Origin of the sequence: Bacillus sp. PK3_68 (assembly GCF_003600835.1) — a bacterium.
GTDB lineage: Bacteria > Bacillota > Bacilli > Bacillales > Domibacillaceae > Pseudobacillus.
This window is the reverse complement of sequence record NZ_NQYC01000001.1, coordinates 4,330,001-4,387,671: the sequence shown is the minus strand read 5'-3', so window position 1 is coordinate 4,387,671 and position 57,671 is coordinate 4,330,001. Positions and strand designations below refer to the sequence as shown.

Below are 57,671 nucleotides of genomic sequence, written 5' to 3'. Positions count from 1 at the left end.
CCTTCCCCCGATAAAGCAGAAACTCCTCGCTCTGAAGCATATATCACAATAGCTGAAGCGATAGGATGCTGAGAGTGTTCTTCAATCGTTCGGGCGATGGCAAGCAGTTCCTCTTCTGTTCCATTTACTACGTGTAGACTGGAGACCTGCGGTTTCCCTTCCGTCAGGGTTCCTGTCTTATCAAACGCAATAGCATTTAAAGCTCCTGCCGTTTCCAAAAACGTGCCGCCTTTAATTAGAATGCCATTCTTTGCTGCATTGCCTATGGCTGACACAATCGCCACTGGTGTTGAGATAACAAGTGCACAAGGACAGGCAACCACTAAAAGTTCAAGTCCCTTATAGAACCACTCTCCCCATGAGCCCCAGCCAAGCAAAGGAGGAATAGCCATGAGAATGATCGCCAGCATAAAAACAACCGGTGTATAGATTTTCGCAAAACGATCAATAAATGCCTCAGTCGGCGCTTTTTGTTCCTGGGCCTCTTCTACAAGATGGATAATTCGTGCGATGGCTGTATCTTTGACAAGCTTCGTAACTTTGACTTCTAACGATCCACTTTCATTGACAGTCCCAGCATAGACAACATCCTGTATGTTTTTGTCCACGGGAAGGGACTCTCCCGTTATCGGTGCCTGATTGACAGTAGAAGCCCCTGCAATGACCTCTCCATCCAAAGGAATTTTCTCGCCGGGCTTAATGACAACGATGTCACCGATTCGAATGGTTTCTACCGGTTTGCGAGACAGACTTTGGCCTACTTTAATCCAGGCTTCTTGCGGAGCTAAATTCATTAGTCCACGAATAGACTCTCTTGTTCGTTCAATTGATTTATTTTGCAGAGCGGCACCTACAGCAAATAACCAGACAACGGTTGCCCCTTCAAACCATTCGCCAATCAATGCAGCTCCAATGGCTGCCGATATCATTAAAACATTCATGTCTAATGATCTGCTTTTGATTGCATAGTAAGCGCTTCTTGCAGGCTTGTATCCACCAATAAGAATCGATAGCCCATACAATACCGTAATAAGCGATGGAGTCACTCCGTTAAATGACCCCAAAAATCCGAGGGCTAACAGAATACCAGAAATGGTTGTGGTAGATGCCCCTTTTTTATGGATAGGAACTTCATTCTTTCTGCCTGCAGATAATACCGCTTCAAATCCAGCATTTGCTACTTCTTTTGCAATAGCTTCCACACTTAAGTCATGTGTGATCTGCATTTTCCCTGTAGAAAAATTGATTCTGACTTCTTCAACGGTTGGAACATTTCTCATATGCTTTTCAAGGGTAACAGCGCATGCTCCGCAGTCCATTCCCTCAATCGTAAATGTTTCGCTCTTCCCGTTTCGGGCCAGTGATTCAGCATTAAATCCTAGTTTTTCAATAAGAGAGGGTGAAATAACTTCATCTGCCGTCACTTGCATTTTGGCTGTACTGTAATTCACTTGAATCGCTTTTATACCAGGCATCTTAACCAGACTTTTTTCAATAGTGGCTGCGCATGCCGGACAATCCATGCCTTGTATACGATATTCAAGCAAGTTGACAGGTTCATCCACTCTTCTTTGTGGCTGTGATTCTGTTTTAGTCACTGCACATGACGTATCACCTGCACAACAAGAACTCGTCTCTTCGCTGCCAGTTGCTGAAGGAACTGGCGTCTCAGAACACGAGCTGCTTGCACAGCAAGAGTCTTCTGCCTGTTTTTTCGAAGATTCAATCGGAATTAGTGGAATTTGTATACTTTTTGTTGAAGGAGCTTCATCTATATTTGACTGGGCCTTAGTGTTGCAACAAGAGCTTTTCAGTTCACTCTCTGTTTTATGGTTTTTATCCCCTGAATAAGCTTGCTCTTTCGAACAAGAATCACTAGCACAACAAGAATCTCTCTTGGGAGTATCAGACATTTTCCTCCACCTTCTCTTCTGGTAAAAGCTGCTTGTTTATTTCACAGCAGGCTACGTCTTGTTCTACTTGATTCAACACAATGTCAAACATAGAAAGCAGCTGCCTTGTTTCTTCGTTTCGAATGCTATAATAAACACTTCTTCCATCCTGTCGGCTAGTGATAATTCCGCATCCCTTTAAGCATGATAAATGCTGAGAAATATTGGACTGGTTTCCATTGATCTCTCGCACAATTTGTGAAACGTTTTTTTCCTTCTCCATAATACAATCCAATATTTGCAGCCGCGTTTTATCAGCAAATCCTCGAAGGAATTTGGTCTTCACATCATAATTACAACTCATATCGAAGCCTCCTAAAGTATTAGTCCATACTAATATATTCAATATTATCACATTAGTATGGACTAATATATAAGTCAATATAAGTTCTGTTTCGAAAAATTTTCATAGAAGATGTAACTTACTCAGCCTTTTTGTATACATTCCTCCTATTGTTAGAAGACCTCTGCTTCATCATCTTCAGTGTCAAATTCAATCAACCTGCACATTCTTTACCTTTCTTTCATTTATTCTTGATTCTATATTCACCCAAGATTAAGACAAGCTGTATTTAATAAAAATGCACATAACAACTCGCTGATGGAGCTGATTATGTGCATTAGATTATTTATGTACACGATTAAAATATTAAACGAAAGCCCTCATCAGCTGAAGAAGGACTTTTTATCTTTTATGTTACTCTTTTTTGAGGTTTATTAGTTGCAGGAATTGTATTCTTTCAACCAAAAACTAATTGCTGGGCAGTTGGATGGCGCGCCAACCGCTTATGTCGCATTGGCCATACTCATTATCACCGACAGCCACCACCGTACCGTCCGATTGAAGACCAACGGTATGACGGCGACCCGCCGCTATGGTATCTTTAGGCCACCGTTTCACCTTTAACACCGCTTCTTTCGGTGCAATATAATCCATGTTTTACCTCCTTGAAAGCAAGTCCTATTTTATTATTGTATCACTTCTGCTTGGCATACTAACCTGCGTCATCGGCTTAAGTATATTTCTTGACAAGCTTTATTTAATAAATTTCATTAAACGCTGCATTCCTCGCAAAATTTAGCGTGTACGCATACTTGAGCAGCTAAACGATACGGGAGTAAAGAGAAAATAAAGTTATTTAATTCTAATTGCACTAACGCATCCGTTCGTTCTAGGAGGCTCAGCCATCGCGCTCAATTATGGAAGATCAATTACATCTGCCACATGGAGGATAAGCCTCTATTGGCTGAATAAGCAGCTTCCCAGTTAATAAAGCTTCTTCCGAAATTTTTTCACATCAACCTATATAAAGATACGAGCAATATAGAGAAAAACTTAGAAATCATGAGATTAACCCCTTTGATGCTCGCTTACATTCGCTTAAATCACCAATAATTGTAGTTTTTCCAAGGTATATTGACTTTGTAAAAAGATAACAAATAAGAGATAATAAAGATGCAATAATGAATGACAGTCATTCACATATTGAGGAGGTAATTTTATATGTTGAAATTATGGAAATCTGTTATCGAGTCGTTAGAAATGTTGGATAAGGCTTATCAAGCAGGTGAAAGGAATCGCGAACTTACTTTTGTAGAAATGTTCAAAACAATAGCATCCAAATAAATAGAGAGGTGATTTGATGTATGTAGATTGCCAAGTATGAACCCCTGTTCGTTTTCCAGACGGAATGATCAGGGGATCTTTTTATTTGATAATGTCTACTAGGCCATCATTGTTTTAGCCGTTTTATACACGAGAGATCATCGACTCATTAAGGGATAGTGTCAGAAAAATGCGCGGTTACAACGGTAAGAAAATTCGAATAGTAAAAAACCTAATTTTTTGCGTTCAATTGGAGAATACGACTTTTGGGTTGCCCCATAAAAACACCCTACAACTGAATAAAGCTGGATGTACAATTTAGAGAAACTGTACATCCAGCTTTATCTCGAAAAATATTGTTCACTCAGCGGCTTAGTAAACTTTCTTTTTTCAAAGATCTTTAAAATTTAATTTCAATCTCTGTTCCATGATCAATCTCACTGCTAGCCACAAGCTCTCCATTATGCTCTTCAATAATATCTTTTGAAATGGCCATTCCCAGTCCGGAACCTTTATGCGCTTCCCCCGTATTTGTTCCTCGATAATAACGGTCAAAGATTCTATCGAGTTCTTCTTTCTTTATGCCTTTTCCATTATCCATTATTTTTATATATATTTGTTCATCTTTTTCAACACACACATCTATTTTCACATTTTCGTCATTATGAACAATCGCATTATAAATTAAATTATTAATAGCTCTTCGAAACAATATTTCATCAACTTCCATTGGAATATTCTCTTGATTTACATGAAAGGTAATCTGGCGATTAGAATATTTAGGATCATTTAATATATCAATCACAATATGTCTTAATAAAGCGACAATGTTAACTGTTTTTTTATTTAAAGTCAGTGCTTTATTTTTCAATCTTGTCGATATATTAAGATCATCTATTACCTCTTTTATATACAACGACTTTTGTTCAATAATTTCGGCGTATTCTCTTATTTCCGGTAAAGTAGGGGTATAGTCTTGGTCTTTTATTAATTCTGCATATCCTTGTATGGAGGCTAGTGGTGTTTTTATATCATGTGAAATGTTTCCTATCCACTCTTCCTTCATAACTTCCAATTTCTTCCTTTCTTTTTCATTGGCTGTTAGTTGATTTGATAAAAAATTGACATTATGAAAGACATCTTTATAAACCCCTTTAGGTTCATAATTGACATTATAATCTTTATTAGCCAATTTTTTGATTCCGTTGATGAGTGCTTGTAAAGGCTTCGTTAGACGTTTACTAAAAAGGTATCCAATCAATAAGGCGATTAAAATATCTATTATAAAAACGATACCGCCAATTTTAACTACTTGAAATATGTCACGATTGTCATATGAAATAAAATAGCGATTAAAGCTGGGATTCTCTATTCCAATAAAATAACTATAACGATTGGTTCCTTTCTTTTTCTCACTAACAAATACTGTAGTGTTTGCATCAATCTCTTTGTACTTATATGTTTGAATGATTTCTGCCGGCGTATATTTCTCCTTTATCCCTGTTGGCGTTCTATAGCTATGAATCACTTTACCATTCTCGTCTAAGATCTGGATCCATGCGTTTTTTTCAACCAGCTCCTTTTTTCCTGATTCAGTAATAGATAGATGATGATTTTCTATATTTATTTTATCTTGAAATTGTCTTGCAAATTGCTCGGGTGTTGTTTCTTCTCCTTGAAATATTGGTAAATTAAAAACAGACTGTGCCATTATTAAAGAAAGCATAATAAAAGTGTTTATGAAAACAACTAGAATAACGACTAAAACGATGGAAAGTATATACCTGCCAGTCAGCTTCCATTTCATGACCTATTCATCCTCAACAGTGAATTTATAGCCCAGGCCTTTTACAGTAATTAAAAATTTAGGGTCAGAGGGATCTATTTCTATTTTTTCTCTTAATCGCCGGATATGTACCATTACCGTATTATCAGAGCCAAAATAGTTCTCACCCCAGACGGTGTCGTAAAGCCTTTCTTTGCTAATCACCTTATTCGTATTTTGGAGGAAATACTTCATTAAACCGAGTTCTTTCGGCTTTAATTCAATCATTTTCCCATTTTTTAACACCTCTGCTTTTTGTTCGTTTAATTTAAATGGACCAGCTATTATAACAGGCGCTATCTGGTTATCCGTTTGCGTATAGTCCGCTCTTCGCAACTGCGCTTTTACTCGATACGCAACTTCTTTAGGACTAAATGGCTTCGTTATATAATCATCGCCACCTATAGCAAAGCCCACGATCTTATCAAGCTCCTCCGTTTTTGCTGATATAAATAAAATCGGCACATTCGAGATAGTTCTCATTTGTTTACATACATCATACCCTTCGCCATCCGGCAACATAATATCTAATAAAACAAGATCTGGTTGTGTTTGTTGGAATTGAGCGAAGCCTTCTTTAGCAGTGGTAGATGTTACAACTTTTTCAATTCCTTCTTTTATTAGAACCGTTTTAATAATTCTTAAAATGTCTTCCTCATCATCAATGATTAATACTGTTTTGTTTAGTGTCATTCATTACTACCTCCATACCTTCAGTACTTTCATTATAAAGCAAATAAATCTAATGCCATAATAGGCTTATCATTCCATGTACACCAAAAAGAATCCTTATGATTAAGGATTCTTCTGAACTTGATTTCGGTAAAATATTACTTTAACATTTTGGCAGCTTTTTTAGGTAATTCTTTAGCAGGTATTTCCTGATAAGATGTAACTCCTTTTCCACTTTTCGTATACAGAAGTAAGTAGGCTTTTTCCCGTAGTTGCTTTTCGGAAGTAAATGTTAATGTTTTTTTGTCACCATCTTGATCATAAGCAGGTAATTCATATTCATATCTTACATAAACCACTCCATTGCTTCCTTTATCCTCCATTTTACTTCCTTCTCCATTTATTTGTGTGTAATATTTATCTGTTCCTATTCGATTAAAATTTACATTTTGCATAAAAATCAAAGCACCAACGATAATCACTATCCCTATTCCAACAGCTAAGATTAATTTTTTCATGGTTCTACTCCTCGTTTATTTTATTTAGTCACAATTTTGTAGTAGGTTCGTACTGTTAATAAGTAATAAATTAGGTAAATGAAAATATATACACCGATACAGATTAATACAGGAATAACCAAGTTTGTTTGCATTAACCTTGATAAAGCAGTTAATGCTATAGCACTGTGTGCTATTCCTGCTAATAATGGCAGAGCAAAAATATAGAATACCTGTTTAGCAATTGAATTTCTGATCTCTTCTTTGTTTACGCCGATTTTGTGGAGAACCATATAACGCTCTTTATCAGAATTTGCCTCTGTTAACTGTTTAAAGTAAATGATGCTCCCTGTTGCAGCAAGAAAGACTAAACCTAAGAAAGCACCGATAAAGATCATTAACCCTGTTGTCTCCATCCCAACAGCATAATCATTGTAAAAACTTGAGAAACCTGCACCTTCAGGAAGAATAGATTGAATCTCTTCATTTAATACTTTTGAACTCTCTTCATTGGAAAATTTATAGGCTTCCATGTTTACAGGGTCTGTTTTTTTCTCTAATTGGGAGAATAATTGATTGCTTGTCACCACAGTAACATTTGCAGTTTGAAGATTAAGGACATTATATTTCATCAGCTTTTTAAACGTAAGATCTTCTGCAAGGTCTCCTACATGTAAAGGAATGCTTGAACCTATATATTCTGGTGATAACCCTTCATAGTATCCTGCATCTAGTACAGCTGCCTCGTTTCCTTTCAGTGAAAGATGGACTTTTCTTCCCTGAAGGTTTGCCATGTCATTAAAAGTATTATTTGAGATAATGGTATAAATCGTTTTAACTTCACCCATTTTGCTATTTAAACTAGAAGTATCTACCTCAATTTGTAAGGTGGGAATAATTTTATGATAGATGACACTATGGTCCTTTTCTTGCAATATTCTATCGTTCACCTTATTTGTTATATGCTCATCATTGTTTATGAACATCATGCTATTTGGATTTGCTAACTTAGCATTCCCTTTATTGTTATAATACAAGCTATAGGAAGCCCCAACAGCAGTTAATGTGGTAGCACTGAGAATGGCAATGATCGTTAATATGCGTGCATTCCCTTTCATGCGATACAGAAGTTGGGATGTACTTATTAAATTAATCCCTCTCCAAAATTTCCTCTTGTTCTTTTTGAAAGTCCCAATAGATAGACAGTTAATGTGCTAAACAATAAATAAGTACCTAAAATAACGGAGATGATTATAGTAAGTGGTGTTACCATGAGACCGATTTTTCTCCAAACTTCTGATTCTATTATGTTTTGAAGAGCGAGCCAGTAACCAATCCCAATAAAAATAATGGATAATACAGCAATAGACAAAGATGCTCTTGGCTCTTTTTCTCTCTCTTTGTCCGCTTGAAATAACTCAATCAACTTAAATCGATAAATTAATCTATAACCGTAAAATGAGGTAACAGCAGTAATGAGAGTAAACACGATAATAGTGTTTATAATCGCAGCAGGCGAAACAGCAAAATTTACGATCACATCATAGCCCATCACCTTCATTAAAATTAGAACAAAAAACTTGGATAAAATGGAACCGAGCAAAATCCCAATAAAAAGCGCTATAATTCCCATTAAAAAGTTTTCATAAAATAGCATTCGACCTATTTGTTTCTTGCGTACGCCTAACAATGAATACAGTCCGATCTCTTTTTTTCGTTTCCTTGTAAAGAAAGAGTTCGAATACCAGATAAAAATTGCAACAAAGATGATCAATACAACCGATGCAGCATTAAAAACGGAGCTAATTTTAGTTGAAGATTCCGACGTGGCAGCGATTGTTTTATCATATTTCAATGAAACAAATGTAAAGTAAATCACAATACTAAAAGTTATCGAAGCAAAATATAAAAAGTAATTTTTAAAATTTTTTCTTATATTTTTCCCTGCAATGCTAAATAGCGACATTTAACGGCCACCCCAAGTGAAGCGAGAACATCTAATATTTTTTGAAAGAATTCTTCACGGGATTGCCGCACTTTATGAATCTCAACATCGATCTTGCCATCTTTAATAAACAAAATTCGCTTGCAGAAGCTGGCGGCAAAAGCATCATGCGTAACCATCATAATCGTCGAGTTATTCTGTTCGTTTAACATAGACAAACTTTCTAGCAAGCTGGTTGCTGATTTTGAGTCCAATGCACCTGTTGGTTCGTCCGCCAATATTAGGCTTGGGCTAGTAATAATGGCCCTTGATGCCGCTGTTCGCTGTTTTTGGCCGCCTGATATGTGATAGGGGTATTTATCGAGTATGTCACGTATTCCAAACGTCTCTGCAATTTGTTCAACACGTTTTTCAATTTCACTAGTTGAAACTTTTGATAATGCAAGTGGAAGTAGAATATTTTCCTTAACCGTTAACGTATCCAGAAGGTTATAATCTTGAAAAATGAAGCCAAGCTGATTTCGGCGGAACTCCGCTAATTGTTTTTCTTTCATGCCCACAATATGTTGATCATTGATGATAATATCCCCTGATGTTGGTGTATCTATAGTGGACAAAACATTTAATAATGTCGATTTCCCAGCACCAGAAGATCCCATAATGCCGATAAATTCTCCCTCTTTAATTTTCAAATCAATATCTTCTAATGCTTTATAAACATTTCCTTTTGTATCAAATATTTTTTGAACGTTTTTTGCTTGTAAAATGGTTTTCATTGATATGCCCTCCTTGTAACTAATGATGATTATAATTCCTAGACCTTACACCACCTTAATCCAAACCTTAAATAAACCTTAAAAATAAAAGCAAATCCTCATCTGGATTTGCTTTTATGGTTTCTATTAATTTTTCATCGGCATTTAATCTGCTATATAGTCAAATTAGAAGGTCCGTTTCCCTCTTTTATTATAAGGATGATCGTAACAAGGATAAATTATATAGGCCACATCCATTCCTTCACGCTGCTGCCTTCGAATCCGCTCCCGCTCTTCTTGTATGATCCATGCTAGCAAAAATGTTCGAAAATAATTTTTAGACTTAGACAAAGTGAAAAACAGCCTTTTTTGGATAAAAAAATAACCGTTCGTAAAAGTTTGACTTTTACAAACGGCATTTAAAGCGAAAGAGTAACATCAATAAATATGATTCCAGTTAAAATTCTAACTAAGTAAGCTATCGAAAGGACGCAGTCAAATGTTCCAAACTTCAATGAATTCGAGAGCAATCACCGATATATTAAATATTTACCGCTTTAAACAAACGGAATAGGCTCCCCATTTGTTTAAAGTGGTGAAATTCAGACTTGCTTTTTTTTCGGGTATCCGATGAGGATAGCGATGATTCCGCAGATTCCTATAAGGATTGGATAGAAAGAGTATTGTACGATGCTCACTGGTGATATTCCGGCTACGCTTGCGGCTGCCAGGAATTGGGCTCCATACGGCAAAAGACCTTGAACCACACAGGAGAAGATATCTAATATGCTTGCAGACTTTCGCGGCTCAATTTCATACTGATCAGCCATATTTTTTGCAAGCGGACCAGCAATTAAAATAGCAATCGTATTATTAGCCGTCGATAAATTCGTTAGGCCGACAAGACCGGCAATCCCAAATTCAGCACCCTTTTTCGATTTAATTCTTCTTGTTGCCAGGTGAAGCAGAAAGTCAATCCCGCCGTTAAACTTAATAACCTCCACCATTCCAGCTATTAATATCGCAAGAAAGGCCATTTCATACATGCTAGCCATTCCTTCGCCCATCTTTTGCAAAAGGCTCATTAAATGATAGCTGCCATCCACTAAGCCAACAGCTCCAGCGAGAACAATTCCAAGTGCTAGCACAAGAAAAACATTCATTCCAGTTAACGCTAGAATAATGACTAAAACATAGGGAACAATTTTTACCCAATTATAGCTTAAATGTTCCACTTGCGCCGTTTCCCCCATTGTGATAGCCCCTAAAATAATGCCCGTTACAATAGCTGCCGGCAGCACAATCCAAAAATTCACCTTAAATTTGTCCTTCATTTGTGCGCCCTGTGAACGAACGGCAGTAATGGTTGTGTCGGAAATAAAGGATAAATTATCGCCAAACATTGAACCGCCAATAATCGCCGCCATGACTAAAGCCATGGGAAGGTCAATATGCTCGCTTATCCCCACTCCAATTGGCGCCAATGCAACAATCGTTCCCATTGATGTACCCATGGATAGGGAGATAAAGCAGGCAATGACGAACAAGCCTACGACAAGCAAGTTTTGCGGAACAACCGCTAAAGCAAAGTTAACAGTAGAGTCCACTGCCCCCATGCCTTTTGCTACTTCTGAAAAGGCTCCCGCCAATAGAAAAATAACAACCATCAGCATCACATTTACGTTTCCTGCGCCCTTGCAAAAAATATCCACCTTTCGCCCAAAGGGTTCTTTTCGATTCATCGCCAAAGCCACAGCGCCCGAAATAGCAATGGCTACAATGACAGGGAAGGCGTAAAAATCACCTGTAATAACCCCTGAACCAATAAATAAAATTAAAAAAACAACAAATGGGATCAACGCCCATGGATTCCCTCTCTTCATTGTTCCACCTCCAAAAAATAAAATGGGACACGTCTTTTGCCCATTCTTTGCCTCGAAAAAAGGCCTCATCTTGAACGACAAGAAGAGGCCTTATATCTATAAAACACTCCTCTTATCTATCAAGCCTTTGCTTGCTGGATTTGGCACAGCAACTTAATCACTAAGTTCCGTTGCCGAGATCTCATCGGGCCAGTCCCTCCATCTCTCTTGATAAGAAGAAAAAATCTTATTTTTTTGTCACAGCAACTAAAAGACTACATGATTTTTATTCCTTTATCAACAAAAAAATTATGGATATTTTTAAATGACGGATAGAAGATTATATGAGGACTTAAAAAGTATAGCTAATACTAGAAAATACAGGCCAGTGACAGTTATATCATCATTTCCGCATAATTTTTTACAAAGGGTGCCGTCAAAGGAACACGGCTTTACAACGATAAATAAATCCTCCTGCTAAAAAGTTTAACATCTCCGTTTAATGATGTAGCCACCATAATGACTCCGGCTATTTCTTCCTCTGTGGCTTCTGCTCTTTTTGCTCCTTGGGAAGGCTATATTTGGAATGTTAATCTGATTTTGCATTAGAAAAAACCCACGCATTAAAAAAGAGGATTCAACATGCGCGGGTTTGCCTTAGAATAGACCTGCCTTTTATAGAAAAGAGGGATTAAAATATCATTGTTTACACTCAAAGATTTTATTCATACACGTAAAACGTTTTAAAGCTACTGTATTTGAAGCCTACGATTTAACATGATAGCTGCCTTTTGGCACAACTAACGGGGAGCTAAAATAAATAATATTGTATCTCGAATTTTTTTTGCCAATTTCAGCTGCCTCTACTCGGGTTGTCTCGTTTAGCCTACTGGTACGCAGCCCATTTCAATCTTCTTCATATTCCTACTGGCGCACTCAGCTGGTCAACAGCTAGAATGCCATTTGCCACATCTTCAGCAGTAATGTCAGAGGATAAGTTCTTCATTGTTTCTCCTTCTTGAGTGGCGGCTTGGCCGACCTTCAGCAGATCTTCATAGGATACGTCCTCTAAGTGTAATTCTTTCAGTGTAGTAGGCAATCCCAGCTTGCGATAAAATGTGATATACCTGTGCAATTCCTCTTCCGGGTGAAACTCTAGCATTAATTGCACAAGCGTGCCATAAGCGACTTTTTCACCATGTGTTAAATGGTGAATGTCGCCGTCTAGCTCTGTGAATCCGTTATGAATGGCATGAGCGGCTGCGAGCCCCCCGCTTTCAAAACCTAATCCAGACAGTAACGTATTCGCTTCTACAACGGCTTCTACATGCTTTGTGACAACACCTTTTTGAACCGCCTTGTATGCTGGTATCGCATGATTGAACAGCGTATTTTCACACATTTCGGCAATCGCTCTCGCTGCAATGCTTGTCCTCCCGCCAGCCATAGCAGTGCCATTACTGTTCAATGTCGCTCTGGCTTCTACCCATGTAGCCATTGCATCAGCAATTCCTGAAGCGAATAATCTTGCAGGTGCTTTAGCAATAATGGCCGTGTCCACAAGAACGAGGTCAGGGTTTTTACTATAAAATTTGTAAGCTTCAAAGACACCTTGATCCGTGTAAATGACGGACAATGCGCTTGTCGGGGCATCTGTCGAGGCAATGCTAGGCACGATAACTACCTTTGCCTTCAGCTCGTCAGCTACCGCTTTTGCCGTATCGAGCGCCTTTCCTCCACCTACTCCGATGACCATATCGACTGAGTGTGCCTCTCCTTCTTTCTTGATCCGGTTCACTTCATTAATAGACGATTCACCCCTAAATTGAAGAGAGTGAAAATCCATGCCTTCTGCCTGCAAGCTGCTTTTAATCCCTTCACCTGTCACTTCCCACGCCGTCTTTCCAGCTAAAATCAACGGCTTTTGGCCAAGCTGTTTTACATATTTTCCAATACTGTTTAAAACTCCTTTGCCCTGTACATATTTACCCGGCGATACAAAGATAATATTGGTCATAGGAACCTCCCATTGAATAATTATTTTTACGGCGAGATTGCTGCTTTTCAGCTACTACATGGCATGTTATTTCACAATGAACTTTTCACATCACAAAATGTGAACGGGTCAGCCTGTGTATGCCCACTTTAACAGGTAGACGAGATCCATCTCTTTCACCTGCTTCGGGTTTCCAGCTGTACAAACATCCTGGAGTGCTTTCTTGGCGATGAGCGGAATGCTCTTCTCAAAAGTATTTTTTTCAATCAAGCTATCCTGAAAAGTTAACGGAATATTAAATTTTTTATTTAGGAGTTTAACCGCTGTGGACAGGCTTCTTATCCCCTCTTCTACCGTTGAACAGGGAAGTCCCAGCATGTTTGCGATATTCATGTATTTTTTTGCTGCTTCCGAGGAATGGAGAGTGCCGTCACATAGCCCTCCATTGTACTCTATGATGTAAGGAAGTAGCATCGCATTAATTCGGCCATGAGATAGCGGAAACTCCGCTTCCATGGCGTGAGCTATACTATGATTCACCCCTAAAGAAGAATTGACGAAAGCAAATCCTGCCATACAAGAAGCAAGCTGCAAACTCTCCCTCGCTGTCAAATCTTCTCCAAACCGATAAGCTCTGAGCAGGTGTGTAAACACTAGTTTTATCGCTTTCTCAGAAAAAAGAGTGGTGAATTCTGTCGCTTCTAATGAAACATATGACTCTATCGCATGAGTAAGCAAGTCCATCCCCGTATCAGCTGTCACAGAAGGAGAAGTGACCACGGTTAGTTGTGCATTCAAAATCACGGCATCGGGCAGCATTCTTTCATCATGTAAAGGCATTCGCTCGTTATCTTCTCCCCCCGTTATGACAGAATAAGGAGTGACCTCTGATCCTGTGCCGCTCGTTGTCGGTATAACGACAAACGGCAGTTTTTTTCTGCTGCCATGAACGGCTGGTTGGTGACAGAAAAAACGGATAGCTTTAGCCGCATCAATGGCTGCTGTGCCCCCAAGCGCAACCATTAAGTCCAGATCTTCTTGTAAAAAGCAGGCCAGCCCCTTCTTTACAACCGCTAATGAGGAAGCATCCTCGATCTCAGAAAATACTTTAATTGATGCTGATTTTAAACGGTTGATCACTTCTTCTTCCGCATTTAAATGAATGGTATATTTATCTGTTATAAGGAGCACTTTTTTTGCGTCTAATTCATTTAAATAGTCTAACGAATTGCTTCCATAATAAACTTTTGGCTGTATCCAAAACGTTTTCATTGGCTGCTTTCCTCCGAGGAATTTTGCTCCACCCCTCCGCTCGTTTTTAACATAGAAACTTTAAGCGACGACCTTTCTATTTTTATCTTATAAACAGACTATCTACGAGAACACATCTTCTTTTTCTCGCAAAATCTTTCGCCGAAGTCAGTCCTTCTCCAGTAGGTCCTGCAATGGTGAAGCTTGTATAGCCTTCACCGCCCACACCCAGCCCTGCGTAAGATGGACCATTCTTAACAAAAATCGTTGTTTGAATAGCTGCAGCAAATTTCGTTAAGTTATCTATATTTTTAGAATGCATAATAGATGTATGGCGAAATCCGTGTTCTGCTTTTACTGCCAATTCAATCGCTTGATCTACATTTTCTACACGAACAATTGGGAGGATAGGCATCATTAACTCTGCTGAAACTAACGGATGACTTGCCTCTACATGCACAATGGCAATACGTGTTCCTTGAGGAACCTGAATGCCTATTTGCTGTAAGATATAACTAATATCTTTCCCGACAAATTTTTTATTTGCATGTCCTTTATCTACTACTAACTCTGTAAGCTTTTCAATTTGCTCTTTTTTATGAAGATGAAAGGCGCCATTCTTTTTCAGATGAAAAACCAAATAATCAGCGACAGCTTCAACAACAAATGCCTCTTTCTCTGCCACGCACGGTAAATTATTATCAAAACTGCAGCCGTCAACGATATCTTTCGCAGCTTTTTCAAGATCAGCTGTTTCGTCTACAACAACTGGTGGATTTCCCGCTCCTGCACCAATTGCTTTTTTCCCTGAGTTTAATACTGCCTTCACCACTCCAGGGCCGCCAGTGGCGACAAGCATCTTAATCTTTTTATGATTTATCATGATATTTGCTTGGTCAATGGAAGGCTCTGTAATAGAGGCGATTAAATTGTTCGGTCCTCCTGCTTCTACAATGGCTTGGTTAATCACCTCTATCGCTTTTAGCGAAGTATTTTTGGCACCCGGATGAGGGCTGAATACGACTGCATTGCCAGCTGCAATCATTCCGATCGAATTGCAAATAATTGTTTCCGTCGGATTTGTTGTAGGCGTAATGGAACCAATGATGCCATATGGAGAGAGTTCCACGACAGTCAGTCCATTGTCACCGGAAATTGCCTCTGTCTTTAAGTCTTCAATACCGGGCGTTTTTTCAATGGCGAGTAAATTTTTGCGGACTTTATCTTCGTAATTCCCCATGCCTGTTTCTTCTACTGCCAGGCGGGCGAAAGTCTCTGTATGTTTCTTAGCTGTTTCCCGAATCGCCCTAATAATGGCCGCTCGTTTTTCAAGAGATAGCTCTATGAGCTCTTTTTGAGCCTTACCTGCCGCTTCAATGGCATCGTTCATGTCCTCAAATAGCCCTTGCCGTGCTTCTGGCACGGCCTCTTTCCTGCTCAGTTCCTCCAACACCTTCTTTACGATGCTTTCTAATTCTTTTTCTTGAACGGCCACTGTGTTCACTCTCCTTGGTTAAATACCTTTAAAGCTTCAACGGCTATCGTCATGTCTTCTTCTACACTGCCGCCACTCACACCGATGCCGCCAACAACTTGTTGACCTATTTTAAGCGGATATCCCCCGCCAAAAGTGACAATTTTATTTTGATTCGAGAGCTGCACACCATATAGTTCTCCTCCAGGCTGTATAAGAGGAACGAGTTCATGCGTGGCCATCTTTAACGCAACAGCCGTATAAGCTTTATTTGGTGATATATCCAAGCTCGCTAGTAAAGCCTCTTCCATTCTGTGGATTAATATCGTATTCCCTCCCGAATCAGCAACCGAAAACACAATAGGTATCCCGATAGCAGCCGCCTTTTCCTCCGCGGCTTTTGCCATTTGACAAGCCAGTTCAAGTGTTAAAACGGCAGGAGTGCTTTTCGTTTCTTTTATCTTTTCTGCCACTTTGCTTTTTACCTCCTCTAAAAGATGGAAATAAACTTCTGCTCTAGCCAGCATAAATAAAACGTCTGATAATCGGTTGACATATTGAATCAACTCACTTCGTACGCTCGAATGCCCATTCAATTTAACAATTAACCGCTCTGCCCGCCGGATCATCGACCGGGACAAATGAAGACATGCGGAAGCAGTCGTTTCGCCAGGAATGATGAATTCATGAATAGGACCGAGCTTTTGCTCGTATTGATCAATAATTTGCTCGAACCAAGCTACATTTTCTTTATTCACTTTCTCTTCCAGCAGGTTTTTTCCTTGATCATCACTAGCCAGCTCTGCTCCTACAATAAATAGCTGCTGCTGAATGGTCCTGATGATATGCTTTAATTCCTCACTTTTCACTAATGAATAGGCAATACCTAAAGAAGCATTTGCTTCATCAAGCGTCCCGTAACAGTTAACTTTTAAACTATTCTTGGCAATGCGGCTGCCTCCAAAAAGGCCTGTCTCTCCTTTGTCACCCTTCTTTGTATAAATTGCCATAAAGCTTCACTTCCCTATTCGTATACTTCTATTGAATCGACAATAGCTATGATGGCCGCATCAATAACAGAGGTGGAAGCACCAAATACATTTCTCGCCGCTTCTCCCTTCGTCACAAGAACGTATTCACCTGTTCCTGCTCCAACAGCATCCACGGCTATTTCTATGCTATTCTTCATACTTGTTCTCTCGGGGATGGCTACTTTTTGTACGATCAAGAGCTTTTTGCCTATAAGATCCTCTTCCTTTGCAGTAGCAACAATACTACCAGAGACCACTCCTACATACATATCTATCACCTTCACTTATTCATTTCGAATCACTTTTATCCCCAGCTCCTGGGCTGTCTCAAGAGCAAGCGGGCTTATGATCGTTGCAGAAGAAACATTGAGAATAAGAGACTTCTGTTTTGCTTCAATAATATCTGATCTTGTGAGAACCTTTTTCTTAAAATCTCTGGCTTCCTTGAATCTGTCCGTCACTTTTTCTTTTCGAAAAATGGTTAGAGTATGGTCTCGAACCGCCTGAGACAAATTCTTTGCTTCTATAAGCTTAAAACCATAATCTTCAAGCGCATGAAGATGACCTTCTATCTGGTCTACGTAAGCTGGCGGAGCTTTGTGCAACCCTAATTCTTCTCTTATTGGGTTTCTCAAGTCGCAGCCATCTCTTGCTGCAATGATTGGCAGCCCTTTCATAATGGCATGAGAGGCTAAATTGGTTGCCAGGTTATCCGCTACACCCAATGATATCTTCACGGCTGTATTCAAAGTTAAGGTAGGAAAAATCAACGTGCTAACTCCCTCATAATAGGGCTTTAAACTTTTGACCTCATGCTCCACATGCACATTTGAAAGACCTAACTCTTCCTTGATCAATCGAGGAGTTAGTACGTACTCAGCACTATTGGAGAGCAGAATGTTTAACTCCCATTCTTCTTTTAAGAGATTCTTCATTTGCTCTATAGCTTCTTGAAAACCGTAAGCACCTCCAGTAAAGAAGGCCGTTGCCTTTTTCACCCTCTTCTGCAATCTTCTCCATACTTCTGCTACAATCGCCTGTATCACTTCTTCAGAATCCATTCTCAGTCCCTCATTTCATACCATTTAACGCAATGCCTAATGGAGTGATGAAAAGAGGATGAGCTGGCTTAATGCTTCTCATGCCAATCTCCTCATGGAACACTTCCTCAAACTCATCAAAACAGCTAGCTCCACCCACTATATAAATATCAGTTGATTCCATACCACTGATATGCCTTTTTACGATGGACGCCATTTTTTCGATCACAGGCCGAACAATTGGGAAAATCTCTCTTTGTCTGGCAGGATCTTTTTTTAGCTCGTCAGCTTCTTTGAAAGAAATATGATAGTTTCCAGCAATAACAAGGCTCATATGGGTTCCACCGGTTGGTTCATCTGCTGTATAGGTGACTGTTCCATTTTTAAGAATGCTAATCCCTGTCGTGCCGCCGCCGACATCAACAACGATTCCGTCAGAAAGACCTAATACCGTTGCCGCAGCAGTAGGTTCATCGACAATATTACTGACATCCATGCCGGCTGATTCGACAACATTTGAAAAAGCTTTCCTGTTGCCATCAATGGTACCGGGCGGCACAGCTGTCGCTGCATAGGTTAATGTTGTTCCAAGCAATCCCTCAACCTGTTCCTTGAGCGTCTTGACAATTGCCACAGCCCCCACATAATCGACGATCAGTCCGTCCCTTACGACAGAAGACGGTTGAAGAGCACCGGCAACCGCTTGACCACTCTCATCCACAACAGCCAGTACAATATTAGCTGTTCCAAGATCGACACCCACTTTTAGTTTCCCTTTATACGTATTGACTCTCTGTTCATCTATTAACCTAACAAAAGTATCTATATAGTCATTAACCTTTATCAAATCTATAGACATCAGTCTTCTTGGCCTTTCCGGATTTTCCCGAGATCCCCTGTTTTGACTCCAGCGGCATTCGCTTCATCTGTATCTACATGCATTTCTAGTTCATACTGGGCTGACACACGAATAAGAACATTGCTATAGACCGTCTTTCGTTCCCTTCCAACCTCTACTTCCACTCTATCTTGATCGTTTAATTTAAACTTTTCTGCAAACCCTGGAGGTACGTGGATATGCCGGTGGGCTACGATAACGCCCTCTTTTAATTCAACCGTGCCTCTTGGCCCTTTTAAAATAATTCCCGGCGTACCTGTTACTTTTCCGGATTCTCTTACAGGTGCTACTGTTCCTAGCTTAAAACAATCGGTCCTGGAGATTTCCACCTGAGTGTGATCCCTAAGCGGTCCCAAGATTCTTACACCCGTAATTTCTCCTTTAGTTCCAATAAGAGTCAGCGTTTCATTTGCAGCAAATTGTCCAGGCTGCCTTAGATCTTTCATTGGGGTGAGCTGAAAACCTTCTCCAAACAAGAGGGTTAAATCTTTTTGGCATAAATGGATATGTCGGTTAGAAACCCCGATAGGTACATAAGGTTCCTCCTCTAACGTTTGCAATCTCTTAACTACTTCCTTGATAATCCTTTCCTGCGTTACTTGATCGAATTCCATGTAAGCCCCTCCCTGCCGCTTGGTTAGACATTAACAGGGTTACGAGGCAGCATGACTTCTACATCCATATGCGGCCTTGGGATTACATGAACGGAAACAACCTCCCCAACCTTTTCACTTGCTGCGGCCCCAGCGTCTACTGCAGCCTTCACTGCACCAACGTCCCCTCGCACCATAACAGTAATCAAGCCTGAGCCAATCTTTTCATAGCCGATTAGTGTAACATTTGCTGCCTTTGTCATAGCATCCGCTGCCTCAATTGCCCCAACCAAGCCTTTTGTTTCAATCATTCCTAATGCATTGCTCATTAAATATTTCCTCCCTATGCTCTTATAGTAAATACAGGTTATTTCTGTTCCAGTCCATCCGTTACAGATACGGCAGATTTCTTGTTCTGCTGGCCTTCCTTGTCCATTTTCTTCTTTTTCCGTCCTTGACTACGCTGTTTTTCTTGCCCCGATTCCCCGTCGTCTGAATTCTTCTCTCCTACAGCTGACTCCATTTGATTGTTCTCATTTTCCTCTGGTTCACTGCCTGTCCCCCCACCCTCTTCCGAATTAACTGAAGGAAGAGATTCGTTCGGTGTATTTTGAGGAAAGAGGAGTTTTTCCAGCTCCTTGTACGGTCTTGGAATCAAGTGCCTGCTCACAACCGTTCCTATTCGATCCGCTTCTATGGAGGCTGCTTCAAGTGCTGCTTTGGCTGCGCCGACATCTCCCTCAAACTTAATTGTTACCATTCCTCGACCTTTTGCTAGCTCATATCCCAGCAAAGTCACGTTGGCCGATTTAACGGCTGCATCTGCAGCTGCCACGGCTGTCGTCATACCGATGACTTCAATCAATCCTAAAGCATTCATCCAATCCCCTCCTTCCCAACTCTTTCTTTTAGTTTCTTGATTACAATCTCCACAATAGCAGCTATGTCCTCTTTTGATGGCAATTCCTCAGAAGCGGTGGTATGCTCCGCCTCTTCAGCAAATATTTTGAATGGAATCCCCTTTACTAACCTTGCCGCGTTAGCCCCGAGTATCCGCTGTTTATGTGTCTCTTTTTGATGAATTTGGAATAGAGGGCGATCTTTGAGTAGCTTTGAATAATGAAGAATAATGCAATCATCTGCACCGATACCGATACCGATACCGACACCTAAGCTGGAATCCAAAGCTGCCCGGTAGCCTAATTCCAAAGCCGAGCTTTCACGGCTCTCTTTCAAAAAGATGGGCACTCCCTCCTCTTCTATTCCATGGAGCAATGAATGAAAAAGCCAACTGCCGTTCTGCAATGGACGGTAATATACATGGATGGCCGGCACCTCCTCACCCTTGTTCACATTTGCGCCCACTGAACAATTCTCCCTTCACCGAGAGCTAATACTAATCCCGTAGCTACAGCGTTTCGCGGCCCCTCTGTCCCTCTTATATTTCCTCTTCCTGCCACTACTCCATATTGTGATAAAGCATCGGTAACTAATTGAGGGACTTCAAAATCCAATGCAGATCCACCAACTAATACAACAAACTCCATGTCTCGGATACTTCCAGTGGGGGAGATCATGCTCAACGCTCTAAGAGCATTTGTAACAAACACTTTCTCTTTTGCCCCTCGTCGAACCGTTCTAATTTCTTCAATAGAATGCTGGCCTGGAAGAGGAACCATGTAGCCATCTTTTAAGATGACCACCCTGGCAAATACGTGCGGCTCTAATGGCTCTTCGAAAAACTGTACAGTTCCATCTTCATGACGTATATGGAATAGGCTCTCGACTTTCGCTAAAGGACATTTTTTGATGTCCTCTGCTAAATCCATGTCATCGAGCCCTAGCTCAGAATTAATCAGCATTGTAACCATATCACCTGCTCCGGCTAGATGGATGGATGTAACATGTCCTGTGCTCGTCATCATAGAGGCATCTGTTGAACCAGCTCCCATATCGACAATGGCCACAGGAATATTTGTACCTGGGGTGGAAAGAGCCCCGCGGATGGCCATATCTGCTTCGACACCACCAACTTCTACTTCAATATCAACCTTTGAGCGAAGTTCTTCAGCGATCATTTGCATTTGTAATTTATCGGCTTTTACCATTGCCGCTATTCCAACAGCATTCTCCATTGAAAACTCCTCCGCCAGCCCTCCCTTCACCTTTTGCGGGTTAAAAGTATTTACTGCTAACAAATCTTGAATTTTAATAGAATGAGGAGGCTGTGCCGTTAACTCTGACATGACTTGCCTTACACGCTCCAGCATTCCACCCGCATTCGTGCCCGGCTCGCCTTTAATATTTTCGATCGGTGCAGATGCCGTTAATACGGACATCATTCGTTCAGCTCCTTCATCTACATCGACTGTTGCATTCCTTTTCCCTAAAATATGAAGTTTTCCAGCGGGAATGCTTCTTGCTTGTACATCTCCTTTTGGCGTTTTTATGACTACCGCAGAGCGGTTGCCGATCAGCGCCCGGGCAATTGGCACAATCAGCTTTGTTTCTTCCCCGGTTAATTCAAATACTGTGGCTATGCCATATGGATTAGATAACATTTCAACGACACCCCCAGGCGGAGCTACTTCAATAGCCGCTTTCATGCCGAGCGGTATTTTTTCTATCAGCGTCACTTCGTCAATAATGGGAATTTTCTTTTTGATTCTGTTACTAATGAGTACACCATCATCTTTTTGCGCAATGGCTCCTGTAATACGAATTCTTTTTGCTACCGCTTCATTGATTTTGGTAGCCGCTGCTTCGAAATCGACTTCCCTTCCGATTAAAACGATCCAGTCTTCTTCTGTACTTGCATACTCTAATCGATTAATATTAATCGTTTTTCCGATACCTGTTCCTATCCCTCCAGGTGTAGAAGGATTATGGCCGATCATCGTTGACTCAGTGATGATCGTTTCCGTAATGGTTTCCATCGCCACGTCCCCGATAACAGGAGCTGCTTCATTGATACGAATAAGATTTAAATCAGCTATTGTTCGATCAATCTCAGAAAGAGTGTTTCTCATTGTATCAAGAACACCATGAATGTTCTGGCGTGTTCCCTTGATCCCAGTTGTTTTTACAAATCCGCTTGTTAGAACCGTTACTTGATGATCATCCGTTACAGCCGCAATCGCTACCTCTGTAGTGGCATTTCCAATATCCACGCCTGCAACCAGTTTCATTCCTTTACCTCCCAACACGACGAAAGAGTTAATTCTTTTTCAATCTGTCTCGCAATTCATATACTTTTGCAGACTCCCGAACTAAATGTGCATTTATTTTTGCGCTATACTGATGTTCCAGTTCATCTGCGATAGCTAAGAGCTCCTCCTTCGTTGAACGATATGGCCGTAAAGCATTATAAATCTCTAGGATTCTATCATCTGGAACAGTGATTAGCTCAGCTGCCCTGCGAAGGTTCCGCGCAAACGGCTCTCTCCCTACAGACTCTGCCACCTGGGCTTGCAATTCTAATGTTTCAGGGGAAATCCGTACATCTTCTGGTTTTACAGCTCCACCAAGAACCTCTTGCAGCGTAATATTATCTAATGTTTTTCCTGTTGGCGTTTTAATCAGCTCCGGCCGTTTCTTTGCTAATGGATAATCTTCTTTCGATACGGACTCCAAAGCTGGTTTTGGTTCAGCGACAGCTACCGCTGTTTCTTCACCCATTTCTTTTGCTTCGCTTATAGACAACATCACTTCTTTGACAATCTGCTCAATGAGTTGTTGGTTCATCCTATTTACCTCCACTTAATGAAAAGTAACTTGTAATTCCATTGGTTTTTTGTTTGGATCAACATATTGGGTTTCTTTAATATGAAGCAATGCTGCAATAGCCTGATATTTCGGCCGTGCCATTTGGTCATTTCTTGTGGGTACTGGATTTGGCGATTCTCCTTTCGCATATTTGGCAGCGTTCTTTCCGATCAAACGAAATGTCTCTAAATCCAGTAAAGGTGCCTGGGGGAACAGTTCTAAATTATTTAATGGCTGAAGATCTTTTTGATGAATGACTGTTGTTCCTTTTGATTGAATGCCGATGCCTATCCCAGATCCGCTTAGCTTAGCTCCCTCATGTGCCACAAACCCGACATCGGATGTACGATGGACTCGAACGATTCGAGCTGTTAGCCCCTCTTCTTCTATGCCGGCAATCACTTCTCTTAACAATTCATTATGTGGAATGCCTACGATGCTTTTTGTTTGATGGATGCCGAAAGCTGCCGTAAGAGCAATGACTACTTCATCTTTTCTTAGTCCTGGTACAGCTACATCTTTTTCGATCAGCTCTAATTCCTTCAAATGGGCCGCTTGGAAGTCTGACTGTTCAACAGGAAGCTCTTGCTCGCCTTCTATCTTTTGCTTTTGTTTCTCTTCCTTATTGAAGCTCTGTAATACTTCTTCAATTACTTCACGGATGATCTGTTCATTAATAGCCATCTCTCTCCACCTCTCTTCATTCTTAATTCACATCTTCCGGGCTGATGGCTCGAGGAATGTTTTTGATTTCCTCCCATCTTTCGTCACTTATTCGGTATCCTGTTCCCGGTCCCGTATAATCGTTGACGTCATTCACCGCGCTGATAACGTTAAAGTCTTCATCAATAATAGCTGATGTATGCAAATAATCTCCGGATACACGTTGCTTTAACATATTTAAAAGATTTTGAGCCACATCTTCGAAACCGTGTTTGCTTAACGCCCTTACGACATCAAGTCCATTAACGGCTTGTTTCATCATATTTTCAGCAGCTCGTAAATCTTCGATCACATTGCGCTCCGGCATGTCTTTACTTCCATGTGCATAAGTGGCTGCTTCTACTTCTTCATCAGTAATAGCAGGGAGGCCCAACTCTTCAAACACTGCCTGCAAAGCTTTCGCCGCTTTATTGCGAATAGCAACGACTTCCTCTTCGGTAACTGGGCGCAATCCGCCGTCTACTTTTAAATCGCGTTGCAATACGTTGTAATCATCAAAGTCTTCCGCATCAAAATTGGAACCCGCAAACATATTGTCGTAGTTCGGAACGGAGCTATAGCCAGAAAAAATAAAGTCCGTGCCAGGAAGCATTTGCATCAGCGTGCGAGCCGTTCTTCTAATGTCAGAGTGGGAGAATGTCTGGTCGTTTCCTGAAGCGACTTCCATATCGAGCATGGTCGTAAACAAATTTTCAGCTAATACTGCCCGTATACCTGATGGCACGCCTCCCGGAACACCAATACAGCTGATTGAACCATTTTGCAAACCTTGAGCTCCTGCTCCTTTCGTTATGAAAACACAGCGGGCTTCTAAATAAAGCATCGACTTTCCTTCCGCATATCCCATCTGTACTTCCGAGCCTGTGCCTGAAGTGAAACGCATTTTTAACCCGCGGGAAGCATAAGCAGAGGTAAGGAATGCTTTAGAAAATGGGGTATCATCTCCGTCTATGAATACTTGCTCGGTTCCATATACAGATACAGTCTCTGCATAACTAGTTAATCCTCTCATTCCGAGCTGAAGCTCTGTCGCTTCTTCTACCGAACACTGAGTTAAAATTCCGCCACGCCCCGTTTGGGAACCAACCAATAGGCTTAATGCATTAAATGGGTAGTAACGAAGGATACCAACAGTCGTCTCCATTTCATCAAATCCTCTAACTGCGGCCTCTGCCGCATCTGCCGCAATCTGGACAGGATTGTCTTTTACACTTGTCACATGGCACTGGTTTGAAGGTGTTTTTCTTGCCCTCATTTTTTGAAGAGCCATCATCATTTCAACGACATTCATTCTTCCAACGACTTCACAGATTTTTGCCGGCGTGATGGCTGTAGTCAAAGGAATGATAGCTTCTCTTGGTACATGAATGTCTACGAGCATTCTTGAAATCTCTAGAGAGTCAATCGCCATAGCTTCTTCCGCTTTTTCGATATTAATGCTGTGATTAGCGATGAAATGATCAATGAAGTCAAATTCCTCACGCTTTTTTCCGTCTAGTTCTATCACTTGGCCATTTTCAATTTTGATGCTAGGTTTGGGATCATTTGGTCCATCCATAGCGATCAATCCTACTTCCGGCCATTCGGCCACGAAGCCGTCTTGATTCACTGGTCGCGCTGCTAATACTTCAAAACGTTTTGATTTCATATTTTCCTCTCCTTTCAAAGACGGATCTTCTTTCAAATATAGGGAACTGTCGTAGAAACAGCTGTATCTCCAAGTGTTCCTAACAACTCAACCCCTGCTTCTCTTGCGGTAATTAATGCCTGACGAACGGCTCCTGAATCACCGCTAAATGTTAAAATCACTTCATTGGTAAAGCTCGTCCCTTTAGCAGGAGAGCTGTAGCTAATAACATCCACATTCGCCGCTTTCACCACTGTATCTGCCAGTACAATCCCAATAGCAGCCGGCGCACCAACAACCAATCCAAAGGACTTGCCAACTGGCGCATTAAATGCTGTTTCACACGCATAGCTTGCACGTGCCGTATATTGAAGTTCAATGTGGCCTGCTTCATTGGCATACACATCACCAAACGTCCGGTCCAGCTCTTTAAGGGCCACTTCTACCGCTCGACGTGCATCCGCTACATCCTCCGCTCCAAAAATAATCAAGCTGCCATGACCTGCCCCGCCCTTCGTATCACGTGCCAGTTCTACCGCTAAAATTTCTGTATTTGTTGCTTTCACCGCTTCATCCGCTGCCATAATTTGCGGACCTGCTCCCGTACGAGCACCTAAAATACCAATCGAACGGTATTTCTTATCAAGATTCATCGCTTCATGAATGCTGTTGTCTACATTCGCAATCACCAAACCAATAGAGTCACCGATGCCTGTACCAACGAATTCAGTTAAGCTGCTATACTTCTTTTCTTCTTTTTTTCGCGCTTCATCTGCCTTTGGCGTATCGACCTTTTTTATTACCTCTTCCATAATTTTTTCAATTAATTGCTCTCTCATCACTTAACCTTCCCCTCCACTCTTTCTTGTTCATCCTTAGGTAAAATGCCTTCTATTTCTGTATGCGGTCTTGGTATGACGTGTACAGATATGACTTCACCTACTTTTTCTGCAGCAGCAGCCCCTGCATCCGTTGCTGCCTTTATCGCTCCGACATCGCCCCTAACCATCACAGTAATAAGACCTGATCCAATTTTTTGATAGCCCATCAGCGTAACGTTTGCTGATTTAACCATTGCATCTGCCGCTTCAATTGCGCTAATCAAACCTCTTGTTTCCACCATTCCTAATGCTTCCTTAAGCATATCGAACCCTCCTTAGCCCCATTTTTTCATGCAACTATCAAGAGGTTTTATTTCTTAACTCCCTCGCCGATAACGCTTACAATTACTATATCTAAAATACTGTCCGCACTTGCTGTAGGTTCTTGCTCTCTAAGTGAAAATAGTTGCAATATTCAGATATATTTTTGCTTTTGATTTTTGAGGAACTGAACAAGTAAATATAAAAGAAATTTTTTTGCTGTAATCATGTAATTTATTGTTATATTTAATTATTTTCGTGATTCCCCAAGACAAAAAGCAATCCCTTCGTCCAATACATGCAGGCTGAAGGGATTTGCTTTTTATATATACCATTTTCCATTTTGAATATGGTGGTGCTTTCTTAATGCGTCATTTCCTCTTTTTTCCTTTGTCTTCCTAAAATCTGATGGGGTCATACCTGTTACTTTTTTAAATACCTTGCTAAAATAATTAGGCTCTTGATAGTTTAGTTCTAATGCAATATTTAAAACCGGCATATCCGTCGATTGGAGAAGTTCTTTCGCCCTCTCCATTTTCCTCTCCGTTACGTAACTCACAAAGTTCACATTTAGTTCCTTCTTAAAAAGCTTGCTGAGATAGAATGGACTTAAGTGAACATGAGAAGCCACCTCTTCTAGTGTCACTCCCTTATGAAAGTTATTTTCAATATAATGGAGGGCTGATTGAATCTCTTTCTTCTTGCGGGTAGGCTTATATTCGATCATTTCGGCAAATAGCTCTTCCAGAAGATCGAACATTGTACTTTCTAATGTATATTTATCTACGCATCTCGTTTTTTCTTTCCATTTTATTTCTTTGCCAGTGAATAACCCTTCTTTATAAGAAAGAATTTCTAATTTCTCGACTATTGTTTCTACAATCGAACCCATACTATTTACATCGTGGCTGCATGATGAAATAAGCAGTTGTTCCAGATTTTTCCACTCATTCTTTATACTTCTAACATCGTTTTGAAAAACCGCTGATACGAATTCATCGATCATCTCTTCTAAACTCTTTCTGCCGCTGCTATGTACAGGTACATGTTGACCAATACTTTTGATGATATGTTGTTTGCTGATAGGCTTTCTTATGAAGCCATCCGCTTTTATTTTTACCCGCTTATTCCGGTTACTGAAAGAATCAATACCCATTAGTAGAACTACACGATGTTTACGCGAGTCACTTTTCAAATAATTACATAAATTCTGAATATTTATTTTGGGATTATCTATACTAAGGAAAATAATATCAGGGTCCCCAACATTAATCCATGTGAGAGCTTCGTCGGTTGAAGCCGCCTCACCAATGACGGTTATCTCTTCTAACTCATCCAAAATACATCTTAAGGTTTCTCTCATCAAGTCTTCGTTATCTAAGAGAAGTACTTTATACACGATACGAACCCTCCACCCCATCATTTGGAATTCTTACCTTAACCGTTGTCCCTCCCTCCGGATTTGGATGAGCCGTCAATATATAGTTTCTTCCATAATGTGAAACGTCGTAAAGATCAGCTAATTGCTCTTTTGAGAAGCTCATCCCATGATCGGAAACTTCTATAATGAAATCATCGCCATATACATATCCCTTAATCACAATCTTTCCATGTCCCATTTTAGATTCTATTTTATGTTGAATGGCCTGATTGATAATAGAGTAGAGAATAAAGGAGGGGATAAAAATAGATTGATGCTCTTCAGGAATATCCATAAGAACATACAGCTCAGCTTTAAATCTTACATTTTGCAGCTTTACATATTGCTCAATATAATCCATTTCCTCCCCCAATGGGACAAAACGACTCTCATTTGTTGTTAGCATATAGTTCATCATAGCAGTGAGGGTTAAAATCGTATCCTGTGTTTGTGGTGCCTTTTCTATAATGGCTAAACACGACAGTGTATTCATAGCAGTAAATAAAAAGTGAGGGTCTATAAACGAATGGGACGGTTGATTGTGTTTTTCTGTTAATTCTTGTTCCAAATTTGCTTGTACTTTCAACTGATCAATCATTTGATGTTTTTTCTCATTCCATTCTTCCTTCACATAATGCCTCATATCTTTTTCGAACATGTTGTTGATAACATAAAACATCATCTCAGCTGCCGCATAGATTTTCTCATAGGATTTGGACGGAATATTTGCATACTCCCTTGCAATCTCCTCATTCTCCTCCCAGGAAGAACGATCATTCGTGATAGAAGAAAGCTTTCCATTATCAAGTTCATGCAGTGTTACCTGACCCGCAAGCATAGAACCTACCAGCTTCCCCTTTACAATAATAGGAACAGCAAAATCAACCAATCCGGCATGACAATGATATACATGAGGCTTCTCTCTTCTTGCCGCTTCTAATCCGCCATAAGCATCACATTTCAGACATGAATCCACAAACCGCGGGTCTTGACGGACAAGACTGCAAAAAGGAGAAAAATTACTATATTTTGTTATAGGATTTCCACGAAAATCGACCGTTACAGCAGCGAACCCAGTTGCTTTTGCAAATGTATCCTGCACCTTCTGCAAAAAATCAATATCAATCATTTCTTGCACATTCATCATGGAATCAGCTCACTTATAATATAGGTAATTTAATCTTTACTTCCATTATAATTTATGCTCTCCTTCTCAACAATCAATTTGAAAACATTTCTCATTAGAACTCTAAATCCTTATTAAAATTATTATTCTATTCTCGTCTGCAGGTGCACAATCCTCTCCGGGTGTATCTTTTCAAAATTGCTAACTATATTCGTAAGTTTAGCCCTCGGTCTGGATAAACCACTTATTAAGCTGGCTCTGTTATACTTGAGTGTTGATTTTCACTGCAGGCGGGAGATTTCCGTTACAATCAACGATTAAAAAACAACATTTAGCTTTAACAGAGCCATTAAGTTAAACTGCGTAGCTATACCATCGAACAATAGTTAGCTTTAAATGGCCGCCTCTACAGAAAGAGTGTACCCCGAAGCTATGCTTCGGGGTACACTCTTTCTTCCTATATTTTAATTTCTTCCTGAATGCCAATTTGTAACGATGTCATAAATCCCTCATAGGTAGCTTCTTCTAACGTTCTTGGAGCTAAGCAATCCCCTATTTGATAAACTTCCAAATTCAAATTTTTAATGCTGTTATATAGCTCTACATTCGGGACACGGCCAAGCGACAGAATAATAGAGTCCCAATTCTCCATTGTTTCTTTCTCGTATGAGAATAAGTTCCGGATGATGGCTTGATTGTTCCTTATCTCCCCCAGATCATGGTGCGTGATCATGTTAATCTTTAGTTGATACAGTTTTTTCAAGTATTCATTCCGCAAATATTGATGAACCTCTTCCCCAATGTAAAGCTTCGATGAAATCAATGTCACTTGATGACCTTTTTCTGCCAGATAAATGGCTGCTTCCATTCCAGGCCAATCTCCTCCGAAGTCAAAGACTAATACATTCTCCCCGATTTCTTTATGTTGATTATTAAAAAGCTCATCGACTGTCTTTACTCTCGGATCATGGATTCCAGGAATTTTAGGGATGAATGGCCTTGAACCACTGGCACATAAAATAGCGTCCGGTGCCGTATTTAGAACCTCTTCTGGTCCTACGTCCCATCCAAGCTTCAGCTGCACGCTGCTGTTTAGCAGCTTTCTTCTATAATTATCAAGCATCGTTTCAGCTAATTCTTTTCTCATCGGTGCACGTTTTAATGCATGCAATAGCCCACCGGCCTCCTCACACTTATCAGCCAATATGACTTCATGCCCCAGCTCGTCTAGCGTTAACGCTGCTTTCAAACCAGCCGGACCGGCCCCTATGACCATTACTTTCTTTTTCTCTCGAAGACTTTCTTCCAGGGCTTGAACCTCTGCTTCTTTTCCGGTTGACGGGTTTTGCACACAGCCGATAGGCAGTCCTTTATGATAATGTCCTATGCAAGCTTGAAGGCAACCAAGGCAGGCATCTATTAAATGGTGATTTCCTGACTTGGCTTTATTCGGCATTTCCGGGTCAACGATTAATGCTCTCGTCATTCCTACGACATCCGCTTTCCCTTTCGCCACAATTTGCTCAGCTTCAACAGGGTCAACTATACGGGATCCGACGAATACGGGAACAGCACCAGCCATCCGTATGTTGAACGCTTGCGGAGAAACGTATGCATGTTTCATAGGCGACGGAGGCACAATGTGCGTTGAGCCGGCATATGTGCTGGAATCCCCTGCCGTCACGTTCACAAAGTCTACCCTTACTTGATCGACCAGATATCCTACGATTTTCACAGCATCTTTAACGTCTGTACCATCCATCGTCATTTCATCTGCGCTCATCCGTATGCCGACAGTGAAATCATTGCCTACTTCCTCCCACACACGCTGCATTACTTCAACAATGAACCGCATCCTATTTTCAAAAGAACCTCCGTATTCATCCGTTCGATGATTTGCATGTTCTGACCAGAACTGTGCAGGAAGGTATCCATGTGAACAGCAAACTTCTACTCCATCCATTCCTCCCTCTTTTGCTAACCTCGCTGAAATAGCAAAGCCTTCAATCACTTCTTGAATCTCTTCCACGCTCATTGGTCTTGGCATTGTACCAAATCGCAAACTCGGAACAGCAGACGGTGCCCAAGCCGGGCTTCGATAATCGCTGGAGACCACCTCTCTTCCTCCATGGAACAGCTGCTGGACCACCTTCGTTCCGTATTTGTGAACTTCTTTTGTCAGTGCTAAATAAGCAGGGACCACCTTGTTGTCATATCCGGCAATGGTATGAGTGGTCAGCATTCCTGATGAGTGAACAGCGGCAGCCTCCAGAATCAGCAGTCCTGCTCCCCCTCTTGCTCTTGCCACATGATAGGCTGTCATATCAGAGGTGGGGATACCATTGACCACATGATTCGTCTGATGAGCTGTGCTTAATATTCTGTTTGGCAATTCCATACAGCCAATGGTTACTGGGCTGAATAGGTGCTTAAATTGTGTCATATTCCTCACTCCTAAACTAGGCTTTTGTCTTTTAATAAGCAAAAATCATACCAACTGTTTTTCATTGAGAGAGGGTCAAAATTCGCTTCGAGACCGACTATTGCAGACGAAATATTCTTACTATTAAACACCTTATCCCTTATAATGAAGATTATACTGAACCTTTTCTGCACCATTGTTGCAAAAAAGGTTCATATCACTTAATGCCTTGATATATATTCAGCAGAAACTTCCCTCTCGTAAAAAAACAGCAAATTCTGATGCAAAAAAGGTTCAATTTTAAGCAAAGGAGTGGCAATAGGATGGATATAAAAAATAAACAAGCAGTTTCTGTCTTCTCTCATATTCGCATAAAGGAATTGGAAAATTGGCTGCCGTTTCAGCAGGGGCCTATTCTAGTCGTGGATAAACTAAATTATTTGGTGGGTGTGCTGGATGATAACTGTGTTTGGAAAAAGAGAGCAGAAGGAAAAAATGAGCTAGTTGAGAATTGTATTAGCCTCCGTTTTTTAAGGATCTCTTCATTAACTGAGATAAGCGAAAATGATCCGTATCACTACGATTTCTTCATTATGGAGGGTGAAGGCCAATACATATGCTATACAGCCTCTGAAGTAAGAGAATGGAAATACCAACAAAAAATCAATGGCTTGCTGGGGATCAACCAATCACTTCATGAACAGCTGGAAATCGCTTTAAGAAAGAACAAGGAATTTACTCAAATATTAAATTCCACTTACGATGAAATTTTTGTAACAGATGAGAAAGGCAATGTATTATTTGTAAGCGAATCATGCAAGCATTTTACGGGCCTTCCTCCGGAAGCATTTATCAACAGAAATATTCATGAGTTGGTGGACAAAGGCATCATCACCAATTCAGTTACCTTGAAAACCATGGCTACACATACCATTCATTCTGTAGAACAAGAATATCCGAGTGGAAAAACCGTTCTTGCCACGGCGACGCCCGTTTTCGACGAGGAAGGAAAATTATACAGAATTGTGTGCAATTCACGGGATATCTCAGAGCTTGTAGAAATGAAGAGGCAGTTAATGGAAAAGCAGTCTGCCCAACAGGATCAGAGCGCGCCGATCACACAAAGAACGATTGGTTCCCAAAAATTTATCACACAATCTCAAAACATGATTTCTACCCTTCAACTAGCTGAAAGAGTTGCGCCAACAGATTCCTCTATTTTCATTCATGGTGAATCGGGTGTAGGCAAGGGCGTCCTGGCTAAAATCATTCATGAGCACAGCCCCAGAAAAGACAAACCATTTGTCCAAGTCAACTGCGGCGCCATCCCTGAAACCTTACTGGAATCGGAGTTATTCGGTTATGAAGCAGGGGCCTTTACAGGAGCAAACAAGCGTGGCAAAGCGGGTCTTGTGGAAATGGCAAACGAAGGCACTTTATTTCTAGATGAAATTGGCGAGATGCCGTTAGGACTGCAAGTGAAAATATTACAATTGGTCCAGGATAAGACGTTTAAAAAAGTAGGCGGCACGACTGAAAAGCAAGTGAACATCCGTATTATCTCTGCTACAAATAAAGATTTATTGCAAATGATTGAAGAAAAAACATTCCGCCAGGACTTGTATTATCGCTTACACGTTGTACCGCTGCGCCTTCCTCCTCTAAGAGAACGAAAGCAGGATATCGCATTATTAGCTGACTATTTTCTCGAAAAATTCAGCAACATCTATTCCCGGCCGATCGAACTCACTGAAGATGCAAAATTGCTTATTCAACTGCAAGAATGGAAAGGAAATGTCAGGGAGTTAGAGAACTTTATTGAACAAATAGTCGTAACTGCGCAGAAGCCGCTCATCCATCTTGAAGACCTCCCTTTAGCCATGAAACATATGATCCATAATGAACACCATTTGCCCTTCAATCATCTCACCTTGAAAAAAGCCGTCGAGGAAACGGAAAAACAACTTCTTTCTCACGCATTGAAACAGCATAAGACGACAAGAAAAATGGCTAAAGCTCTTGGAGTGAACCAGACTACAATCATGAGAAAGCTCCAAAAGTATGAGTTACGCAATTTACAATAGCCTGAATTAAAATTACTGAATTTTTAGAATTTGGCATGTGAATTGCATTATATTAATCGATTTCATTTAACGAAGGGAGTGGTTGAAATGGGAGAATTGATTTTTTGCTTTGGATATGGAGGGTCTCTAATCGTTCTAGGCCTTCTTACAAGAATCTTCATTCTTAAGATGGAAAAAGACATAACTCCGCTTCAGGATCAAACGGAAACGATGGATAAAAAGGTGGGGATGTAATTGATTTATACAGTCGGTATTATCTGCTCTTTTCTTATTTACGTTCTTATCGGCATTGTTCTTTCCAAAAAAGTAAAGAATTCAGAAGAGTACTATGTATCCGGGAGAAGCGGCTCAACTTTAATGATCACCGGCATGCTTGTCGCTTCCTTTTTAAGTACGGTGTCTTTCATGGGAGAAGCAGGATTTTCTTATGAAGGCTATCCGATTTTATTGTTAATACTTGTAATCTTTAATGCGACTGGTTATGTAGTCGGTGTATTCTTCTTTGGCCGTTATCTGAGAAGAAGTCAGTCATTGACCGTTCCTGAATATTTTGGCAACCGTTTTCAATCAAATAAAGTCAGAATGGCTGCGGCTATTACCACGATAATCGGAATCTCCGCTTATCTTGTGGCCGTTACCCAGGGAGCTGCTGTATTACTTGCTGAAATCTCAGGCATCTCCTACACATTTGCTCTGCTAATTATGTGGATTGTCTATACCTCCTTCACTACCCTTTCTGGTGCAAAGGGTGTCATGGTAAATGACACTATTATGTTTTTCATCTTTTCCTTGGCTACTTATTTAGCCTTGCCTTTTATCATTAAATCTGCAGGAGGGTTCCCGGAAGCCATCGTAAAAGCGGCTACCAATCCGGACCGGCCTGATTTATTAAGCTGGCATGGGATTACCGGTCCCAATGCTTATATGGGAGAGCCTTGGGAAGCGTTAACATGGGCAATTGTATTAGGCTTGGTCTGGTCTGCCGTTATCTCGATCAGCCCTTGGCAAAGCAGCCGATATTTAATGGCTAAGAATGAGCACGTAGCCATCCGTTCTGGTATCTGGGCAACCATTTCAATCATTACGATTTACCTGTTCCTCCATATTAGCATCGCCGCTGTGACCACACTCAAAAGCGACATTGTTCCTACAGAAAAAGTGTTTATCTGGGCCGCCATGAATGCTACGCCTTTATGGTTAGGGATAATTATCGTCAGCGGCATTATGGCAGCTGCTCTATCATCTTGTGCAAGCTTTCTTCAACTGATCGGCAGCAGCATTACGAGGGACATCATGGAGCAGTCGAGGAACAAGAAGTATACAGATAAACAATTGCTGCGAGCCAGCCGCTTGTCTATGATTATTGTCAGCATCATCATTTTGCTGATCGGCATTTGGCAGCCGCCTTCTGTTATGTGGATCGGCTATTTTGCGGCCACACTCTTTGCCGCTTCCTGGGGACCTGTAGCGTTCGCAAGCGTCTTCTCCAAAAAAGTAACCAAAACCGGGGCGCTCTCAAGTATCATCACAGGCTTTGCGGGAGTCATATTTGGAGAACTTTTGAATAAATTCGGCATCGCTCTTCCCGTCTACTTTAATCCTGTAATTATTGGCGTTATTTTAAGCCTGATGGCTCTGTATATAGGCTCAAAATATGGGGGGATTTCAATAGAAGAGCGAAATTTCCAAGCGAATATTTTAAAGAGACCGATCGAGCCGAACGAAAAAGAAGAGATGGCGATTACCAAAAGATATCCTATGTATTTAATGGTAAGCGGCCTTGTCATTATCATGATTACTTTTGTGTTCTACTATTGGCCGCTGACACTTGCAACATAAAATGCCGCTCACCCTTAAATCGTTCATCGACAAATGGAGGCTAAGAGGATGAACCTCTTAGCCTTTTTCATTCAGCAAGCATCACGGAGCTTATAGACACAGAAGAGAGGATAATTTTGCTCTGGGCGCAAAAAATGGATCTTTCAACCGCTGAATAACAAGGATGAAATTTACCTCATTTGGACATAAGCTTGAATTCCCTATGAAATTTCCAAAAGGTTCACTTGTGATCATCTTTACTCTATGGATTATATTTTAAATCTCCAAATTGCGACCTTCTTTTCGCACTGCAAAATAGACATCTCGATCCAACCCAATATATTCAGGCCCAAAAATGGACAACCCTTTATCACTCTCCCACACTTTGGGTGCTGGAAAAGTACCTATGGCTACCTCCATCCCTGTTATACAGTTAGGATTAAGAATGGGCATTCCTGTTTCTTTATCAAGAACAATAATTAACTCGGGAATAATGGAAAGGATCGTTTCCCCACTTTTAGCTATCATATATTCATTTCTAAACCAAATGCTTAGTGAAGGGATTTCACTATCACTAGTTATAGACTCCACGGTAATGCTCCCTTCAATAAATCCCCCTATATCTGCCCATGAGGCATTTGAAACAGTGCCTTCAATCAAGAGTTTCCCACCACCAGCTGAAATAATGGCGTCTACAGGAGAAGTTTGCTGGTCATTCGCCAACCTTCTAGCCCGTCCTACACGTTGCGCTTGTGATAATGTTCCCGGAATGACTGTCTTTTTTAAGACCTCTCCTTTAATAGGATGGTCGCACACTCCGGCAAAGTTACCCGAAATTGTCGCAAAGGAACGCGCAATTTGTTCGGCCTGATTATGGTTAGCAACGGTTTCAACGACTAGTGTGTCTCCATATTTATTGGCTAAAGAAAAAGGGGTAATGGAAACATCGAAAATATTAAAAGTTGTATGAGCCAAATCAGGGACAGCTCGCCCGGCCGGATCGGCATCTATCAGTGGAACGCCTAAGTTTACTGCCGTTTCTATGGCCCAGGCGGTGTTCCCTCCTAACTCAGTTGCAATAACGGCTTGAATCCGTTCATTCTGGTGTTTCTGCAGCATCCTTGCTGCAATGGTTGAGACATTCTCTTTGTTTGTTGCAAGGTTTTCTAAACGTTCGGAAACCTCTTTGGAGGGTGGGGCGACTGATCCTACATAATAAGGGGAAGCAACCAGCCAATGATCTTGTATTTCATCCAAGGCAGCGATTGTCACCTGTTTTCCTGCTTCATACAGCTTGCGCACCAGCTTAAGCCCCTCCTCTAGGCTTCCGCCGCCACCGGTTCCATAAATACAGGCCCCGTATAATATGTCTTCAACTTCGTGTAAATGCAACGTCTGCAACTTTAAATTTCTCCCTTCCGATACTACGAACACAATGTCCGTTAATGATTGTGCCATGGATTTAATTTGTAAATAAGCAAAAAGCTGCCATTTCTTCATTTGGAGGTGATTGATACCCCACTCGTTTGCTATGCGTCCAGTCCATATTTTGTTTAAGATCAACCAAGAATTCTGCATATTTAAATGCTGCTAAACTTACATCAATTACTGGTATACCTAGTTCATTTTGCAATTCTTTAAAAAAACCTAATTCTGCGGTACATCCTAGAACAATCACATCAGCTCCATCTTTTTCAACCGCCTCGATAGCAGCTCTGCGCATTCTTTTTAATGTCTGCTCATGGTCTTTTTGGAAATCAAGAACGCCCAGCCCAAGAGGTTTAATAGAAACTACTTTATCGAAAAATCCATATTTATGAATCGTTTCTTTTATTTCTGGCATCCATTTTTGACGACCAACAATAATAGAAATGCTCCCCAATAGTTGAGGCGATATGAAGAGATGATTCTGCAGGAGCGGAGACTACCATCTTCTCTGCCACTTCCCGGCACGCTCGCAGCACTGGATCATAAAAACATCCTATAATGGCTGCATCATATCCGCTCTCTTCTGCTTCTTTCACCATACGAACAATATCGGGCATGGCCATAATTTCATAGCAACTATATTCTAAATGTTCGGGGCCTGGTTTCTTTCCCAACGAAATGACCTCTATATCTGTATCCGACTTCTTTTCGTTATCTAAATATTCAGAAATAGCGTCACAGAAATCATCATTATAAACCGGATCAATGAAAAGTATTTTCTTCTTCATTTAATTTATCCCCCAGATTGACATCTTCAAGGTTCTCATTGAATGAATTCAAAATCAGTCTCTCATACCCTGCTACTTGAGAAAGTACGCTTTTATTCCAAAATTTCTCCTTCTGTTTCAGGGATAAATAAAATGATAATAAGCGTGATAACGACGAAAGATTGTACAAAAGAGATTGTCTGTCCAAAGGCCCAGCCCATGCCAATAACCAATCCAATAATGGATGGAGCAAAGGCATTAGCCCAGCGTTGAGCAGCGGCACCAAAGCTATAGCCTGAAGATCGGGAATTCGTTGGATAAATTTCGCCAAACCAGGCATTCCAAACTCCCCATGCACCTAGACTGAAAAACGATAGACCAAAATAAAAACTATACATTTGTATCATGCCTGCTGAAAAAGCAAAGCCAAATCCGCAAATGACGGTCAATAAGACAAATATAACCATGATCTTCTTCCGCCCGTATCTCCCTGTTAAGGAAGAGGCGACTAGATAACTCGGAATTTGAAAAAGGGTAGATAACGCAAGAAATGTTAAGCTTTCAGATAAAGCTAAGCCGCGCTGAGCAAGCAAGGTCGGAAGCCATGTGTACAAGCCCCAATATCCAAAAGCGAAAGCAAAGTTAACGAGCGTTTGGTATGTTGTTAACTTTAACAGCTTCTTCTTAAAAATAGAGGTGTAGCTCCCCTTTTCAATCGGCTGTACCCATAGTGACTGTTCCTCTTTGAGTGTAATCTGGCCATTACTTAAATAACCGATAGCTTCTTTTGCCTCTTTTTGCTTTCCTTTGCCCGCTAGCCAATAAGGAGATTCCGGGATTTTTCTTAATAGTAACGTCCACAGCCCAACGAGCGAGCTTAAAATAAGAACTGCACGCCAACCGCCAATTAAACCATCTCTCTCTAAAAAAAGTGCCGTCATGCCTAGAGCCATTAATGTTCCTAATGGCCACCCCGCTGAAAGATAGACAATACCTTTTCCGCGTTGTTTAACGGGAAGCATCTCTTCAAAATAAGGATATCCTGCTACCATCACCCCTCCTAGAGCCAGACCAGCTGTGAACCTTAGAGCATAAAGCATTTCAAAATTCACCGAAAAAGCACTGGTTATGGAAAGAACACTAAATCCAAGCAAACTATAAATTAAGGAATTTCTTCTTCCTATTTTATCAGAAATAATTCCCCACATATAGGCACCGGGAATCATCCCTAAATAAATAGAGCCGAGGAGAGAGCCAATTTGCAGGTCTGACAAATGAAAATCACTCGCAATACTAGGGCTGATAAAAATGATTAACATCATTTCCCATGCTTCAATCACAGAAATAATAAAGAGGACAAAACCGACAAAAAAGTGGCTCTTAGTAAGCGGCATGCGATTAAAAAGCTCTCCTACTCTTACAAGTTGATCCACGTCTCTTCTGACTCTTTCATTCATCTACTCTTTCACTCCTTTATCTTATTTGTTGTTATGAAAGACACTGAAACCCGTATACCTATGTCTGTTCTATCTGCCAAATAAGCAGATAGAACAGACACTAAAACAACATTTAAATTCTTTCGTTCTTTTATTCATTGTCTGTTGCCGAGTTGTCCTCCCATTCTTTACGGGTAGATGAAAGTCCAGTAAATTGATGTGTTTCTTCATCAATAATTACACCAAAAACTTCCTTCGCTTGTTGTAGAGTAATGTATTGATTCTTTACATCCTCCACCACCTTGCTGACCTCCCTGGCAAATGGATGTCCATATCCGCCACCCGTTCCGGTAATTAATTTCAGCACATCGCCTTTATTTAACGGATATCGTGCATAAACACCATACGGGCCATCCATCTCTCCATTGTTCTTAATGACATAAAATTTATTAGGAGAGCCATCTTTTCCTTCATTTAATCCCCACGGCACATATTGATGGCGGCCATAAGTGACCGTTGCAAATTGGCCATCTGTTAAAGCTTGGTAGGAGCGAATGACACCGGCTCCACCAATAAATTCACCAGCCCCTTCTCCATCAGTATTTAGCGAATACTCCTCCAACATTACACCGTAGCGGGCTTCCGCTATTTCAACCGGTACATTGTATGTTTCTCCATCTCCAATACAAAACTGTCCTCTCTGGCCATCATGGTCATTTCCTGCCCCCATCCGCCTAATGATGGTTCAACAATTAAAAATGGCTCATCGGTATCTGGGTGATTTCCAGACAGGGTTACGGCACACACAGAAAGAAAGTGACCGGCAGATAACTTAGATGGAATGACAGAAGACAGAGCTTTCCACACAAGATCTCCTCCCATCGATCCACTTTCCCAATACACAGACATTGGAGCAGGCCGTTCACAAGAAAAAATGGAACCAGGATCTGTAATAACTTTTAATGGGCGAAATACACCGTCGTTAATATGCTGGTCGTCACTTGTAATGGCTAAGAACACGGTACGCACATCTGAAACCAAAGTGGTATAGGAGCAATTGATTGGGCCAGGTACTTGTGGATGACTGCCACGGAAATCACATATGAATTCCTCATCTGTAATTGTTACCTTTACCTGAACCTTAAAAGGGCCATTGCCGAGCCCATCTGTATCAATATAATCCTCTGCATAATATTCACCATTCGGAAGAGATTGAATAACGTTTTTGGAGATAATTTCACCTTGCGTTAACAAATGCTTTGTTGTTTGCAGCACAGTTTCTTTTCCATACTTTTCGCACAACTCATGGAAGCGTTTTTCACCAATTCTCAATGAAGCAATTTGTGCCCACATGTCACCGAGAGAAAGTTCAGGCAGCCTTACGTTAGCCTGAATAACATCTACTAACGCTTGATTTACATTTCCTTTTTCAAATAGCTTTACACAAGGGAATTGCAGCCCCTCCTGATAAATTTCCGTCGCATCGTTTGTAAATGAGCCGGGATCTTTTCCGCCTACTTCGGTCCAATGTGCTTTATTTGCAGAAAACGCAACCAGCTCACCTTCATAAAAGATAGGCATCACAAGACCCACATCCGACAAATGGGAGCCGCCTCCATTATAAGAATCATTAATGATGATAATATCACCGGGATTTAAGTTATGTTGGAATTTTTTCAGTGTTTCTTTAACCATGAAACTAAGCATTCCAATAAAACCAGCCACGCCGTTTCCTTGTGTTAATAAATCTCCTTTTGCATCTGTAAGACCTGTAGCATAGTCTAATACTTCATAAATAATCGGGCTCATTGATGTCCTGCCCAATGTATAAAACATTTCCTCTCCGACAGCCGTTAACGAATCTTTTACAATTTCCAATGTGAATGGATCAACTTTTGTTTTATACATGTTCTGCTCCCCCATTGTAAATCACTAGATTTCCATAGCTATCTATCTCTAAATCCTGTGATGGATACAAAAGAATAGAAGACATAAGATCCTCAATGACCGCTGGCCCTGAAATTCTCATACCTGGGGCTAAATCGTTTCGATCATATATGTTTGTTTCCATCCAGCCCGTTTCCTCATAATAAACCTTTCGCCTCTCCTTCAATGGCGCCTGTGTATCTGCAGCTTGTTTCATTTCCTTCATTTTCGGTTTCTCTACTTGACTAAAAGCTATAAGGTGAAGGTTAACGACTTCAACCTGCGCCTCCGGAAGTTGAAATGTATAAGACTTTTCATGAAGTTCATGGAATGAAGTGATAATTTGCTGAAGGGTTTCCGGACTCCATTCTATGGCTGGCAAAGGAACTTTTACTGTATGCTCTTGACCCACGTACCTCATGTCAGCATATTTTGAAAAAACAATACTTGCTTCGTTCATTCCTTCTTGCGTATATTGTTTAATAGCCTGTTCTTCCAATAGTTCCCACTCTTTATTCATTTCATTTAAGTTGATGTGATCCAGTCGTTCAACATAGGTTTTAACGAAATCCTGCCGTAAATCTGTCATCAACATACCCCATGCGGAAAAAACAGCGGATGCCACAGGAACAACTACTTTACGGATTCCGAGCTCTTTGGCTAGAAAAGTAGCATGCAGCGGACCTCCTCCCCCAAATGCCACCATGGCAAAATCACGTGGATCATACCCTTTGCGTACTGAGATGAGTTTTAACGCGTTCAGCATATTAGAGTTGGCTAAGCGGATAATCCCCAACGCTGCCTCTTCTACTTGCAAATCAAAGTGACGCGCAACTTTTTCTTCCATTACTTCCCTTACCCTTTGCAAATCTACAGGGTAAGAAAAGTTCTTTGCGGAAAGTCGGCCTGTAATCAAATTCGCATCGGTTATGGTTGGCTCTTCTCCCCCTTGTCCGTAGGCGACTGGACCTGGGACTGATCCTGCTGAGTGCGGACCGACTCGTAACGATCCAACAGGGTCAACCCACGCAATGGAGCCCCCGCCATTGCCAATTTCTACAATATCCACAACAGGGACCTTAAGAGGGTATCCTGCCCATCTGTCTGTTTTTTCAATATGGTAATCCGTGGAGACTTTAACATTTCCATTTTCGATTAACGAACATTTCGCCGTTGTTCCTCCCACATCAAATGCAATCAAATTTTCTTCTCCAATAATCTTTCCTAAAATGGCAGAACCAAAAACGCCTGCCACAGGCCCTGATTCCACCATGTTAATGGGAGCCTCTTTAGCTAAACTAAAGGTCGTCGTTCCTCCATTTGACTGCATGATATACTTTTTGGATGTAACCTTTTTGTCCGCTAGTTTTTCCTCTAAACGATTGATATAAGAAGAAGCAATGGGCTTAACAAATGAATTCATAACTGCTGTATTTGTCCGTTCGTATTCACGCCATTCTTTCGTCAGTTCATACGAGGCAGTTATGGAAACTTCCGGCCAAATCTCTTTAATCATTTCTGCTGCTTCTTTTTCATGAACAGGATTACGATAGGAATGCAAAAACGCAATAGCAACCGCTTTCACTTCTTCCTTTTTAAATTCCATGATAATTTTCTTCAGTTGTTCTTTATTTATCGGTGTGATGACCTCCCCTTTATGATTCAAACGCTCCTCTACTTCTTTTCTCAAATAGCGAGGCACAATAGGCGCTGGTTTCTGGTAGCGTACATTAAATAAATCAGGGCGATTTCCTCGAGCAATTTCCAGCACATCACGAAAGCCTTTCGTCGTGATAAGCCCTGTCTTCACTCCTTTTCGCTCCGTTAATGCATTAATAATAACAGTCGTTCCATGAATAAATGTTTCGATCTCTTCCAAAGCAAGCCGGCTCTCATTTAAAACATTGAGCACCCCCTCTTCAAAGCGGGGTGGTGTTGTACTGCTTTTTGAAAACCCTATCTCACCATTTCCCTTCATGTACACAAGATCCGTAAATGTTCCTCCAACATCTGTTGCTACTCTCATCACTGTTTCACCTCTTACTATTTGTTTTAAGAGAAATCCAGCGGATCGCCACCGGTTCTAAAGGTGGCATACCGAAGTTTTCTTATATTTAAATGCAACATGTCATCGCCTGAATATAAAAGTGTTTCAAAAGGTTAAAAAAGAATAGGTGTGAGCACACATAATAAGATGGATTCTTCCTCTAAAGGGTTTTCATAATCATGTGGGATTTGGGAAGGAAAATGAATCGATTCTCCTTCAGCGACATCAAATTCTTCGCCATCCACATTGAATCGAACTAGACCTTTTAATACGTAGTAAAACTCTTCCCCAGCATGACTGTAATCGTAGTCTTTCTGCTGCTTAGGCTGAAGTGTCACAACAAGCGGTTCCAGTGCTCTGCTTGAAAAATTGCCACTAAGCCGGACATAGGCAGTCTCTGAGCCTTCAATACGAAACTTTTTCTGATCACTTTTCTTCACATAAAATTTTGTGTGATTGATAGGTTTATCAAAAAAATATGATATATCCACATCGAATGCATCAGCAATTTTCTTCAATGAAGTGATTGTCAACGAAGACGAACCACGTTCAATCATAGACAAAAAACCAGTTGATAAATTTGTTTTTTCGCTCAGTTCTTTTAATGTTAATTTACGATCCAAACGTAATCTTTTAATTTCTTCATGAATATGGTCCATTATCTAAGGATCATCCTCTCAAAAAATTCAATATATTGAATTATATTTAGTATTTTGAATTATACTCACTTTTTTGTCAATTAAAAATTTTTCATTAATTTTACAGAGGGGCATGCACAAGAAGATCAAAATGATAAAATCTAAGGATGGACCACTTAATTAACTTTATCTATCCAACACTCTGACATAGCCATCGCTGAGGACTTGTGTTTATCCCGTATTAATGAGATTCATTGAAAAATTTGTTACTCAAACAAAAAGTAAGTTTCAATAAAAACAGTGAAAAGAAAGTGCAAAGAAAAATTTTAAAAGTAAAGGGACAAATGTGGTTTTCGAGTGGCTTAATTAGGATACTCATACCACTGTAAATAAAAAATAGAAAAGGAGCCACACAGTGATCCATTTAAAAACGTTCACAGAAAAAGATTTTGAGGGGCTTATCCGAGAGATTGATTCCGAACGACTAATGATGCAATGGTCAGGACGAACCTATCAGTATCCATTAACAAAAGAGCAGCTTAGCGAATACGTTGAGATGGAAGGCCAAAAAGGCAGCTATATTTATAAAGCCGTAGATTCGATAAGCAATGAAGTTGTTGGTCACATTGCATTAAGAGAAATTAACCAGGTACACCAGATAGGAAGAATCAGCTACGTACTTGTTTATAAAGAACACCGGGGCAAAGGAATTGCCAATCAGCTTTTTCAAAAGATTCTTCACTTAGCCTTTAATGAATTACTATTAAACCGGGTGAGTCTCGGCGTGTTTAATTTTAATAAAGCGGCTATCGCCTGCTATGAAAATTTTGGTTTTAAAAAAGAAGGAATTCAACGTCAGGTATGTAGGTTTAAAGATGAATATTGGGATAATATTGAGATGGCGCTTCTACGTAGTGAATGGGAGGAACAGAATAAATTCCCTCAGCCAGAAGTGATGTAAATATGAAAACTATTTTACTTTCATAAGTTAAAAATAGACCTTGCCACCCCTCATTTGACTCAATTAGTGAAAAAAGCCTGCACTCTTCAAGTGCAGGCTCTTAACGTGTACACCACTCCCTTCTTCAAAAAGCCGTACTAAAATCTATCCCGATATATTATTCCACCAGGATAAATGAGAAATAGAGAGTTCGCCATCTAGAGGGATGGTTTCACCAATTTTGGGAGCAACTATACTAATTTGGGCCTTTTCAGCTGCTGTTAAGGCTCGTTCTATCGGTTCCGTCCAGCCATGATAAGCAAGGGTAAAAGCTCCCCAGTGAATTAACATCATTCGCTTGCTCTTTATGTCTATGCTAGCCTGGATAGATTCTTCTGGTGTCATATGAGCCCAAGGCCAGCGCCTATCATATTGACCGCCTTCAATTAATGCCATATCAAAAGGTCCGTATTTTTCTCCTATTTCTTTAAAATGGGCATCATATCCTCCATCTCCACTCGTAAAGAAGCGTGTCTGCTTTCCGAGAATGATCCAGCCCCCCCATAGAGTCGTATCTCGATTAGCAATTCCCCTTCCGGAAAAGTGTTTGGATGGAGTCAACACAATGGTTAAACCGCGGAATTGGATCTCATCCCACCAATTTAGCACTGTAATTTTCTCTTTTTCCACTCCCCACCGAATCAAGTGGGCATCGACGCCGAGAGGAACGAAAAAATGTTCAACCTTGCTCTTTAACTTTAAGATGGACGGATAGTCTAAGTGATCGTAATGATCGTGTGTAATAAACATCGCATCAATAGGCGGCAGCTCATCAATAATATCCAGTGTATTTTGGCTATACCGTTTGCTTCCTGCAAAAGGAACAGGTGAAGCGATGGGACCTAACATCGGATCTACGAGTACTTTCTTGTTATCGATATTCAGCAAAAAAGCAGAATGTCCAAACCATGTTAGGCTGTCTTCTTCACTATTGATTTTATTCCAATTAATCATTGAGACAGGAATTAGACCAGCAGGATGACGTTCGGCCTTACCTGACATATTCTCCCTCATCATGGATAAATAATCAGATGCACTCATACTCAGCTTTGCTGGGATTTGGTTAATAAACTTGCCATCCACGTAATTATCCAACTGACTATATGCTTCCCTTTGCACCTTGCTTGGATTTCCGCCAAATACCGGATTTAGTTTCATAAACAAAAAGATGAGAGTAAATAATACAACCGCTACTATCAATAAATAAATCATCACTCTTTATACCCCCTCACATTTCGATTGAAGTTTTACATGGGTTCCTGTTCTTTCAAAAGACATTATTTTTAGTAATCATCCCGGCAAATACCGTCTACTGCCAACTATCATAAAAAACGAAGTAAAGGGTGAATTGGACAGGTTCTTCTTCAGCCATCCTGTTTTCTTTTATTTTATTTAAATTGTCTCTCCTGCGCTAAGCTTGATGTGGGAGAATTACACAACGCTTCATTAGGATACACCTATGAATTTAAAATAAAAAAGAGGATATTCAATCACCACCTCCAAAGAAGCCTTAAAAAACTTTTATTAAGTATTGGGCAAAGAATTTTTGATAAAAGGGCTGTGGGCGACATTTTCAACTTGTCGCAGACTGTAGAAGGAAGAATACTTATTGAACCAAATCGAAGAATTTCTTAAAAAATAAAATAGAGAGTAATTTCGTCACTACACCCAAGAATCCCTTTCACTTATTTTTTAATTCTTCTAAGGATTAGACCCTCTGCACGGGCAATTTCCTTTAGCTTTTGTATACCTTTGATATGAACGTATTCAACTTTATAAATGGATTGGAATCTTAATTGATTTTACATTTAAATAAAGTCAAACCCATTACTGGCTATGATAATTTTCCCCTACCACTCTATTACATTAAAACACTTGAAGACAGCTCTCACTTATCCTTGCAATCAAATAGAAAAGCTGATATTGTATAATATAATTACATATTTACTTATTTCAATACTTTTTTGAAGTAAGGATAGAGGCGCAAAGACCATGAGTACGCAATATGAGGATAATGAGGTCCAATGACGATTGCGAAAAGGGGAATTTGCCGAAGCCGAAAGAATCTCATTTTTCTTGAAGCTGGTTCTGTTATTGAATAAATACAGAATTGTCATATAGGAAACTATATGGAGGGCTATCTTACGCACAGAAATAATTTTTCACCTAATTGTTTCTACTGCAGCAGCGAAGCCTCGTTGCTGCTTTTTTGCGTTAACTACCAACCGCCCTTCTCCCTCTATTGTATAAAAATAATAAAGGATGTGGAGAAGCAATGAATTTCGGACAAATTTTAACTGCTATGGTAACCCCATTTGAACAAAATGGTGAGATTGATTTTCATGCTACAGAAAACTTAATTAATTATTTAATTAACAATGGCACGGACGGCTTAGTGGTAGCGGGCACAACCGGAGAATCCCCTACGTTAACGACGGAAGAGAAAGTTGAGTTATTTAAGTTTGTCGTCGAAGTTGTAAATGGAAGAGTTCCTGTTATTGCTGGTACCGGCTCCAATAACACGAGAGCCTCTATTCATTTGACGAAGCTTGCAGAGGAAGCAGGAGTCGATGGCATTATGCTCGTTGTCCCTTACTACAACAAGCCGTCGCAAGAGGGTTTATATCAACACTTTAAAGCGATTGCTGAGTCCACGTCATTACCGGTCATGCTTTATAATATACCAGGGCGAAGCGTGGTCAATATGTCTGTTGAGACAGTTGTTCGCCTGGCACAGATCCCCAACATTGTCTCCATTAAAGATGCAAGCGGCAATTTAGATGCCATGACAGAAATCATAAGCCAAACACCTGACGATTTTTCATTGTACAGTGGAGACGATGGGTTAACCTTACCAGTATTATCGATTGGCGGTACAGGAGTGATCTCAGTTGCTTCTCATGTTATCGGAAATGAAATGCAAAGGATGATTGAAAACTTCAGGAATGGAAAACTTAGAGAGGCGGCTCTAGCCCATCGCCACCTTCTCCCCATCGTGAAAGCGTTATTTGCTGCACCAAGTCCATCACCTGTAAAAGCCGCATTAAATTTAAACGGGATCCCTGTAGGCGGTGTTCGCTTACCAATGGTTCCTCTAAATGAGGAAGAAAAAGCGGACTTACAACAAGCACTGCAATCACTGAGTGTAAAAGAAAAAGCGATTTCTTAATGTACATTCTATTGAAAAAGAGCTGGCCTTCGTGCATTTTTGCACCAAGGTCAGCTCTTTTCTCGTATTTCACACCGCTGCGAATAAACCCCACCACCTACTCTTCAACAGATCCCCGCTGCAGTCGCTTCTTATCTTATACTCATTGTGAAACTTTAACCATTATCCTCTTTTCTACCAAAGAATCCATTAGCTACTTTGATTTCATTCAACTGTCCTTTGTTGATTATGCAATTAATAAAGGAATAGCCATTCATTCTCCCGACAACCAAATACACGGATAAGACTGTCATCTACCGTAAAGGATTTTAGCTGTTGGAAGCTTATTTCCCTCCTGCTAAAAATAAAATCACATGAAATCATTTCCAACACGCGCCTCTCTATGTAAAAAAAATTTTACAAGCGGATGAAATTTTTTTTACTATTTATATTATTTTTATATAACTCAGGATTGAAGGAGCTTCCCCATTTTAGTCAGTTCGTTTGAACAATAAAATAATATTGAGAAAATTCCTTATTTACAACGTTTCGCAGCAACTTTTAAAAAAATAAGCGGAACAGCAAATTTTTATAAGATTGGCACACAAATTGCATATTAGAATAAAACCAAGGGAAGCGGTTACAAGCGGATGATTAAAATCATCCTCACTTGAGTCAGTAAAGAGAGGAGTATCGAAAAGTCGCTTGATTGGTTTATAACGGGGAGCACTAAGCGGTTATTACTTAGCTTCTATAATTTAGATGTGAATGTATACGGTTGTGAAAAAAGATAGAAAAGGATGGATATTTTCATATGAATAAAAAAGGCGGAATTTTTTACGGATGGTGGATTGTTGCAGCAGCCTTCTTAATTATGACATTTATTTATGCTCCAATTGCAAACTTGGTTTCTTTGTTTACCCTGCCTGTTACAAAGGAACTCGGATTTAGTTCTTCTCAATTTATGTTGTATTTCACCATTATGTCCTTGGCTGCGATGGCTACAGGACCATTTGCCGGAAAACTAATGAAAAAGATGGACGTAAAACTTTATTTAACATTATTTATTTCAATTTCAGCTCTTGCCTTTATCGGATTTTCCTTCTCAACAAAACTGATTCATTTCTATTTATTTGCTATCCTTATGGGTGCTGGCTTGTCGGGCGGTGCCATGATACCAGGATCTGTTCTGATTACAAATTGGTTTAATGAAAAACGTGGTTTATGTTTAGGGATTGCTCTTGCGGGAAGTGGTTTCGGCGGTGTTATCATGAGCCCTGTTGTCAACTGGCTTATTTCAGCTTATGACTGGAGAACAGCTTATCTTGTGATTGGAATTTTAATTGCTGTGATCTTAATTCCATTAGCAGTCTTTGTTATTAGATTGCATCCTGCTGATAAAGGCTTGGCGCCGTTAGGTGAAGCACCATCGTCAGATGTTGTGCAAAATAAAGTATTAGCAGGTGCTACTCAGGGAGAAACATTTAAATCCGTGTCATTTTGGGCTCTGTGTGCAGCAATCTTAATTGGCGGCATTGTTGTGAATGCCATGTTGATCAACCTCGCGCCATATTTGGCTAGTATCGGCACAACGGCCAAAACAGCTGCATTGCTTCTATCATTAGGTTCAGCTATGGTTATTATCGGAAAGCTATTAGTAGGGCGGCTATTTGATAAGCTTGGGCTAATTACTACAGTATTCTTGATTTCGGCATCCAGCTTGGTCAGTTTTCTATTTTTAATGAAAGCAAATGTCGTTGCTCCGGCCGTTCTTTACACAATTTTTTCTGGAATCGGTTCAACGGCTGTTACGGTTACACCGGCCTATCTTACAGGCGCTCTTTACGGAGAAAAAGAATACGGAGCCAAATACGGTGTGGTTTCCATCTTTATCTCACTCGGTGCTGCGACCACTCCAGTAATATCAGGAGCAATCTTCAATATTAGCCATTCTTATAGCTTGCTTCTAAATGTATTAATTGGACTTGCTATTGTTCAGTTTGTTTTATTCTTTATTGCAAGTAAAACAAAGCCGGAGTTTGGTCCTGTAGAGGAAATTCAACCGCAAGAAGCCATGTAATGCGTTCAATAGATCCTGTCCTTCCTAAAATTCATAAGGAGGATGTCAAATGGGTCATGCTACAGCAATGAAAGATGTAAGAAAAAAGTGGAAACAGCTCTGAATCATAAAAACCATTGAACCATTCAACCTACCGTCAATTCATGCTCTGTAAATGGGCATTTAATAGAAAATGCGCCCAAAATAGAAACAGGCATTTAAACACGGGGCTTCCTCTTTTACGAGCATCATTGCTAAACAGAAAAGACATTACATTAACCTAAAAAATAGAGCCTGCTCTCATGAATATGCAGAGAGCAAGCTCTATTTCTTTGATTCTAATCTTTTTTATTTAGTTGATTTTTTTCAGATATTGCCTGCAAGGCTCTTCGGTATTCATCGTCTTTTATCTTTTTCTCCGGTTGGTGGTCTATATTATCACCTTTAGTTGTCTCTTTAAATGATTGAAGGGCCTTTCGATAAGCTTGATCATTCATGGTAGAGGAGGTTTGACGATCGACAACTTCTAATGTTATATTATTGGCACTTTCCACTTTTTTCTCTTCAGGCTTAATGGGCTCAGCCATTTCCAAAGCCTTCACTTCATTATTACTCTGCCCTTCCATTTCAGTGCCTTGCTGAATTTCTTCTTCAGTTTTTTCCGATGATACAGCCTTTGTGTTAATGATGGTTAAGGCCACTACTCCAATAATAGCGAGGACAATAAAAAAGATGATGACTGCCATTATTGATCATCTCTTTCTTTCGTAAACGTTTTTGTTACCATGGCAACCCGCTCCCCTAAGGCTTTTCCGAGCGCTAACCCTTCTTGAGGAATAAGCTGTGTTTCATCAACAGAACATGTGATTCCAACCCATAATAAGATCCGTAAAGGGAATTCTCAGGGATGTTTCCTGGTAACCCTACAATGATCATTCCCTGGTGAAGCATTGGTGTGATCAAATTAAGCATGGTAGCTTCTAATCCGCCGTGAGTTGTTGCAGTCGTGCAGAAAACAGCCCCCACCTTATTAATAAGCTTTCCTTCAGCCCACAAATAACCAAGTCGATCAATCCAATTCTTCAACCCGGAACTAATTGTTCCAAAATGCCCTGGACAGCCCCATATAATTGCATCCATGTCAGCAAGTTTGTATATATCCGCCTGCTCTACATGGTCAAGGTATACTTCTGCGCCCCCAACCTTTTTTGCCCCTTCTGCGATGGACTCCGCAAGGACTTTTGTATGTTCTCCTTCGCTATCATAAACTACATAGATTTTCATCGTATATTTTCACCTCATATTGTATTTATCCTTATTGCAGAAAAGGTCGTTTCATCAAACTTAACTAAAAAGTGAACCTCATAATTAGAAAGCAAATAGAAAAGAGTATTTATAAATAGAACATATCCATGATTAAATGGAAATTTTAATTTCTGCGTTCATGCCAGGCAATACCTTAGAAGAAGGACTTTGAATAGAGATTTTTACCGGGACTTTTTGAGTTACTTTTGTGTAATTGCCACTCGAGTTTTCAGAAGGAAGTGCTGAGAACACAGAATTTGTAGCATAACCAATCTCTTGAATGGTGCCATTAAAAGTAGTGTCTGCATCCCCATCAACAGTAATATCTACGCTGTTTCCAACTTCGATATTTTTTATATCTGTTTCTTTAATGTTCGCAGTAATATACAGATTATTCATGTCTGCCGTCTCTGCTAAAACCTGACCCGCCTGAACCATTTCATTTGCTTTAGCTTCATTTTTAATCACTGTTCCTGAATCCATTGCGTGAACAGGAAGAGTTTCTTTCCCATCTGATACCTTGCCTATAGCTTCTGTTTTGGCAACATGTTTACCCGCTTTCATATTCCAATCCTTCAATACACCTGAAGCTGGTGCAACCACTTGCATAATATCAGCCGATACGACAGCATCATCTGTTCGCACAAAATTATTGTTTTCATAGTAGAAAAATGCTCCACCAGCAATTAACCCGACAACGATTACGATCCCTATAATGTTGATTAAGATTAGACGTCTTTTATACACGTTTCTCTCTCCTGTTCAATTTCGTTATGTTTCTTTCATCATGTCAAACAGCCTTCTACTTTTTCTCTTGAGGGGCAGGCAAAGGCATCCTTTTCGGCTTTTGAACAAGTGATCTACCTTTCCCTGTAGCAATTTTCCCAATAGAAGCGAGCATCATGACTACAGCTAAAATGAGCAATAAAGTAAACAAATTATGATAAGCTCCCAAGACGGCTGCTTTTTTTGCGTTGGCTACAATTTCATATGAAGCCAAATCCTTAGCCTTTGATAAAGAGAGACCGTCCTCAACAAAATGTTTTATTAACTTCGTCATTTCCCATTTAAACTCTGGATTGTTTGCGTCTAAATGCTCCCTTATTCTTTCATAATGATTGGCATTTTGCGTCGTTAAAAACCAGCCGATCACCGGTGAAATAACTGCGCCTAAAAAGTTTCGAATGGAATGTAACGTAACAGACCGCATGGATGCCTGATGAAGATCACCAGCAAGCGCGGTTCCTAGAGCTCCCGACACAAGCGTCATACTTATCCCACTGCTTAAACAAGCTGCCTGGAAATAAAGCGAGAACAAAGAAGCATCCGCTCCAGCCATTCTCCACTGAATGCTGACATATATGACGGCTAAAGAGCCAATGAACCCCAGAACTCCAGCACCTAATTTGTCATAAAGAAACGTTTTTAGAATGGCTGTCACCACGATTCCGACAAAGAACCAAAAATAAAAATGAGACAAATATAGAAATGGTAGATTCATATTATTTCTTAAAAATCCGTTTATACCGGCAAGTGCAACGATTAAGGAAATATGAGCAGTGACTGCCATAATGGTTCCCGAAATGGGTTTGGGTGCTCTTAATGTAGCAAAAGGGATCAACGGCACCTCTGCTTTAAGATCAACATAAACAAACAGAACGAGTAGGATAAAGGCAATCACAAAAAATGGCCATACATACTGGGAAGAGAACCCCTTTTGATATAAATTACACAACGGAACGGCAAGGACAATCATCATAAGAGTTAATAAAAATATCCCCGTTTTGTCGACTGGTTTGTGTTCGTGTTTTTCCTTTTCATCTTTTGGTAATCCAAAGAAACCAATGATTAAGCATAATAAAGACGAAATCACATTTAATACAAACAACCAGCGCCAGGTATCCGTTTGTAAAGAAATAGAACCGAACAAAGCGCCAATAGCACTCGCGCCAAACAGACCAGTAATAACCATAAACAAAAAAGTGTTCCTAATCTTGTTCGGAAATGACTTTAGACTGGCCGGCAGAATAGTGAGAAAGATCATCCCGGCACTCAACCCCTGTATGACTCTTCCAATAATCAAAATAATTAATCCCGACGAAATGACACTGACGATAGAACCACATAGAAAGATAAAAACAAAGGCCAAGTAATTTCTTTTCAGACCGATGCGCCTCGTCAATACCGGTCCAAACGGTACCGTCAATGCGAATGCCAAATTGGACAAAGTCGATGGGAAAAGGAGACTATTAGAATCCAGATGAAGCCCATTTTGGATAATATTTTGATTCAAAATATAAGACAGATTTGAAAAATATTGAGATCCTATTCCAAATATAGTTAGGATCGAGATAATTAAATATTGAGGAATAGGGACCTTCTCCGTCTCTGATGAAGATGTATTTATCTGTTGACTCATCTTCTTCCTCCTTTCATCAAGCGTTTAGCTTATTTATCGAATAACAACATACCCAAATAAGACAGTTCATTTAAAAGAAGCAAATTTTCAAGGCTTCACCTTTATGTTGTATAAGACAAGTTGTATCATACAACATAAGAGCAAAAAAAACAATAAAAAAGACAGCCGACAATTTGTCCGCTATCTTTTTTTAGCCATTTGTTCATTTTTCTTCAATTATTTTCTCCACTTTTTGAAATCGCGATTCAAACGCGTAAGATTTGCATCTAACTCTTCTAATTCTTCCTTTGTCCAGTCATGAAGCACTTCTGCATATGCGGCAAACCGAGCTTTTTGAACTTTATGTAGTATCTTTTGTCCTTCTTGAGTAATCTCTAGCAGGCTAATTCGTCCATTCTGCGGATCAGGATAACGAACGATGTAATTCTTCGCTTCCAAAGTGCTTACCTGCCTACTGGCCGTAGAAATATTTAGCAACAATTTTTCAGCAAGTACGTTAATACCTAAAGGTCCATTTTCATCTAATTCACTTAACAAAAGATATTCGGATCGATCCAAGCTCCCCAACTTCGGACTCTGAGCGGTTGTAAGCCGAACCAGCAGGGCGATTTCATATTCAATCGATTGGAGTGAATCCTGATTCAAATCTATTCCTCCTCTTACACTACACAGCATTTAAATTTTAAGTAAAGATTTATTGTGTAAGTATATCATAATCGTTCGTTTCAAAATTCAAAAAGTGTTTCTCAATGGGAAAAAATTGATAAAATGCATGTTTTTTAGATAATATATACCGCTTCTTGTCAATAGGAATACATCCATTGTTCAGCTGTTAAGATTTTTGAATTTTACACATTGAGTTTTATGAATATCTTATACAATCTACTTTCTCTTTCCCTATAGCTTTCCTGCTTATTCAACCAATTCAACTATTCTTCATACACCATTTTCTTCGTCATGCCGCCATCGATCACTAAATTATGCCCATTGATAAAATCATTCTGCTCATCAGCTAAAAACAAGCAGGCATTAACAATATCTCTCGGAATGCCAACACGGCCAGATGGGTGCTGAGCATGATCTGTGTATGTTAATTTTTCATACCCTTCTGTTTGTATCCAGCCGGGGCTTATAGCATTCACAGTGATTGGTCTGTTGCTAAGAGATACCGCCAATGTATTTGTTAAGGAAACGAGTCCTCCTTTTGATGAGCCATACGCTTCCCAATTGGCTTCATTTTGATTCCATCTTGTGGAGGCAATATTAATGATTCGTCCATAATCTTGGCCGCTGTTCGCATGAATAAATTCCTTTGCACAAATAAAGCTGCCTCGTAAATTAACATTGAGCACTGCATCAAATTCCTCAATAGAAATATCAGAGATAGGTTTAGAGAATACGGAGATAGCTGCATTATTAATCAGCACGTGTACCGTGCCATATTGGACAGTAATTTGTTTAAATGCATGCTGAACCTCTTCTGCTATACTGACATCTGTTTTAATAAAAGCTATACCTCCAGCCAAAGGATTACGCTGTTCCCTGTCTAACGCAATCACTTGATATCCTGCTTCATGAAATCCTAACGAAAGATGATATCCAATTCCGCCTGTTCCGCCCGTGATGACGCATACTTTTTTGTTTATTAATTTTCCCATCCTATTCGAGTCTCCTTCTTATCCACTTTTTAGAAAACGCTCAGTTCTCTTCGTTTTTCGTGCCATCGCTTTGAAAAGGCCATTTTCGTCTGTAGTTAGCCTCCTATCTCACTCCTCATTTATAATTTCCCCTCTTATAAAACGGTATCAACGAGAGCTTAACTATCGGATTCTTTGACCCACTCCAGTCATGGCAGCAGAACCAGAGAAAAACTTCCAGTTCATGTTCATAAGTTCTACCTGAAAGGGATTATACTTTATTATTGAAATAATTAAAACGCCATATGTACAATAAAATATCCTAAAGGACCAGAGAAACAATCACACATGAGACGGTGTAAATAAACGTTTTATATCCGCTTTTTAATATAGGATAGATAATTAAAGTTGGAAGGTTCGAAGATTTCATTTTCTTATAATAAATTTGCTTATACTCAATAGATCGGGAGAAGGAAGCTATTAATAAGAAGAGGACGACTGAAATGATAAAAGCTATAAACTAAAAAAGAACAGCGTCTGCTGTTCTTTTGGATTGCCTGGCAGCGTCCTACTCTCACAGGGGGAATCCCCCGACTACCATCGGCGCTGAAGAGCTTAACTTCCGTGTTCGGGATGGGAACGGGTGTGACCTCTTCGCTATCGCCACCAGACTGTATAAAATTGAAAGAGTTTGTTCTTTCAAAACTGGATAATATGTTCAAGTAACCGGCAACTCCGTGCCATTTCATGTGTGACGCCGTTAGGCGTATCATTTAGGATAAGTCCTCGATCGATTAGTATTCGTCAGCTCCACGTGTCGCCACGCTTCCACCTCGAACCTATCTACCTGATCATCTTTCAGGGATCTTACTAGCTTGCGCTATGGGAAATCTCATCTTGAGGGGGGCTTCATGCTTAGATGCTTTCAGCACTTATCCCGTCCGCACATAGCTACCCAGCGATGCCTTTGGCAAGACAACTGGTACACCAGCGGTGCGTCCATCCCGGTCCTCTCGTACTAAGGACAGCTCCTCTCAAATTTCCTGCGCCCGCGACGGATAGGGACCGAACTGTCTCACGACGTTCTGAACCCAGCTCGCGTACCGCTTTAATGGGCGAACAGCCCAACCCTTGGGACCGACTACAGCCCCAGGATGCGATGAGCCGACATCGAGGTGCCAAACCTCCCCGTCGATGTGGACTCTTGGGGGAGATAAGCCTGTTATCCCCGGGGTAGCTTTTATCCGTTGAGCGATGGCCCTTCCATGCGGAACCACCGGATCACTAAGCCCGACTTTCGTCCCTGCTCGACTTGTAGGTCTCGCAGTCAAGCTCCCTTGTGCCTTTACACTCTGCGAATGATTTCCAACCATTCTGAGGGAACCTTTGGGCGCCTCCGTTACTCTTTAGGAGGCGACCGCCCCAGTCAAACTGCCCGCCTGACACTGTCTCCCACCCGGATCACGGGTGCGGGTTAGAAGTTCAACACAGCCAGGGTAGTATCCCACCGACGCCTCCACCGAAGCTGGCGCTCCGGTTTCAAAGGCTCCTACCTATCCTGTACAAGCTGTGCCGAAATTCAATATCAGGCTACAGTAAAGCTCCACGGGGTCTTTCCGTCCTGTCGCGGGTAACCTGCATCTTCACAGGTACTATAATTTCACCGAGTCTCTCGTTGAGACAGTGCCCAGATCGTTACGCCTTTCGTGCGGGTCGGAACTTACCCGACAAGGAATTTCGCTACCTTAGGACCGTTATAGTTACGGCCGCCGTTTACTGGGGCTTCAATTCAGAGCTTCGCGTGAGCTAACCCCTCCTCTTAACCTTCCAGCACCGGGCAGGCGTCAGCCCCTATACTTCGCCTTACGGCTTCGCAGAGACCTGTGTTTTTGCTAAACAGTCGCCTGGGCCTATTCACTGCGGCTCCTCAGGGCTATGCACCCCAAAGAGCACCCCTTCTCCCGAAGTTACGGGGTCATTTTGCCGAGTTCCTTAACGAGAGTTCACTCGCTCACCTTAGGATTCTCTCCTCGCCTACCTGTGTCGGTTTGCGGTACGGGCACCTTTCACCTCGCTAGAGGCTTTTCTTGGCAGTGTGGAATCAGGAACTTCGGTACTAAACTTCCCTCGCCGTCACAGCTCCGCCTTCGTGGTGATGGGATTTGCCTCATCACCGGCCTAACTGCTTGGACGCACAACCAACTGTGCGCTTGCCCTATCCTCCTGCGTCCCCCCATTGCTCAAATGGTGAAGAGGTGGTACAGGAATATCAACCTGTTGTCCATCGCCTACGCCTATCGGCCTCGGCTTAGGTCCCGACTAACCCTGAGAGGACGA

Annotated in this window: 46 protein-coding genes, 2 rRNA genes, 4 pseudogenes and 2 riboswitches (2 of these 54 running past the window's edge); of the genes and pseudogenes, 7 read left to right on the top strand and 45 right to left on the bottom strand. The window is 40.7% G+C overall.

All coding sequences use genetic code 11. From position 1 onward, the window contains the following. The 3 genes and pseudogenes from CJ483_RS21890 to CJ483_RS21880 all read right to left on the bottom strand — a co-directional run. On the bottom strand, window positions 1–1,913 hold the 5' portion of the coding sequence (locus CJ483_RS21890; protein ID WP_120037590.1) for a heavy metal translocating P-type ATPase. It extends 739 nt beyond the left edge of the window; only the first 1,913 of its 2,652 coding nucleotides appear in the window; it begins with the start codon at window positions 1,911–1,913; its stop codon lies beyond the left edge, outside the window. After that, on the bottom strand, window positions 1,906–2,256 hold the full coding sequence (locus CJ483_RS21885; protein ID WP_120037588.1) for an ArsR/SmtB family transcription factor: 351 nt from the start codon (window positions 2,254–2,256) through the stop codon (window positions 1,906–1,908). Before CJ483_RS21885 ends, CJ483_RS21890 begins: the two co-directional genes overlap by 8 nt. A gap of 465 nt (window positions 2,257–2,721) precedes the next feature. Then, window positions 2,722–2,889, bottom strand: a pseudogene (locus CJ483_RS21880) (RCC1-like domain-containing protein); the annotation flags it as partial. A 567-nt stretch (window positions 2,890–3,456) separates the two neighbouring features. On the opposite strand from CJ483_RS21880, the gene CJ483_RS25225 reads away from it, so the two are divergent. After that, entirely contained in the window at window positions 3,457–3,579 is a 123-nt protein-coding gene (locus CJ483_RS25225; RefSeq protein ID WP_259455748.1) for a hypothetical protein, read from the top strand. 379 nt (window positions 3,580–3,958) lie between these two features. On the opposite strand, the gene CJ483_RS21875 is transcribed toward CJ483_RS25225, so the two are convergent. The 27 genes from CJ483_RS21875 to CJ483_RS21750 all read right to left on the bottom strand — a co-directional run bounded on the left by CJ483_RS21875 (window position 3,959) and on the right by CJ483_RS21750 (window position 31,643). Then, window positions 3,959–5,365: a sensor histidine kinase gene (locus tag CJ483_RS21875; protein ID WP_120037586.1), complete on the bottom strand. Its 1,407-nt coding sequence runs from the start codon at window positions 5,363–5,365 to the stop codon at window positions 3,959–3,961. 3 nt (window positions 5,366–5,368) lie between these two features. Next, window positions 5,369–6,076, bottom strand: coding sequence for a response regulator transcription factor (locus tag CJ483_RS21870; RefSeq protein ID WP_120037584.1), 708 nt, complete (start codon window positions 6,074–6,076; stop codon window positions 5,369–5,371). A 137-nt stretch (window positions 6,077–6,213) separates the two neighbouring features. Next, the gene (locus CJ483_RS21865; protein ID WP_120037582.1) at window positions 6,214–6,573 is read right to left on the bottom strand and encodes a YxeA family protein; all 360 of its coding nucleotides are present in this window, start codon (window positions 6,571–6,573) and stop codon (window positions 6,214–6,216) included. A gap of 20 nt (window positions 6,574–6,593) precedes the next feature. Then, entirely contained in the window at window positions 6,594–7,670 is a 1,077-nt protein-coding gene (locus CJ483_RS25555; protein WP_342754489.1) for an FtsX-like permease family protein, read from the bottom strand. Between the two features lie 26 nt (window positions 7,671–7,696). After that, on the bottom strand, window positions 7,697–8,518 hold the full coding sequence (locus tag CJ483_RS25550) for an FtsX-like permease family protein (RefSeq protein ID WP_342754487.1): 822 nt from the start codon (window positions 8,516–8,518) through the stop codon (window positions 7,697–7,699). Continuing rightward, the gene (locus CJ483_RS21855) at window positions 8,485–9,273 is read right to left on the bottom strand and encodes an ABC transporter ATP-binding protein (RefSeq protein ID WP_120037580.1); all 789 of its coding nucleotides are present in this window, start codon (window positions 9,271–9,273) and stop codon (window positions 8,485–8,487) included. Before CJ483_RS21855 ends, CJ483_RS25550 begins: the two co-directional genes overlap by 34 nt. 581 nt (window positions 9,274–9,854) lie before the next feature. Next, window positions 9,855–11,135 carry a Na+/H+ antiporter NhaC family protein gene (locus CJ483_RS21850; protein ID WP_120037578.1) on the bottom strand — a complete coding sequence of 427 codons (1,281 nt, stop codon included), beginning with the start codon at window positions 11,133–11,135 and terminating at the stop codon, window positions 9,855–9,857. A gap of 109 nt (window positions 11,136–11,244) precedes the next feature. Then, window positions 11,245–11,352: riboswitch (SAM riboswitch) on the bottom strand. Window positions 11,353–12,030: 678 nt separating this feature from the next. Then, a complete protein-coding gene (locus CJ483_RS21845; protein WP_120037576.1) occupies window positions 12,031–13,131 on the bottom strand; it encodes a glycerol dehydrogenase in 1,101 nt (366 codons plus the stop codon). Window positions 13,132–13,239: 108 nt separating this feature from the next. Further along, the gene (locus tag CJ483_RS21840; RefSeq protein WP_120037574.1) at window positions 13,240–14,382 is read right to left on the bottom strand and encodes a 1-propanol dehydrogenase PduQ; all 1,143 of its coding nucleotides are present in this window, start codon (window positions 14,380–14,382) and stop codon (window positions 13,240–13,242) included. Between the two features lie 82 nt (window positions 14,383–14,464). Next, window positions 14,465–15,856 carry an aldehyde dehydrogenase family protein gene (locus CJ483_RS21835; protein WP_120037572.1) on the bottom strand — a complete coding sequence of 464 codons (1,392 nt, stop codon included), beginning with the start codon at window positions 15,854–15,856 and terminating at the stop codon, window positions 14,465–14,467. A 5-nt stretch (window positions 15,857–15,861) separates the two neighbouring features. Further along, a complete protein-coding gene (locus CJ483_RS21830; protein WP_120037570.1) occupies window positions 15,862–16,845 on the bottom strand; it encodes a cob(I)yrinic acid a,c-diamide adenosyltransferase in 984 nt (327 codons plus the stop codon). A gap of 14 nt (window positions 16,846–16,859) precedes the next feature. Next, complete coding sequence (locus CJ483_RS21825; protein WP_120038226.1) at window positions 16,860–17,135, bottom strand: EutN/CcmL family microcompartment protein; 276 nt, start codon at window positions 17,133–17,135, stop codon at window positions 16,860–16,862. 15 nt (window positions 17,136–17,150) lie between these two features. Beyond that, complete coding sequence (locus tag CJ483_RS21820; protein WP_120037568.1) at window positions 17,151–17,927, bottom strand: flavoprotein; 777 nt, start codon at window positions 17,925–17,927, stop codon at window positions 17,151–17,153. Between the two features lie 10 nt (window positions 17,928–17,937). After that, a complete protein-coding gene (eutJ, locus tag CJ483_RS21815) occupies window positions 17,938–18,765 on the bottom strand; it encodes an ethanolamine utilization protein EutJ (RefSeq protein WP_120037566.1) in 828 nt (275 codons plus the stop codon). Continuing rightward, on the bottom strand, window positions 18,765–19,418 hold the full coding sequence (pduL, locus tag CJ483_RS21810; RefSeq protein WP_120037564.1) for a phosphate propanoyltransferase: 654 nt from the start codon (window positions 19,416–19,418) through the stop codon (window positions 18,765–18,767). The genes eutJ and pduL overlap by 1 nt, the downstream gene beginning before the upstream one ends. Before the next feature lie 23 nt (window positions 19,419–19,441). Then, window positions 19,442–19,726, bottom strand: a complete 285-nt coding sequence (locus tag CJ483_RS21805) for a BMC domain-containing protein (protein ID WP_120037562.1) — start codon at window positions 19,724–19,726, stop codon at window positions 19,442–19,444. Window positions 19,727–19,764: 38 nt separating this feature from the next. After that, entirely contained in the window at window positions 19,765–20,277 is a 513-nt protein-coding gene (locus CJ483_RS25875; protein WP_120037560.1) for a BMC domain-containing protein, read from the bottom strand. After that, window positions 20,274–20,762 carry a glycerol dehydratase reactivase beta/small subunit family protein gene (locus tag CJ483_RS21795; RefSeq protein ID WP_259455747.1) on the bottom strand — a complete coding sequence of 163 codons (489 nt, stop codon included), beginning with the start codon at window positions 20,760–20,762 and terminating at the stop codon, window positions 20,274–20,276. Before CJ483_RS21795 ends, CJ483_RS25875 begins: the two co-directional genes overlap by 4 nt. Continuing rightward, on the bottom strand, window positions 20,747–22,585 hold the full coding sequence (locus tag CJ483_RS21790) for a diol dehydratase reactivase subunit alpha (protein ID WP_120037558.1): 1,839 nt from the start codon (window positions 22,583–22,585) through the stop codon (window positions 20,747–20,749). Before CJ483_RS21790 ends, CJ483_RS21795 begins: the two co-directional genes overlap by 16 nt. Window positions 22,586–22,613: 28 nt before the next feature. Further along, window positions 22,614–23,141, bottom strand: a complete 528-nt coding sequence (locus tag CJ483_RS21785) for a diol dehydratase small subunit (protein ID WP_120037557.1) — start codon at window positions 23,139–23,141, stop codon at window positions 22,614–22,616. A 15-nt stretch (window positions 23,142–23,156) separates the two neighbouring features. Next, window positions 23,157–23,846 (bottom strand): propanediol/glycerol family dehydratase medium subunit, encoded by a 690-nt coding sequence (locus CJ483_RS21780; protein WP_120037555.1) that lies wholly within the window; start codon window positions 23,844–23,846, stop codon window positions 23,157–23,159. 22 nt (window positions 23,847–23,868) lie between these two features. Beyond that, a complete protein-coding gene (locus tag CJ483_RS21775) occupies window positions 23,869–25,533 on the bottom strand; it encodes a propanediol/glycerol family dehydratase large subunit (protein WP_120038222.1) in 1,665 nt (554 codons plus the stop codon). 32 nt (window positions 25,534–25,565) lie between these two features. Next, complete coding sequence (gene pduB, locus CJ483_RS21770) at window positions 25,566–26,351, bottom strand: propanediol utilization microcompartment protein PduB (protein ID WP_120037553.1); 786 nt, start codon at window positions 26,349–26,351, stop codon at window positions 25,566–25,568. Then, complete coding sequence (gene pduA / locus CJ483_RS21765) at window positions 26,351–26,656, bottom strand: propanediol utilization microcompartment protein PduA (RefSeq protein WP_120037551.1); 306 nt, start codon at window positions 26,654–26,656, stop codon at window positions 26,351–26,353. Before pduA ends, pduB begins: the two co-directional genes overlap by 1 nt. Before the next feature lie 320 nt (window positions 26,657–26,976). After that, window positions 26,977–28,053 carry a helix-turn-helix domain-containing protein gene (locus tag CJ483_RS21760; protein WP_182917131.1) on the bottom strand — a complete coding sequence of 359 codons (1,077 nt, stop codon included), beginning with the start codon at window positions 28,051–28,053 and terminating at the stop codon, window positions 26,977–26,979. Then, a complete protein-coding gene (locus tag CJ483_RS21755; protein ID WP_259455746.1) occupies window positions 28,046–29,221 on the bottom strand; it encodes a PocR ligand-binding domain-containing protein in 1,176 nt (391 codons plus the stop codon). Before CJ483_RS21755 ends, CJ483_RS21760 begins: the two co-directional genes overlap by 8 nt. A 436-nt stretch (window positions 29,222–29,657) precedes the next feature. Then, window positions 29,658–31,643 (bottom strand): oxidoreductase, encoded by a 1,986-nt coding sequence (locus CJ483_RS21750; protein ID WP_120037547.1) that lies wholly within the window; start codon window positions 31,641–31,643, stop codon window positions 29,658–29,660. A gap of 302 nt (window positions 31,644–31,945) precedes the next feature. On the opposite strand from CJ483_RS21750, the gene CJ483_RS21745 reads away from it, so the two are divergent. The 3 genes from CJ483_RS21745 to CJ483_RS21740 all read left to right on the top strand — a co-directional run bounded on the left by CJ483_RS21745 (window position 31,946) and on the right by CJ483_RS21740 (window position 35,545). Continuing rightward, window positions 31,946–33,706, top strand: coding sequence for a sigma-54 interaction domain-containing protein (locus tag CJ483_RS21745; RefSeq protein WP_182917130.1), 1,761 nt, complete (start codon window positions 31,946–31,948; stop codon window positions 33,704–33,706). An 87-nt stretch (window positions 33,707–33,793) separates the two neighbouring features. Beyond that, on the top strand, window positions 33,794–33,940 hold the full coding sequence (locus tag CJ483_RS24680) for a hypothetical protein (protein WP_182917129.1): 147 nt from the start codon (window positions 33,794–33,796) through the stop codon (window positions 33,938–33,940). Further along, entirely contained in the window at window positions 33,941–35,545 is a 1,605-nt protein-coding gene (locus CJ483_RS21740) for a sodium:solute symporter family protein (RefSeq protein WP_120037543.1), read from the top strand. A gap of 255 nt (window positions 35,546–35,800) precedes the next feature. Here the strand turns inward: CJ483_RS21740 and CJ483_RS21735 are convergent, their stop codons facing one another. From CJ483_RS21735 to CJ483_RS21710, 6 genes and pseudogenes are all read right to left on the bottom strand, one after another. Next, window positions 35,801–37,024 (bottom strand): DUF917 domain-containing protein, encoded by a 1,224-nt coding sequence (locus CJ483_RS21735; protein WP_182917128.1) that lies wholly within the window; start codon window positions 37,022–37,024, stop codon window positions 35,801–35,803. After that, window positions 36,987–37,740 (bottom strand): annotated as a pseudogene (locus CJ483_RS21730) (aspartate/glutamate racemase family protein). Before CJ483_RS21730 ends, CJ483_RS21735 begins: the two are co-directional and overlap by 38 nt. Before the next feature lie 92 nt (window positions 37,741–37,832). Further along, window positions 37,833–39,176 (bottom strand): MFS transporter, encoded by a 1,344-nt coding sequence (locus CJ483_RS21725; protein WP_120037539.1) that lies wholly within the window; start codon window positions 39,174–39,176, stop codon window positions 37,833–37,835. Window positions 39,177–39,306: 130 nt separating this feature from the next. After that, window positions 39,307–41,063, bottom strand: a pseudogene (locus tag CJ483_RS21720) (hydantoinase B/oxoprolinase family protein). Next, window positions 41,056–43,107 carry a hydantoinase/oxoprolinase family protein gene (locus tag CJ483_RS21715; protein WP_120038218.1) on the bottom strand — a complete coding sequence of 684 codons (2,052 nt, stop codon included), beginning with the start codon at window positions 43,105–43,107 and terminating at the stop codon, window positions 41,056–41,058. Before CJ483_RS21715 ends, CJ483_RS21720 begins: the two are co-directional and overlap by 8 nt. Before the next feature lie 134 nt (window positions 43,108–43,241). Further along, window positions 43,242–43,787, bottom strand: a complete 546-nt coding sequence (locus tag CJ483_RS21710) for a helix-turn-helix domain-containing protein (RefSeq protein ID WP_120037537.1) — start codon at window positions 43,785–43,787, stop codon at window positions 43,242–43,244. Between the two features lie 394 nt (window positions 43,788–44,181). Between CJ483_RS21710 and CJ483_RS21705 the strand changes: the two genes are divergently transcribed. Next, window positions 44,182–44,727, top strand: coding sequence for a GNAT family N-acetyltransferase (locus CJ483_RS21705; RefSeq protein ID WP_120037535.1), 546 nt, complete (start codon window positions 44,182–44,184; stop codon window positions 44,725–44,727). Window positions 44,728–44,871: 144 nt separating this feature from the next. On the opposite strand, the gene CJ483_RS21700 is transcribed toward CJ483_RS21705, so the two are convergent. Beyond that, complete coding sequence (locus CJ483_RS21700) at window positions 44,872–45,978, bottom strand: MBL fold metallo-hydrolase (protein ID WP_120038216.1); 1,107 nt, start codon at window positions 45,976–45,978, stop codon at window positions 44,872–44,874. A 756-nt stretch (window positions 45,979–46,734) separates the two neighbouring features. Then, window positions 46,735–46,914: riboswitch (Lysine riboswitch) on the top strand. A gap of 127 nt (window positions 46,915–47,041) precedes the next feature. On the opposite strand from CJ483_RS21700, the gene dapA reads away from it, so the two are divergent. Beyond that, window positions 47,042–47,935 carry a 4-hydroxy-tetrahydrodipicolinate synthase gene (gene dapA, locus CJ483_RS21695; RefSeq protein WP_120037533.1) on the top strand — a complete coding sequence of 298 codons (894 nt, stop codon included), beginning with the start codon at window positions 47,042–47,044 and terminating at the stop codon, window positions 47,933–47,935. A gap of 793 nt (window positions 47,936–48,728) precedes the next feature. Next, window positions 48,729–49,994, top strand: coding sequence for an MFS transporter (locus CJ483_RS21690; RefSeq protein ID WP_120037531.1), 1,266 nt, complete (start codon window positions 48,729–48,731; stop codon window positions 49,992–49,994). A gap of 317 nt (window positions 49,995–50,311) precedes the next feature. Here CJ483_RS21690 and CJ483_RS21685 read toward each other — a convergent pair whose 3' ends face one another. From CJ483_RS21685 to CJ483_RS21650, 8 genes and pseudogenes are all read right to left on the bottom strand, one after another. Further along, window positions 50,312–50,719, bottom strand: coding sequence for a hypothetical protein (locus CJ483_RS21685; protein WP_120037529.1), 408 nt, complete (start codon window positions 50,717–50,719; stop codon window positions 50,312–50,314). Next, a pseudogene (locus tag CJ483_RS21680) lies at window positions 50,719–51,257 on the bottom strand (NAD(P)H-dependent oxidoreductase). The gene CJ483_RS21685 and the pseudogene CJ483_RS21680 overlap by 1 nt, the downstream one beginning before the upstream one ends. A 132-nt stretch (window positions 51,258–51,389) precedes the next feature. Then, window positions 51,390–52,025 (bottom strand): biotin/lipoyl-containing protein, encoded by a 636-nt coding sequence (locus CJ483_RS21675; protein WP_120037527.1) that lies wholly within the window; start codon window positions 52,023–52,025, stop codon window positions 51,390–51,392. A 55-nt stretch (window positions 52,026–52,080) separates the two neighbouring features. Beyond that, window positions 52,081–53,697, bottom strand: a complete 1,617-nt coding sequence (locus CJ483_RS21670) for an MFS transporter (protein ID WP_120037525.1) — start codon at window positions 53,695–53,697, stop codon at window positions 52,081–52,083. Window positions 53,698–53,913: 216 nt separating this feature from the next. Continuing rightward, window positions 53,914–54,342, bottom strand: a complete 429-nt coding sequence (locus tag CJ483_RS21665) for a MarR family winged helix-turn-helix transcriptional regulator (RefSeq protein WP_120037523.1) — start codon at window positions 54,340–54,342, stop codon at window positions 53,914–53,916. A 284-nt stretch (window positions 54,343–54,626) separates the two neighbouring features. Continuing rightward, a complete protein-coding gene (locus tag CJ483_RS21660) occupies window positions 54,627–55,355 on the bottom strand; it encodes an SDR family NAD(P)-dependent oxidoreductase (RefSeq protein WP_120037521.1) in 729 nt (242 codons plus the stop codon). Window positions 55,356–55,889: 534 nt separating this feature from the next. Then, a 5S ribosomal RNA gene (gene rrf, locus CJ483_RS21655) occupies window positions 55,890–56,005 on the bottom strand. 103 nt (window positions 56,006–56,108) lie between these two features. Then, window positions 56,109–57,671: ribosomal RNA gene (locus CJ483_RS21650) — 23S ribosomal RNA — on the bottom strand; it runs 1,368 nt beyond the window's last position.

Excerpts from the sequence above, each read along its gene's own strand:
- CJ483_RS21750 (WP_120037547.1), bottom strand. The coding sequence starts at position 31,643 with ATGACACAATTTAAGCACCTATTCAGCCCAGTAACCATTGGCTGTATG.
- CJ483_RS21825 (WP_120038226.1), bottom strand. The coding sequence starts at position 17,135 with ATGTATGTAGGAGTGGTCTCTGGTAGTATTGTTGCTACTGCAAAGGAA.
- CJ483_RS21755 (WP_259455746.1), bottom strand. The coding sequence starts at position 29,221 with ATGATGAATGTGCAAGAAATGATTGATATTGATTTTTTGCAGAAGGTG.
- CJ483_RS25225 (WP_259455748.1), top strand. The coding sequence starts at position 3,457 with ATGTTGAAATTATGGAAATCTGTTATCGAGTCGTTAGAAATGTTGGAT.
- CJ483_RS21700 (WP_120038216.1), bottom strand. The coding sequence starts at position 45,978 with ATGATTTATTTATTGATAGTAGCGGTTGTATTATTTACTCTCATCTTT.
- CJ483_RS21735 (WP_182917128.1), bottom strand. The coding sequence starts at position 37,024 with ATGAAGAAATGGCAGCTTTTTGCTTATTTACAAATTAAATCCATGGCA.
- CJ483_RS21660 (WP_120037521.1), bottom strand. The coding sequence starts at position 55,355 with ATGGGAAAATTAATAAACAAAAAAGTATGCGTCATCACGGGCGGAACA.
- CJ483_RS21745 (WP_182917130.1), top strand. The coding sequence starts at position 31,946 with ATGGATATAAAAAATAAACAAGCAGTTTCTGTCTTCTCTCATATTCGC.
- CJ483_RS21850 (WP_120037578.1), bottom strand. The coding sequence starts at position 11,135 with ATGAAGAGAGGGAATCCATGGGCGTTGATCCCATTTGTTGTTTTTTTA.
- CJ483_RS21670 (WP_120037525.1), bottom strand. The coding sequence starts at position 53,697 with ATGAGTCAACAGATAAATACATCTTCATCAGAGACGGAGAAGGTCCCT.
- CJ483_RS21845 (WP_120037576.1), bottom strand. The coding sequence starts at position 13,131 with ATGACCAATATTATCTTTGTATCGCCGGGTAAATATGTACAGGGCAAA.
- CJ483_RS21885 (WP_120037588.1), bottom strand. The coding sequence starts at position 2,256 with ATGAGTTGTAATTATGATGTGAAGACCAAATTCCTTCGAGGATTTGCT.
- CJ483_RS21775 (WP_120038222.1), bottom strand. The coding sequence starts at position 25,533 with ATGAAATCAAAACGTTTTGAAGTATTAGCAGCGCGACCAGTGAATCAA.
- eutJ (WP_120037566.1), bottom strand. The coding sequence starts at position 18,765 with ATGTCTATAGATTTGATAAAGGTTAATGACTATATAGATACTTTTGTT.
- pduL (WP_120037564.1), bottom strand. The coding sequence starts at position 19,418 with ATGGAATTCGATCAAGTAACGCAGGAAAGGATTATCAAGGAAGTAGTT.
- CJ483_RS21690 (WP_120037531.1), top strand. The coding sequence starts at position 48,729 with ATGAATAAAAAAGGCGGAATTTTTTACGGATGGTGGATTGTTGCAGCA.
- CJ483_RS24680 (WP_182917129.1), top strand. The coding sequence starts at position 33,794 with ATGGGAGAATTGATTTTTTGCTTTGGATATGGAGGGTCTCTAATCGTT.
- CJ483_RS21790 (WP_120037558.1), bottom strand. The coding sequence starts at position 22,585 with ATGAAACTGGTTGCAGGCGTGGATATTGGAAATGCCACTACAGAGGTA.
- CJ483_RS21855 (WP_120037580.1), bottom strand. The coding sequence starts at position 9,273 with ATGAAAACCATTTTACAAGCAAAAAACGTTCAAAAAATATTTGATACA.
- CJ483_RS21805 (WP_120037562.1), bottom strand. The coding sequence starts at position 19,726 with ATGAGCAATGCATTAGGAATGATTGAAACAAAAGGCTTGGTTGGGGCA.
- CJ483_RS25550 (WP_342754487.1), bottom strand. The coding sequence starts at position 8,518 with ATGTCGCTATTTAGCATTGCAGGGAAAAATATAAGAAAAAATTTTAAA.
- CJ483_RS21875 (WP_120037586.1), bottom strand. The coding sequence starts at position 5,365 with ATGAAATGGAAGCTGACTGGCAGGTATATACTTTCCATCGTTTTAGTC.
- CJ483_RS21785 (WP_120037557.1), bottom strand. The coding sequence starts at position 23,141 with ATGAACCAACAACTCATTGAGCAGATTGTCAAAGAAGTGATGTTGTCT.
- CJ483_RS25555 (WP_342754489.1), bottom strand. The coding sequence starts at position 7,670 with ATGAAAGGGAATGCACGCATATTAACGATCATTGCCATTCTCAGTGCT.
- CJ483_RS21715 (WP_120038218.1), bottom strand. The coding sequence starts at position 43,107 with ATGAGAGTAGCAACAGATGTTGGAGGAACATTTACGGATCTTGTGTAC.
- CJ483_RS21865 (WP_120037582.1), bottom strand. The coding sequence starts at position 6,573 with ATGAAAAAATTAATCTTAGCTGTTGGAATAGGGATAGTGATTATCGTT.
- CJ483_RS21820 (WP_120037568.1), bottom strand. The coding sequence starts at position 17,927 with ATGGATTCTGAAGAAGTGATACAGGCGATTGTAGCAGAAGTATGGAGA.
- CJ483_RS21780 (WP_120037555.1), bottom strand. The coding sequence starts at position 23,846 with ATGGCTATTAATGAACAGATCATCCGTGAAGTAATTGAAGAAGTATTA.
- CJ483_RS21725 (WP_120037539.1), bottom strand. The coding sequence starts at position 39,176 with ATGAATGAAAGAGTCAGAAGAGACGTGGATCAACTTGTAAGAGTAGGA.
- pduA (WP_120037551.1), bottom strand. The coding sequence starts at position 26,656 with ATGCTTAAGGAAGCATTAGGAATGGTGGAAACAAGAGGTTTGATTAGC.
- CJ483_RS21710 (WP_120037537.1), bottom strand. The coding sequence starts at position 43,787 with ATGGACCATATTCATGAAGAAATTAAAAGATTACGTTTGGATCGTAAA.
- CJ483_RS21870 (WP_120037584.1), bottom strand. The coding sequence starts at position 6,076 with ATGACACTAAACAAAACAGTATTAATCATTGATGATGAGGAAGACATT.
- pduB (WP_120037553.1), bottom strand. The coding sequence starts at position 26,351 with ATGAGAGAGCAATTAATTGAAAAAATTATGGAAGAGGTAATAAAAAAG.
- CJ483_RS21840 (WP_120037574.1), bottom strand. The coding sequence starts at position 14,382 with ATGAAAACGTTTTGGATACAGCCAAAAGTTTATTATGGAAGCAATTCG.
- CJ483_RS21830 (WP_120037570.1), bottom strand. The coding sequence starts at position 16,845 with ATGGCAATTTATACAAAGAAGGGTGACAAAGGAGAGACAGGCCTTTTT.
- CJ483_RS25875 (WP_120037560.1), bottom strand. The coding sequence starts at position 20,277 with ATGAATGCTTTAGGATTGATTGAAGTCATCGGTATGACGACAGCCGTG.
- CJ483_RS21685 (WP_120037529.1), bottom strand. The coding sequence starts at position 50,719 with ATGGCAGTCATCATCTTTTTTATTGTCCTCGCTATTATTGGAGTAGTG.
- dapA (WP_120037533.1), top strand. The coding sequence starts at position 47,042 with ATGAATTTCGGACAAATTTTAACTGCTATGGTAACCCCATTTGAACAA.